The sequence below is a fragment of the Enterobacter sp. BNK-22 genome, assembly GCF_048684805.1.
GTDB lineage: Bacteria > Pseudomonadota > Gammaproteobacteria > Enterobacterales > Enterobacteriaceae > Enterobacter > Enterobacter quasiroggenkampii.
In genome coordinates this window covers 3433948-3491618 of the sequence record NZ_JBLQTT010000001.1, presented here as the reverse complement: position 1 = coordinate 3491618, position 57671 = coordinate 3433948, and the positions used below count along the sequence as shown (strand labels likewise).

48 protein-coding genes and 1 tRNA gene (1 of these 49 running past the window's edge) are annotated in these 57671 nt (G+C 56.9%); 23 read left to right on the top strand and 26 right to left on the bottom strand.

Annotation, left to right across the window (positions count from 1 at the left end; genetic code table 11):
* Positions 1–37 carry the start of a PTS sugar transporter subunit IIB gene (locus tag ACMGGE_RS16455; protein WP_008500132.1) on the bottom strand. Its footprint begins 278 nt before the window's first position, so 37 of the gene's 315 nt are visible here — the first part of the coding sequence; the start codon lies at positions 35–37; the stop codon falls past the left edge of the window.
* A 293-nt stretch (positions 38–330) separates the two neighbouring features.
* Here ACMGGE_RS16455 and ACMGGE_RS16450 point away from each other — a divergent pair, with 293 nt between their 5' ends.
* Positions 331–1281 (top strand): LacI family DNA-binding transcriptional regulator, encoded by a 951-nt coding sequence (locus tag ACMGGE_RS16450; protein ID WP_008500131.1) that lies wholly within the window; start codon positions 331–333, stop codon positions 1279–1281.
* 50 nt (positions 1282–1331) lie between these two features.
* Here ACMGGE_RS16450 and ACMGGE_RS16445 read toward each other — a convergent pair whose 3' ends face one another.
* Entirely contained in the window at positions 1332–1628 is a 297-nt protein-coding gene (locus ACMGGE_RS16445) for a YicS family protein (RefSeq protein WP_032654360.1), read from the bottom strand.
* A gap of 141 nt (positions 1629–1769) precedes the next feature.
* Between ACMGGE_RS16445 and ACMGGE_RS16440 the strand changes: the two genes are divergently transcribed.
* From ACMGGE_RS16440 to cdiA, 8 genes are all read left to right on the top strand, one after another.
* Positions 1770–2189, top strand: a complete 420-nt coding sequence (locus tag ACMGGE_RS16440; protein WP_048030347.1) for a GNAT family N-acetyltransferase — start codon at positions 1770–1772, stop codon at positions 2187–2189.
* A 129-nt stretch (positions 2190–2318) separates the two neighbouring features.
* On the top strand, positions 2319–2585 hold the full coding sequence (locus ACMGGE_RS16435; protein WP_111967631.1) for an antitoxin: 267 nt from the start codon (positions 2319–2321) through the stop codon (positions 2583–2585).
* Positions 2582–2980 (top strand): type II toxin-antitoxin system VapC family toxin, encoded by a 399-nt coding sequence (locus ACMGGE_RS16430; protein ID WP_111967632.1) that lies wholly within the window; start codon positions 2582–2584, stop codon positions 2978–2980. The genes ACMGGE_RS16435 and ACMGGE_RS16430 overlap by 4 nt, the downstream gene beginning before the upstream one ends.
* A 139-nt stretch (positions 2981–3119) precedes the next feature.
* Positions 3120–3920: a lipoprotein NlpA gene (nlpA, locus tag ACMGGE_RS16425; RefSeq protein WP_008500128.1), complete on the top strand. Its 801-nt coding sequence runs from the start codon at positions 3120–3122 to the stop codon at positions 3918–3920.
* 123 nt (positions 3921–4043) lie between these two features.
* Positions 4044–4823, top strand: coding sequence for an MBL fold metallo-hydrolase (locus ACMGGE_RS16420; protein ID WP_045907939.1), 780 nt, complete (start codon positions 4044–4046; stop codon positions 4821–4823).
* Positions 4824–4849: 26 nt separating this feature from the next.
* Positions 4850–5803 (top strand): GlxA family transcriptional regulator, encoded by a 954-nt coding sequence (locus ACMGGE_RS16415; RefSeq protein ID WP_090393085.1) that lies wholly within the window; start codon positions 4850–4852, stop codon positions 5801–5803.
* A gap of 182 nt (positions 5804–5985) precedes the next feature.
* A complete protein-coding gene (locus ACMGGE_RS16410) occupies positions 5986–7683 on the top strand; it encodes a ShlB/FhaC/HecB family hemolysin secretion/activation protein (protein WP_420294191.1) in 1698 nt (565 codons plus the stop codon).
* Positions 7684–7697: 14 nt separating this feature from the next.
* Positions 7698–19907, top strand: coding sequence for a contact-dependent inhibition toxin CdiA (gene cdiA / locus ACMGGE_RS16405; RefSeq protein ID WP_420293964.1), 12210 nt, complete (start codon positions 7698–7700; stop codon positions 19905–19907).
* Between the two features lie 257 nt (positions 19908–20164).
* On the opposite strand, the gene ACMGGE_RS16400 is transcribed toward cdiA, so the two are convergent.
* The 4 genes from ACMGGE_RS16400 to ACMGGE_RS16385 all read right to left on the bottom strand — a co-directional run bounded on the left by ACMGGE_RS16400 (position 20165) and on the right by ACMGGE_RS16385 (position 23699).
* A complete protein-coding gene (locus ACMGGE_RS16400) occupies positions 20165–21253 on the bottom strand; it encodes an AAA family ATPase (RefSeq protein ID WP_420293963.1) in 1089 nt (362 codons plus the stop codon).
* A 145-nt stretch (positions 21254–21398) separates the two neighbouring features.
* Positions 21399–22358 (bottom strand): YbgA family protein, encoded by a 960-nt coding sequence (locus ACMGGE_RS16395; protein ID WP_048030819.1) that lies wholly within the window; start codon positions 22356–22358, stop codon positions 21399–21401.
* A 102-nt stretch (positions 22359–22460) separates the two neighbouring features.
* Positions 22461–22874, bottom strand: coding sequence for a hydroxyisourate hydrolase (gene uraH, locus ACMGGE_RS16390; RefSeq protein WP_048226512.1), 414 nt, complete (start codon positions 22872–22874; stop codon positions 22461–22463).
* Between the two features lie 99 nt (positions 22875–22973).
* Complete coding sequence (locus ACMGGE_RS16385) at positions 22974–23699, bottom strand: MerR family transcriptional regulator (RefSeq protein ID WP_248222742.1); 726 nt, start codon at positions 23697–23699, stop codon at positions 22974–22976.
* Between the two features lie 117 nt (positions 23700–23816).
* On the opposite strand from ACMGGE_RS16385, the gene ACMGGE_RS16380 reads away from it, so the two are divergent.
* The 3 genes from ACMGGE_RS16380 (at position 23817) to ACMGGE_RS16370 (ending at position 25969) form a co-directional block, all read left to right on the top strand.
* Positions 23817–24341, top strand: a complete 525-nt coding sequence (locus ACMGGE_RS16380) for a lipocalin family protein (RefSeq protein ID WP_063622787.1) — start codon at positions 23817–23819, stop codon at positions 24339–24341.
* 78 nt (positions 24342–24419) lie between these two features.
* Positions 24420–25466 (top strand): class I SAM-dependent methyltransferase, encoded by a 1047-nt coding sequence (locus ACMGGE_RS16375; protein ID WP_420293962.1) that lies wholly within the window; start codon positions 24420–24422, stop codon positions 25464–25466.
* A gap of 65 nt (positions 25467–25531) precedes the next feature.
* Positions 25532–25969: an acetyltransferase gene (locus ACMGGE_RS16370; RefSeq protein WP_420293961.1), complete on the top strand. Its 438-nt coding sequence runs from the start codon at positions 25532–25534 to the stop codon at positions 25967–25969.
* Positions 25970–25998: 29 nt separating this feature from the next.
* Here ACMGGE_RS16370 and ACMGGE_RS16365 read toward each other — a convergent pair whose 3' ends face one another.
* From ACMGGE_RS16365 to ACMGGE_RS16355, 3 genes are all read right to left on the bottom strand, one after another.
* Positions 25999–26298 carry a helix-turn-helix domain-containing protein gene (locus ACMGGE_RS16365; protein ID WP_045352829.1) on the bottom strand — a complete coding sequence of 100 codons (300 nt, stop codon included), beginning with the start codon at positions 26296–26298 and terminating at the stop codon, positions 25999–26001.
* Positions 26295–26645 (bottom strand): type II toxin-antitoxin system RelE/ParE family toxin, encoded by a 351-nt coding sequence (locus tag ACMGGE_RS16360; protein ID WP_045907956.1) that lies wholly within the window; start codon positions 26643–26645, stop codon positions 26295–26297. The genes ACMGGE_RS16365 and ACMGGE_RS16360 overlap by 4 nt, the downstream gene beginning before the upstream one ends.
* A gap of 409 nt (positions 26646–27054) precedes the next feature.
* Complete coding sequence (locus tag ACMGGE_RS16355) at positions 27055–27396, bottom strand: SymE family type I addiction module toxin (RefSeq protein ID WP_063622790.1); 342 nt, start codon at positions 27394–27396, stop codon at positions 27055–27057.
* A gap of 305 nt (positions 27397–27701) precedes the next feature.
* On the opposite strand from ACMGGE_RS16355, the gene ACMGGE_RS16350 reads away from it, so the two are divergent.
* Positions 27702–28514: a toll/interleukin-1 receptor domain-containing protein gene (locus tag ACMGGE_RS16350; protein WP_420293960.1), complete on the top strand. Its 813-nt coding sequence runs from the start codon at positions 27702–27704 to the stop codon at positions 28512–28514.
* A 5-nt stretch (positions 28515–28519) separates the two neighbouring features.
* On the opposite strand, the gene ACMGGE_RS16345 is transcribed toward ACMGGE_RS16350, so the two are convergent.
* Positions 28520–28614: transfer RNA gene (locus tag ACMGGE_RS16345), tRNA-Sec, on the bottom strand.
* A gap of 290 nt (positions 28615–28904) precedes the next feature.
* On the opposite strand from ACMGGE_RS16345, the gene ACMGGE_RS16340 reads away from it, so the two are divergent.
* Together ACMGGE_RS16340 and yicI are read left to right on the top strand one after the other, a co-directional pair.
* Positions 28905–30296 (top strand): glycoside-pentoside-hexuronide family transporter, encoded by a 1392-nt coding sequence (locus ACMGGE_RS16340; RefSeq protein ID WP_196365570.1) that lies wholly within the window; start codon positions 28905–28907, stop codon positions 30294–30296.
* A gap of 12 nt (positions 30297–30308) precedes the next feature.
* On the top strand, positions 30309–32627 hold the full coding sequence (yicI, locus tag ACMGGE_RS16335; RefSeq protein WP_420293959.1) for an alpha-xylosidase: 2319 nt from the start codon (positions 30309–30311) through the stop codon (positions 32625–32627).
* A gap of 140 nt (positions 32628–32767) precedes the next feature.
* Here the strand turns inward: yicI and ACMGGE_RS16330 are convergent, their stop codons facing one another.
* Entirely contained in the window at positions 32768–34462 is a 1695-nt protein-coding gene (locus ACMGGE_RS16330; RefSeq protein ID WP_048028153.1) for an AsmA family protein, read from the bottom strand.
* A gap of 119 nt (positions 34463–34581) precedes the next feature.
* A complete protein-coding gene (gene xanP, locus ACMGGE_RS16325) occupies positions 34582–35973 on the bottom strand; it encodes a xanthine/proton symporter XanP (protein ID WP_014881972.1) in 1392 nt (463 codons plus the stop codon).
* Between the two features lie 224 nt (positions 35974–36197).
* On the opposite strand from xanP, the gene gltS reads away from it, so the two are divergent.
* A complete protein-coding gene (gene gltS / locus ACMGGE_RS16320) occupies positions 36198–37400 on the top strand; it encodes a sodium/glutamate symporter (RefSeq protein ID WP_048028149.1) in 1203 nt (400 codons plus the stop codon).
* Position 37401: 1 nt separating this feature from the next.
* Here gltS and recG read toward each other — a convergent pair whose 3' ends face one another.
* Genes recG through gmk form a run of 5 tightly spaced genes read right to left on the bottom strand, consistent with a single transcriptional unit; the run spans position 37402 to position 43268 of the window.
* Positions 37402–39483 carry an ATP-dependent DNA helicase RecG gene (gene recG / locus ACMGGE_RS16315; protein ID WP_420293958.1) on the bottom strand — a complete coding sequence of 694 codons (2082 nt, stop codon included), beginning with the start codon at positions 39481–39483 and terminating at the stop codon, positions 37402–37404.
* Positions 39484–39486: 3 nt separating this feature from the next.
* Entirely contained in the window at positions 39487–40176 is a 690-nt protein-coding gene (gene trmH, locus ACMGGE_RS16310; RefSeq protein ID WP_420293957.1) for a tRNA (guanosine(18)-2'-O)-methyltransferase TrmH, read from the bottom strand.
* Positions 40177–40180: 4 nt separating this feature from the next.
* Entirely contained in the window at positions 40181–42295 is a 2115-nt protein-coding gene (gene spoT, locus ACMGGE_RS16305) for a bifunctional GTP diphosphokinase/guanosine-3',5'-bis pyrophosphate 3'-pyrophosphohydrolase (protein WP_045907920.1), read from the bottom strand.
* A gap of 19 nt (positions 42296–42314) precedes the next feature.
* A complete protein-coding gene (gene rpoZ, locus ACMGGE_RS16300) occupies positions 42315–42590 on the bottom strand; it encodes a DNA-directed RNA polymerase subunit omega (RefSeq protein ID WP_000135058.1) in 276 nt (91 codons plus the stop codon).
* A gap of 54 nt (positions 42591–42644) precedes the next feature.
* A complete protein-coding gene (gene gmk / locus ACMGGE_RS16295; RefSeq protein ID WP_010426438.1) occupies positions 42645–43268 on the bottom strand; it encodes a guanylate kinase in 624 nt (207 codons plus the stop codon).
* 251 nt (positions 43269–43519) lie between these two features.
* Here gmk and ligB point away from each other — a divergent pair, with 251 nt between their 5' ends.
* A complete protein-coding gene (gene ligB / locus ACMGGE_RS16290) occupies positions 43520–45190 on the top strand; it encodes an NAD-dependent DNA ligase LigB (protein WP_420293956.1) in 1671 nt (556 codons plus the stop codon).
* Here ligB and ACMGGE_RS16285 read toward each other — a convergent pair.
* From ACMGGE_RS16285 to ACMGGE_RS16275, 3 genes are all read right to left on the bottom strand, one after another.
* Positions 45187–46839: a phosphoethanolamine transferase gene (locus tag ACMGGE_RS16285; protein ID WP_252074039.1), complete on the bottom strand. Its 1653-nt coding sequence runs from the start codon at positions 46837–46839 to the stop codon at positions 45187–45189. The two genes, ligB and ACMGGE_RS16285, sit on opposite strands and share 4 nt — an antisense overlap.
* A 113-nt stretch (positions 46840–46952) precedes the next feature.
* On the bottom strand, positions 46953–47570 hold the full coding sequence (locus ACMGGE_RS16280; RefSeq protein ID WP_045907917.1) for a trimeric intracellular cation channel family protein: 618 nt from the start codon (positions 47568–47570) through the stop codon (positions 46953–46955).
* Between the two features lie 205 nt (positions 47571–47775).
* Positions 47776–48639: a YicC/YloC family endoribonuclease gene (locus ACMGGE_RS16275; protein WP_008502687.1), complete on the bottom strand. Its 864-nt coding sequence runs from the start codon at positions 48637–48639 to the stop codon at positions 47776–47778.
* 125 nt (positions 48640–48764) lie between these two features.
* Between ACMGGE_RS16275 and rph the strand changes: the two genes are divergently transcribed.
* Both rph and pyrE read left to right on the top strand, forming a co-directional pair.
* Positions 48765–49481, top strand: a complete 717-nt coding sequence (gene rph / locus ACMGGE_RS16270; RefSeq protein ID WP_006812424.1) for a ribonuclease PH — start codon at positions 48765–48767, stop codon at positions 49479–49481.
* A 66-nt stretch (positions 49482–49547) separates the two neighbouring features.
* Positions 49548–50189: an orotate phosphoribosyltransferase gene (gene pyrE / locus ACMGGE_RS16265; protein WP_048028136.1), complete on the top strand. Its 642-nt coding sequence runs from the start codon at positions 49548–49550 to the stop codon at positions 50187–50189.
* Positions 50190–50271: 82 nt separating this feature from the next.
* Here pyrE and slmA read toward each other — a convergent pair whose 3' ends face one another.
* From slmA to coaBC, 3 genes are all read right to left on the bottom strand, one after another.
* Positions 50272–50868, bottom strand: coding sequence for a nucleoid occlusion factor SlmA (gene slmA, locus ACMGGE_RS16260; protein WP_008502690.1), 597 nt, complete (start codon positions 50866–50868; stop codon positions 50272–50274).
* Positions 50869–50988: 120 nt separating this feature from the next.
* On the bottom strand, positions 50989–51447 hold the full coding sequence (gene dut / locus ACMGGE_RS16255) for a dUTP diphosphatase (RefSeq protein WP_008502691.1): 459 nt from the start codon (positions 51445–51447) through the stop codon (positions 50989–50991).
* Positions 51425–52636, bottom strand: a complete 1212-nt coding sequence (coaBC, locus tag ACMGGE_RS16250; RefSeq protein ID WP_086374967.1) for a bifunctional phosphopantothenoylcysteine decarboxylase/phosphopantothenate--cysteine ligase CoaBC — start codon at positions 52634–52636, stop codon at positions 51425–51427. The genes dut and coaBC overlap by 23 nt, the downstream gene beginning before the upstream one ends.
* 171 nt (positions 52637–52807) lie before the next feature.
* Between coaBC and radC the strand changes: the two genes are divergently transcribed.
* The 4 genes from radC (at position 52808) to mutM (ending at position 55003) form a co-directional block, all read left to right on the top strand.
* Positions 52808–53476, top strand: coding sequence for a RadC family protein (radC, locus tag ACMGGE_RS16245; protein WP_032675724.1), 669 nt, complete (start codon positions 52808–52810; stop codon positions 53474–53476).
* 218 nt (positions 53477–53694) lie between these two features.
* A complete protein-coding gene (gene rpmB, locus ACMGGE_RS16240) occupies positions 53695–53931 on the top strand; it encodes a 50S ribosomal protein L28 (protein ID WP_002436699.1) in 237 nt (78 codons plus the stop codon).
* A 22-nt stretch (positions 53932–53953) separates the two neighbouring features.
* Positions 53954–54121, top strand: a complete 168-nt coding sequence (rpmG, locus tag ACMGGE_RS16235; protein WP_003024094.1) for a 50S ribosomal protein L33 — start codon at positions 53954–53956, stop codon at positions 54119–54121.
* A gap of 72 nt (positions 54122–54193) precedes the next feature.
* Complete coding sequence (gene mutM / locus ACMGGE_RS16230) at positions 54194–55003, top strand: bifunctional DNA-formamidopyrimidine glycosylase/DNA-(apurinic or apyrimidinic site) lyase (RefSeq protein ID WP_032675725.1); 810 nt, start codon at positions 54194–54196, stop codon at positions 55001–55003.
* Positions 55004–55005: 2 nt separating this feature from the next.
* Here mutM and coaD read toward each other — a convergent pair whose 3' ends face one another.
* The 3 genes from coaD to waaA are packed head-to-tail and all read right to left on the bottom strand — an operon-like array spanning position 55006 to position 57533.
* Entirely contained in the window at positions 55006–55485 is a 480-nt protein-coding gene (gene coaD, locus ACMGGE_RS16225) for a pantetheine-phosphate adenylyltransferase (protein ID WP_008502695.1), read from the bottom strand.
* Positions 55486–55488: 3 nt separating this feature from the next.
* Entirely contained in the window at positions 55489–56259 is a 771-nt protein-coding gene (locus ACMGGE_RS16220; RefSeq protein WP_420293955.1) for a glycosyltransferase family 2 protein, read from the bottom strand.
* Positions 56259–57533, bottom strand: a complete 1275-nt coding sequence (gene waaA, locus ACMGGE_RS16215) for a lipid IV(A) 3-deoxy-D-manno-octulosonic acid transferase (protein ID WP_024906625.1) — start codon at positions 57531–57533, stop codon at positions 56259–56261. The genes ACMGGE_RS16220 and waaA overlap by 1 nt, the downstream gene beginning before the upstream one ends.
* Positions 57534–57671: the final 138 nt, after the last annotated feature.

Here is a 57671-nt window from a genome sequence, read left to right as displayed (position 1 = left end):
ACATCCCGGCAGAGCAGCACAGCATAATCTTGAACATCGACAACCATCCTCTAAATGTAAAAAGTTATTGCGAGGATGATTGGACATGATACGGAAACCGGTTTCCATTCATAAAAGACAGAACTGTGACAACCATCAAGATCCAATACTTATGAGGCTAATTAACCGGATGTAGGTCACATAATTTGGCTGTTTTGACATCATTTTGAGTGGAAACGGAAAATCGGTTTCCATGGAAAACGGAAACGGATATACTCCGTTCTGGCTATAATGTGAGCCGAAGCGGTCATGGAATTTGCAGGCGCGAGGTAAGCCTGCCAGGGGAAAGAGATGTCGACAATCAATGATGTATCACGTCTTGCCGGGGTGTCTAAAGCCACGGTATCGCGAGTGTTGAGTGGGTCGCGTGGCGTAAAGGAAGCCAGCCGTCAGGCCGTACTGAAAGCGGTGGATGAGCTGAACTACCGGCCTAACGTGATTGCCCAGTCGCTGCTGAGCCAGTCGACGGGCTGTATCGGGGTCATTTGCGCGCAGGAAAATATTAACCAGACCACCGGTTATCTCTACGCGCTGGAAAAACAGCTCAGCCAGCATCAAAAACACCTGCTGCTGCGCTTCGCGCACAGTAAAGCGGAAGTGATGCACGCCCTTGAAGAACTCTCTCGCGGGCTTTGCGATGACATCCTGGTGATTGGCGCGCGTTTCCCGCTGGACGTCGATATGGACAACGTCATCCTGGTCGACTGCATGGAGTCTGATAATTCCAACAGCATTCAGTTCGATCACGCCTTTGCCGCCGAAACCGCCTGTAACTACCTGACCAGCCAGGGTCGACGGCAGATTGCCCTGATCCACCCGCACGGCAGCGGGTTTGCCGACCAGGTTCTGCTCGGCTACAAGCACGCGCTGGAGAAAAATTTCCTGCCCTTTAATCGCAACCTTGTGTTCATGGACGCGACTTCCTCGTCCGTTGCGCTACAGGAGCTACTGAATAACGCCAGCACGCTGAACTTCAACGCACTGCTGGTGGCGGACGAGCAGGAAGCCCAGCGGGTGATCCCGCAGCTGCAGGCGTTTAATAAATCCGTGCCGGACGACATTATGGTCTTTAGCCTGGCCGGATCGCTGCACCTGCCGGGTATTCCGGTGATCCCGGCGATTGAATATTCAATGGATGCCATGGCGGCGCGTATCGTGAGCTGGCTGACGGAGAAAACGCAGATGCTGGGCTCGTATGTGCTGCGCGGGGATTTAATTATTCCGGATGTGCGTAAGCGTTAAAAATATTTTGTAGGCCGGGTAAGGCGCAGCCGCCACCCGGCAAGCAGCATTCAATAATCTTCCATACAATCCACCTGACCAACCGCCGCCCAGTAGGCGTCCAGGTTGTCGCGCTTCACGGCGGTAACGGCATTTTTGATCAGCAGCTGATTGGCCTCTGACGACAAAATCATCGCCTGCCAGGCCTTATCGCTCTGCTTTTTCTGTGGCGTACAGGTTTTCTTTATATCTTTCATGACCTGCTGCTTAATCTGCGCCTCTTTCGCCGGATCCTCCTTTTCCTGAGCATGGACAAACGCGGCGAAGAGCAGACAAACCAGCAGGCAGACCAGATGCGCAGCTTTCATCAACAACCCCCATTAGAAGTCACAGGCTTCCCATGAAATATATCGTTACATTCAGTGTAGCGACGCCAGCCGAAAGTATGAATTTTCTCCACGATGCGTGTGTGAGATAGTGAAACGGCACAGATAACAAGGAGAAAAAATATGCACCTGAGCATTACTGATAATGTTACGACGCAGGAGAAAGAGGAGTTACTGACGGGGCTGAGGGCTTTTAACGGAAAGTTTCTCGATCTAACAAATTTTAGCGGCGACGTTGGCGTTTACGTGCGGGACGAAAACGGCACCATGCTCGGCGGGCTCATTGGGGTGCGCAAAGGCGACTGGCTGAATATTGATTACCTCTGGGTGAGCGATACCGTGCGCGGAACCGGCGTGGGCAGCCAGCTCATCAGAACAGCCGAAGAAGAAGCCAGGCGCAAAGGCTGCAAGCACGCGCTGGTCGATACCGCCAGCTTCCAGGCGCGTCCGTTCTATGAAAAGCAGGGGTACCAGCTGCAGATGTCTTTGCAGGATTATCCGTACCCGGGCATGCAGCGACATTACCTGGCGAAAGCCCTTTAAGCCCGTTTCTGTCATTATGCATTCTGCTATTTATTGCGAGCCGCTTTCCTAATTTAAAACGTGTTGCTTGTCTTCTTTTCGGGCCCTGGCGCATGCTTTGGCCTGGTCAAGTCATCCATGGAGATAGCAATGGAACGCACAGCAAAACTATTCAGAAAGGGTCAGAATCAGGCCGTTATGCTGCCTGCTGAATTCGCGTTTGATGCGGAGAGCGTCTACATCCGACGGGATGAGGAGGGGAATGTCGTTTTGGCGGCAAAACCTGTTCTAATAAAGAGCTGGGATAATTTTCTCCGCATGCTGGCAGAAACGGACGTACCAGATACGTTTTTGAGCAAGGAGGAACGCAATCAGAGTGTTACGACAAGAGACCCTCTGGATGGAGCATGCTCATGAGACATATGCTGGATACGAATATTGTGAGTCACTTGTTTAAACGACACCCGGAGGTTGTAAGCAGAATGACATGTCTGGCGCCGGGTGACGTTTGTATCCCAAGCATTACCGAAGCGGAATTGCTGTATGGTGCTGACAAGAAGAAAAGCAGTAGATTGAAAGAAACAATCCGGGAGTTTCTCAATACCATCACGATTTGCGACTGGGACAGCGACGCCGCAGCAACGTACGGTGAACTCCGTGCAACCCTGGAAAAGAAAGGGAAAGTGATGGGGGATCTCGATCAACTGATCGCTGCACATGCTATCAGTCGGGGAACAACGATTGTTACTAACGATCGTGCATTCAGAATGGTGCAGGAGCTTGCCGTCGAGGACTGGACGACAACGTTGTGATCCCTGATGCCCGGTGGTGCAACGTCACCCGGCCATACCCGCATATAACCGATCCTTCTTATTGATTCTTTTTCGGTTTTTATTTCCCCGCCTCGTTGTCGATATAGTCACTACAACATTCAGCAAAAGGAACTGTCTTGTGAAACGTCGATTGGGTGCTCTGGTACTGGCTGGCCTGCTGCTGGCAGGGTGCGATCAAAGTGGCAGCGATGCCAAACACATTAAAGTCGGCGTCATCAACGGCGCCGAACAGGACGTGGCGGAAGTCGCCAAAAAGGTGGCGAAAGAGAAATATGGCCTGGACGTGGAGCTGGTGGGCTTCAGCGGCTCGCTGTTGCCTAACGATGCCACCAACCAGGGGGAGCTGGATGCCAACGTCTTCCAGCATCGCCCGTTCCTTGCAGAGGATAACAAGGCGCATGGCTACAAGCTGGTGGCCGTGGCGAACACCTTTGTTTTCCCGATGGCTGGCTATTCCCGCAAAATCAAATCCGTGTCTGACCTGAAGGACGGCGCAACCATTGCCATTCCAAACGACCCGACCAACCTGGGACGCGCGCTGTTGCTGCTGCAAAAAGAGAAGCTCATCACCCTGAAGCCAGATACCGGGTTGCTGCCGACGGCGCTGGATATTACCGCCAACCCTAAGCAGCTGAAAATCATGGAGCTGGAAGGGGCGCAGCTGCCGCGCGTGCTGGACGACCCGAAAGTGGATGTCGCTATCATCAGCACCACCTATATTCAGCAAACCGGGCTGTCGCCGGTGCATGACAGCGTCTTTATCGAAGACAAAAATTCGCCGTACGTGAACATCGTGGTGACGCGCGAAGACAACAAAGACGCGGAGAACGTGAAGGAATTTATCCAGTCGTATCAGTCCCCTGAAGTAGCGAAAGCAGCGGAGACGATCTTTAACGGCGGGGCGGTGCCGGGCTGGTAAAAACACCCGCATAAAGCACGGTGACGTAAATTGGCCCGATTTCATCGGTAATCGCTCTTTAACCCACAGCGTGCCGCGCGACGGCTGGCTATCCTCCTTATCACACCAACCGGAGGATAGCCCATGAACATCACCCACATTCGCAACGCCACCCAGCTGATTACCTATGCCGGAAAACGTCTTTTAGTCGACCCGATGCTGGCCCCACAGGGCGCTTATCCGGGCTTCCCTGGCACAGCCCATGCCGAACGCCGCAACCCGACGGTCGAACTCCCCGTTGACGTCAACGCGCTGCTGGACGCCGACGCGGTGATCGTCACCCATACCCATGACGATCACTGGGATCGCGCCGCAGCGGAACTGATCGCCAAAGACAAACCGATCTACGTACAAAATGACCGCGACGCCGCGCTGCTGCGCAGCCAGGGGTTTAGCAACCTGACGGTCATGACCGACGAGACCACCTTTGGCGAGATTCGAATTGCGAAGACCCACGGCGGCCAGCACGGTACCGATCGCGCATACGCCGTGCCCGAACTGGCGGAGCGGCTGGGCGAGGCCTGTGGCGTGGTGCTGCGTCATCCTGATGAGAAGACGCTCTATATTGCCGGGGATACCGTCTGGCGTGACGAGGTGGCGGCCGATCTGCAAAAGCACCAGCCGGACGTGGTGGTGCTGAACGCCGGCTATGCCCACGTCATTGGTTTTGGGCCCATTATTATGGGGCAGGAGGATGTGCTCAACGTCCATTTCCTGCTGCCGCAGGCTAAAATTGTGGCGATCCATATGGAAGCCATTAACCACTGTCTGTTAACCCGCAGCGCGCTGCGGGAGTACGTTGAAGCCAACCAGGTGAGTGACGCAGTGAGCATTCCCCAGGATGGCGAAACCGTTATATTCTAAGTGTCTGAAAGGGAAAGGAGAGACAGATGTCGCTAATCAACGTCGCGATTGTCGCGGTAGACGGGTTCAGCCCGTTCCACTACTCCGTTCCCTGCATTCTGTTTGGCGACTCGGTCTCCGGAGAAAAGCGCTTTAACGTGACGATCTGCGCCGAAACGCCAGGATTTCTCACCTCAAAAGACGGATTTGCTCTCAACGCCACGCAGGATTTTACCGCCATTGGGCAGGCCGATATTGTTGTCGTTCCTTACTGGCAGCACGTTCTTGAACGCCCGCCGCAGTCGCTGCTCGACAGCCTGGTGCAGGCGAGAGACTACGGTGCGGAAATCGTCGGACTGTGTCTGGGGTCGTTTGTGCTGGCCTGGGCGGGGATCCTCGACGGCAAACGCGCGGCCACCCACTGGGAGTTCGAACGTCAGTTTCAGTCGCTCTTTCCGAACGTTCAGCTGGATATTAATGCCCTTTACGTGGATGACGGCAATATCATCACCTCCGCCGGTACTGCCGCAGCCCTCGACTGCTGCCTGTATATCATTCGCCAGCGCTTTGGCAGCGTGGTCGCTAACCAGATTGCCCGTCGAATGATTGTTCCGCCCCACCGCGAGGGCGGGCAGGCGCAGTTCATCGCCCAGCCGGTACCTAAAGATACCCGCGACGGACGCATTAACTGTCTGATCGACTACCTGCAGCAGCACATCACCGAACCGCATAGTCTGGACTCGCTGGCGGAGGTGGTCTCGATGAGCCGCCGCACCCTGACCCGTCATTTTATTAACGCGACGGGGATGAGCGTCACCGACTGGCTGACCGCCGAACGCCTGCGGCGCAGCCAGATCCTGTTGGAAGCCGGAAATATGCCCGTTGAGCGCGTGGCTGAGCTGGTGGGATTTAATTCCGCCGTCACCTGGCGACAGCAGTTTAAGGCGCGTTTTGGGGTTAGTCCGGCGGAGTGGCGAAAGACGTTTCGGCTTCATGCCTAGTGTATTACGGCTAACTCAAGATTTAAGGGTGAGTTAAATCCCTTCTTATTTTCTCTTAATACCCTTCTCACTCTTCTGAAATAACTATTAATTTTAGGAGCCCTAATTCAAATTTGATATACTCTCTTTAAGAAAACTCTTATATTACAAAAATAATCATTGCGGACATTTTTGTGGCATGGATGAATAGCGCCGAAATAAAAATTAGAATAATTTCATTAGTAAATTATGCTGTTGCTATCTTATTGTTTTCGCTTTTTTCAGCGAGGGTGAGTGCTGCACCTTTATCGCCGGCCGATCGCGATTCCATTCAACAGCAACAGCAGCAGCTTTTATTACAGAACCAGCAACAGCGTGAGGAACTGGAGCGCAGTATTCCTCGCCCTGCGCCCGCCAGACCGCTGCCTGTTACCGGCTCCGGGCCCTGTTTTACTATTCATACCATTACCCTTTCCGGTGCGACCTTAATCTCCCCGAAAAACCGGCAGGCCCTTGTCGCGCCGTGGCAGGGCCGCTGTCTGGATATGGCGAAAATAACAGAACTTCTCGCCCATATTTCTGACTGGTATATCAGCCGGGGATATATCACCAGCCGCGCTTTTCTTACCGAGCAGGATCTCTCCGGCGGTCAGCTGAATATTGTTGTGCTGGAAGGCAGACTGGAAGCGATCCGTCTGGAAGGCGAAACGCCGCGTATGCTGAAAATGGCGTTTCCGGGACGGGTGGGCGGCATCCTTAATTTACGCGATATTGAACAGGGCATGGAGCAAATTAACCGTTTGCGTACCGACCCGGTTCAGATTGAAATTCTTCCGGGAACGCAGGCCGGATATTCCATCGTTAATCTCACGGCAAAACCGGAATTTCCCTTAAGTGTATCCGTAAGCCTGGATAATAGCGGGCAGAAGAGTACCGGCGAAGATCAGCTGAGTGGCGTGCTCACCGCCAATAATATGCTGGGGCTGGCGGATAAATGGTTTGTCAGCGGCGGGCGCAGCAGCGATTTTGCCAGCGCGTACGATGCGCAGAATTTCCAGGCGGGCGTCAGCGTGCCGTTTGGCTACGGATTACTGGACTACAGCTACGCCTGGAGTAACTACCGGACCACCATCAGTAACCAGGGATTCAACTGGCTCTCCACGGGCGATACCAAAACCCACCGCGTTAACGCGTCCTGGGTGGTCTTCCGCAACGGGGAGGTGAAAACCGGCATTGCGGCTGGCGTGGTTCAGCGCTCCAGCCGCAACTGGCTCAACGACGCGCCGCTTCAGAGCAGCACGCGCAACCTCTCCAGCCTGATTCTGGGCATTACGCACACGCAAAAAATGCTGGGCGGCGTGGCGACCTTCAACCCGACCTGGAGCCACGGCATGCCGTGGTTCAATGCCGAAACCGACGAAGATAAGTCCGGGGATATGCCGCGCGCGGAATTCCGCAAATGGAGTCTGAACGCCAGCTTCCAGCGGCCGATTACCCGTAATGCCTGGTGGCTGACCAGCGCCTATGGTCAGTGGTCGCCCGATCGGCTGTACGGTTCCGAGCGCCTGACGCTCGGCGGCGAAAGCTCCGTGCGCGGTTTTAAAGAGCAGTACTTGTCCGGGGATAACGGCGGCTACTGGCGTAACGAGCTGGGGTATTCCCTCTTCACCCTTCCGGTGATTGGCGCGGTGAGCGCAACGGTCGCCGTTGACGGCGGCTGGCTGGAAAAAGACCGTCAGGACCGCTTTGCCTCCGGCACGTTATGGGGAGGCTCGGTGGGGCTGAGCAGCGCAGGGCGCTGGTACAGCAGCCAGATTTCGGTCGGCACGCCCCTGCACTACCCCGACTGGCTCGGCCCGGATCATGTGAGCGTTAACTGGCGCATTGCCTTCATGCTTTAAGAGACTCTACGACTATGGATACCCGTCACCCACCCGTTCGTTTCTCGCAGCGTCTGATCAGCTGGATTGTCTGCGGCTTAATGGTCTGGCAGCCGATGGCACCTGCCGTCGCGGCGGCGCTGACGCCGACCGGGCAGACCACGGTCGATCGGGCGGGGAACGGGGTGCCGGTCGTCAACATTGCCACGCCCAACGGGGCGGGTATCTCGCATAACCAGTTCGGTGAGTATAACGTCGGCAAAGAGGGGCTTATCCTCAATAACGGCACGGACCGTTTAACCCAGACCCAGCTGGGCGGGCTTATCCAGAACAACCCCAACCTGCAGGCCGGGCGGGAAGCGAAAGGCATTATCAACGAAGTCACGGGTGCCAGCCGCTCGCAGTTACAGGGCTACACGGAAGTCGCCGGTAAAGCAGCAAACGTCATGGTGGCCAACCCGTACGGCATTACCTGTAACGGGTGCGGATTTATCAACACCCCGAACGTCACCCTGACCACGGGGAAACCGCAGTTCGACGCCAGCGGTAACCTGCAGGCGCTGGAGGTGACGAAAGGCGCCATCACGGTTGAAGGCCAGGGGCTGGATGCCAGCAAGAGCGACGCGCTGTCGATCATTGCGCGCGCGACGGAAGTGAACGCCGCGATACATGCGAACGACCTGACGGTAACGGCAGGGGCGAACCGCGTGGGCGCAGACGGCAGCGTCAAGCCGATTGCCGGTGAGGGTGCCGCGCCCGTGGTGGCCGTGGATACCGGCGCGCTCGGCGGGATGTATGCCAACCGTATCCGCCTGGTCTCCAGCGAGACGGGCGTGGGGGTGAACCTCGGCAACCTCACCGCGCGCCAGGGCGATATTCAGCTGGACGCGGGCGGGAAACTGACGGTCACGAACAGCCTGGCCAGCGGCTCGATTACCGCGAATGGCGCGGGAGTGGTCCTCAACGGCAGCCATCAGGCCGGTGGCGCGGTGAATGTAACCAGCTCGCAGGATGTGAAACTCAATAACAGCACGCTCGCCAGCCAGGGCGATATGCGCCTTTCCGCTGCGGGGAAAGTGCAGACGACGGGTGGCGGGACAAACAGCGCAGGCGCGCTGTCGGTGAGCAGCGGGCAGGGGATGACGCTCAGCAATACCTCCCTGGTCTCCCGCGGCGCGGCGACACTGGACAGTAAAGATACCCTGACCGTAAACGGCGGCGGCGTGTCGGCACAGGGCGGGGCGCTAACCGTCACGAGTAAAAAGGGAATGGCGCTTGCGGATGCGACGCTGACGGGTCAGGCCGACACCACGCTGTCCACCGACGGCAGCCTGACGCAGCGCGGCGGCAGCGTCACCAGCAAAGGTGCGCTCAGCGTGACGGTCGGGAAAGATATCACGTTGACGAATACCCGCAGCGGTAGCGATACCCGCGCGACCCTCAGCAGCGGCGGCACGCTGTCATCCACGGCCAGTGCGGTCTCGGCAGGGGAGCGTCTGGCCCTGAGCGGTGGACAGCTGATGATGGACGGCCAGAGCCGGGCCGATGCCACGGGCGATGTCCGCCTGACGGGCAGCGCCGTCAGTAATCAGGGGCAGGTGAATGCGGGGCGCGACATTGCCCTCTCCGGCAACAGGGTGTCCAACAGCGGCCAGCTGGCGGCGAAAGGCCACCTTGACGTGAACGCAGGAGAGCTGACAAACGGCGGCATGGTGCAGGGTAACGACGTCACCCTGAAGGGGCAGACGGTCACTAACAGCGGTACCCTGCAGAGCGCCGGCAACCTGGCGCTAAGCGCCGGTACCCTGGAGCAGATGGGCACGCTGAGCGCGAAAGGCAATGCAAACGTCGCGGCGCAGCAGACCCTGCGTAACAGCGGCAGCCTGCTGGCTGACGGGGCGATGAGCGTGACGGCAGACACGCTTGAACAGAATGGCACCCTGTCCGGCGCGACGGCGCTGACGGCGCAGACCGGCACCCTGACCAGCGGTCAGGCGTCCCGTACCACCAGTCAGGGCAATGTTCAGATTACCGCGACCCGCAGCGCCAGCCTGAACGGGCAGACGGACGCGGCGGGGGCATTAACCGTCAGTACCGGCGACCTGACCACCGGCCAGGATGCGCATCTGCAGAGCGGGCAGGGGCTTACCCTGCAGGCGCAGAATGCCGCGCTGAATGGCACGCAGGCGGCGAAGGGGGCGCTGTCGGTGACGGCGGGCACGATTGCGCACGCCGGGAAATCCACCGGTAACGTGCTGAGTTTTAACGCGACCGGCGACCTGACCAGCGGCGGAGAGCTTACCGCCAGCGCCATCGCGCTCAGCGGACAGAACATCCTCCAGTCCGGCGTCGCAAAAGCGGAACGCATGACCCTGACGGCTCCTGAACGCATCACCAGCAGTGGTACGCTGGTTGCCGGTACGCTGGCGCTGGACGCTGCCTCGGTGGAGAACAGCGGACTGCTGCAGGGGACCACCCTGCTCGGCCTGAAGACCGGGTCACTCACAAACCTCGCGGGCGGATCGGTCTACAGCACGCAGGATTTAACGCTGAACGTTCCGGTGCTGTCTAACCGCGGGCTTATCACTACCGACGGCACGCTGCGCCTCCGGGGCGACACGCTGACAAACCAGGGTGAAATCAACGGCGTCAGCCTGAGCAGCGACTACCTCAGCCTGACCAACACCGATACCGGACGCCTGCTGGCGGACGACCGGCTCACCCTGAACGGCACTGCGTTTGCGAACGCGGGCAATATTGCAGCCAGCGACCTGCACATCACGGCGAACAGCCTGCAAAACCAGGGCACCGTCGAGGGGGACTCGGCGCTGACGCTCGGTGTGGCAGACCTTACTAACCGTGGCGCGCTGCGCAGCAGCGGAACGCTGACGCTCGGCGGTGAAACGCTGGTCAACAGCGGCGAGCTCAGCGCCACCGCGCTGCTGCTGAACCTGACCCGACAGGCCAGCAACGATGCCGACGGGCGGGTAATTGCCCGGGACGGCCTGACGCTGACTACCGCCAGCCTGACGAACAGCGGGCTGATGGCCGGTACCGACGCGCAGTTTAACAGCGCGTCGGTGACCAACGGCGGCACGCTGCAGGGGACACACTCCCTGACGGCTACGGGGGCACAGCTCACTAACCAGCAGGCGGGTATGCTGCTCTCCGGCGGCGCGCTCGCCCTGCACCACACCACCCTGAACAACGCCGGGCTGCTGCAGGGCAACACCCTGAACCTGGCCACCGGTGAGTGGATGAACACCGGTAACGCGCTGGGGGAAACGGGCGTGACGGCGGCGGTGACCGGCACGCTGACCAACAGCGGTAAGGTGCTCAGCCAGCAGGCGCTGGACGTCCAGGCCGACAGGACCGATAACCGTGGCCAGCTGCTGGCGAAAGTGCTGACCCTGCGGGGCGACCTGCAGAACAGCGGCCTGCTTCAGGGCAGCAGCACGCTGGCCTGGTCCGGGAACACCTTCACGAACCAGCCTCAGGGCCAGGTGACGGGCGGCGAGAGCCTGACGCTGAGCGGACAAACCCTCAGCAACGCGGGCAGCCTTCAGGGGCGCAGCGCGACGTTTGACGCCGGGAGCCTGAATAACCAGGGCAGCGTTCAGACGCTGGACGCCCTGACGCTTTCCGCGACCGGCAGGCTGGATAACACGGGTGCCCTGCTCAGCCAGAATCTGTTCACGCTGACGGCGGCGCAGCTGTTCAACGACGGCCAGCTGGCCGGGAAAGCCCTCACTGTGAAGGCTGCGCAGCTGAACAACACCGGGATTCTTCAGGGCAACGACACGCTGGTGCTGACCACCCGCGCGCTGAGCAACGGCGCCACCGGGCAGCTGGTGAGCGGCAGTCCTCTGAACTTATCCCTCGACACGCTCGATAACGCTGGCCTGTTGCTGGTGAAGGGCGGGTTCACCCTGCGGGGCAGCGACCTGACGAACCGGGGCGATATTCAGGCGCAGAGCCTGGATTTGGGCCTGAGCAATGCCCTGACCAACACGGGGAACATCGTTGCCACCGACGATGCCGTGCTTAACGCGACGACGCTGACCAGCAGCGGCACGGTGGCGGGCAAAACGCTGACAGCAGGCGGTACTGAGCTGCGCAACAGCGGCCTGATGCAGGGCAGCAACGCGGTTAACGCCACCGCCGACCGCTTTATCAACGAGCTGAACGGTAAATGGCTCTCCGGCGGCGGCTTCACGCTGACGGGCGGACAGCTGACCAACGCCGGTACGCTGCAGGGCGCCACACTGGGCATGACCGGCACCACCCTCACCAACAGCGGCACGGTGAACGGGCAGACGGGACTCAGCGGCACGCTCAGCGGGGCGTTAACGAATACCGGGCTGCTGCAGAGCGGCGGCACGACCGCCTTCACCGCGGACACCCTGGCGAACCCGGGGCGCATCACGGGCGGTACGCTGTCCCTCACTGCCCGCGATATGAACAACGGCGGGCTGATGCAGGGAACGAACGGCCTGGCGCTCACCGGCACCACGCTGACCACGGGCGCGGCCTCGCGCACCCTCTCCGGCGGCATGCTGACGCTGGATGCAGGCCAGCTGACCACGCAGGGCACGCTGCAGGGGAACGGCGCGGACATCCGCGCCAGCGACTGGACGCACGGCGGGTCTCTGCTCAGCCAGGGACCGCTGACGGCCACGACCGGCGGCACACTGACCTCAACCGGCTCGCTGATGAGCCAGGGCCGGGCGGATATCACCGCACAGACGCTGGATAACCGCGGGCAGCTCCTCAGCGAGGGCGATGTGACGCTCGGCGGCAGCACGCTTAAAAACAGCGGCACCGTGCAGGGGAACACCCTCGCGCTGCATCAGAACAGCATTAACAACCAGGGCACCTTAACCGGTCTGCAGAGCCTGACCGTTCAGGGGCAGCAGCGGCTGATGGCGCGCATGGCGATGGCCGCGCCTCAGCAGGAGCTGATCAACGGCGCAGGCGGTAAGCTTCTCACCCAGGGTACTCTGACGATTGCGTCCGGCGCGGTGACCAACGCCGGCAGCTGGCAGGCACAGAATATTCTGCTTAACGCCCGGTCGCTCAATAACAGCGGCGCGGTGCAGAGCGCCGACGCGCTGCAGATGACGCTGGCCGATACGCTCACCGGAACCACAGGCAGCAGGATCACCGCGCTGGGTGCGGCGACGCTGCAGGCCGCGACGCTGGCGAACCAGGGGCAGTGGGCGGCGAAAAACCTGACGCTGACAGGCGGTACGCTCAGCAACAGCGGCGCCATCAGCGGCGTGAATGGCGTGACCCTCAGCCAGACCGGCGCGGTCAGCCAGCAGTCTGGCGGCACCCTGCTGTCCGGCGGGGCGCTGAACATCACGGCGGCCTCCGTTACCAGCGACGGCAAAATGCAGGGGGGCACGCTCGGCATTACCACCGGGGCGCTCACCAACAACGGACGTCTGCAGGGCGATAACGGCGCGACGCTGGCCCTCAGCGGGACACTGACCAACAACAGCGGAGGCGAAATCGTCAGCCGCGATGCGCTGACGCTGACCACGCCCGCGCTGTTTAACTACGGCCTGATCCAGGGCGGCGGCGAGACGCGCGTGACCGCCTCCTCGCAGGCGCGTAATGACGGCAGGCTGCTTTCCGGCGCGCGCCTGACGCTCGGCACGCCGCAGTTCACCGGCACCGGCTGGCTGCAGGCCACCGACCTGATCCTGAATGCGGCAAACGCCACCAACGGCGGCACGTGGGTGGCCGATCGCGCCACCCTGACCGGCACCAATTTCGCCAGCCAGGGCACCACCCAGGCGGGACAGTTGACGGTTAACTACAGCCAGCTGAACAACAGCGGCACGCTGCTCGGCAACACGCAGCTGAATATTGGCGCGGACCAGGTAACCCAGAGCGCGGGCGGCAAGCTGCTGAGCGGCGGCAACCTGTGGCTGCAAAGCCGTGGGCTGGACCTTACCGGCCAGCTGGTGTCCCTGGGGGACTTAACGCTGCAGCTGACGAACGCGTTTACCAGCAGAACCGCTGTGGCGGCAGGCAGAACCCTCACCATCAACAGCGGCGGCGACATCGATAACCGCAGCGTGCTGCAGGGGCAGGCGGTCAACCTGAACGCGGGCGGACAGCTCAGCAACAACGGACAAATCACCACTGGCGGCGGCGCGAGTACGCTTTCCGGCAGCAGCGTGGCGCTGAACGCCGCGGGCTCGGTGCAGGGCGGAGGTGACATCACCGTGGCCAGCCGGAGCAATATTACTGTGGACGGCTTCACCGGCACGCGCGGCTCGCTGACCCTGAGCGCGCCGGGCGCCATCGTCAACACCGCGCTGCTGTACGCGGCGAATAACCTGGCGCTGTTTGCCGACAGCATCACCAACCAGCGCGGCGACATCATGGCGGGGAACAACCTGTGGATGCAGCGAGATGCGGCAGGGAATGCGAACAGCCAGGTGGTGAACACGTCGGGGAATATTGAGACGCAGGGTGGAAGTCTTAATATTAAAACCATCAACTTACGAAATGAGCGGGAAGGGCTTAAAGCTTCAACTCAGAGTCAGGTACAACCAGTTGATGACTGGATGACAGGTGAGTCAACAATAGATGTGCCTGTTACGGCTCTGCCAGATGGAAGTTATGGTTTTTATTCGCGAGAAGTCATTACTGGTCCGGGTGCTGGTAACTGTGGAGCTAATAGTGCATGTAATATCCATCGCTCCACATACTATTATCTGGCTCCTTTTAAAAATACAGTCAGGCAGCGTTTTTCCGGAAGATACAGCACAACTGTTATCACAGGGGGCGATTCTCCATCAGGGCGTATTTCTTCAGGTAGTGACCTGACTATTCAGGCTTCCAGACTTGATAATAATGCCAGCAATATATTGGCAAACGGTGATATTCACCTGTCTGGAAATCAATTAAATAACCAGAGCTGGCAGGCAGGTAGTGAGGTTGATTACCTGATTTATGAATATAAACCGTTATCTGCGTCTGTTGGTTACGCAACAAGTAAGTTAGGCGTGGCTGGTAGTAAGAATATCAAATTCCAGAATGATACTATTGAGTACAATCTGGTTGGGCATGAAACAGAATTCCAACCGGGTGAACTCTACCGCGCCGTCATCCAGGCAAGCGGTAACGTCACCGCAAACTTCACCAGTAACATCAGCAACACCAATACCACCGCCAATGCTGGTGGCGTCAGCAACGTCATCTCCACGCCGTCGCTGAACACCCTCAGCAACCAGAGCGTCGGCAGCGGCGTACAAAAACAGGGGCTGAACACGACCGGCACCGTGGCGGTGAACTCGCCGCAGTGGAACGATCAGCTCCAGGGTGCGCTGCAGCAGCTTAACGGCGGCGGCGCGCTGGAAAACGGCGGCGCGTCCGGCACGCCTCTCAGCGACATTGGCACCAGGCAGAAAGGCAACGCGAACCTCGGCCAGTTGGGCGCACTGGCGAACGCCGGGGTCACCACCGCCGATCTCAGAACCGCTCAGGGCGGAGCCGTCGGGCATTATCAGGGCCAGCGCGTCGATACCAGCGCTTACCCGCTGCCGTCGGGCAACAACGGCTATTTCGTCTTCTCCGATAACCCGAAAAGCCCGTACCTGATCAGCATCAACCCGAAACTGAACGGTCTCGGACAGCTTGATCCCGCCCTGTTTGCCGATCTGAACGCGATGCTCGGGGTCAAACCATCGTCCACGGCGCCGCAGGAGACGCGGCTGGCGTTTACCGACGAGAAGCAGTTCCTCGGCTCGTCTTACATGCTCGGCCGACTCAACCTGAACCCGGATTACGATTACCGCTTCCTCGGTGATGCGGCGTTCGATACCCGTTATGTCTCCAACGTGGTGCTCAACCAGACCGGTAACCGCTACCTGAACGGCATCGGTTCCGATCTGGATCAGATGCGCTATCTGATGGATAACGCGGCGGCGGCGCAGCAGTCGCTGGGCCTGCAGTTTGGCGTCTCGCTGACCGCCGATCAGATTGCCGCGCTCGACCACAGCCTGCTGTGGTGGGAGAAAGCCACCGTCAACGGCGAAACCGTGATGGTGCCGAAACTCTACCTGTCACCGAAGGACGTCACCGTCAATAACGGCAGCGTAATCGCGGGTAACAACGTTACCCTGAAGGGCGGCGACATCACCAACAGCGGCAGTTCGCTGCTGGCGAAAAACAGCCTGATGCTCGACAGCCAGAACAGCATCAGCAACCTCAACAACGGCCTGATGAAAGCGGGCGGCGACCTGAACCTGAGTGCCATCGGCGATATCAATAACATCAGCTCCACCATCAGCGGCAAAACGGTCGCGCTGGAGAGCCTGGACGGCAGCATCAACAACCTGACCCAGGTTGAGCAGATTGATATCAACGCCGGAGGGAAGTACGGCAAGATCGGCCTGAAAGACACCCTGCTGGGCAACACGGCGTCTATTACCGCGCAGGATGGCCTGTCGCTTGAGGCGGGGAAAAACATCACCGTTACCGGGGCGAACCTGGCCTCCGGCGGCGATATGCTGCTGAACGCGTGGGGCGATATTGCCGTCAACGCGAATCAGATCAACGACGCATTCAGCTCCAGCCGGGCGAAAACCAGCCGTTCGTCCGTCACGTATCAGGGCAGTAACGTCACCGCGGGCGGCAACCTGCTGGTGAACGCCGGGCACAACCTTGACGTGACCGCCAGCGACCTGAAGGCGGGCGGCAGCGCGGGGCTGAGTGCGGGCAACGATCTCAATCTGAACGCGGCACAGACCAGCGAAAGCAGCCGTAAAGGGAAAAGCGAGTCCCACAGCACCGGGCTCGACCGCACCACGATTTCCGCAGGCGATAACCTGGTGCTGAAGGCCGGGCAGGATATCAACGCTCAGGCCGCCGCGCTGGCAGCGGAGAAAAGCGTCGGGCTGCAGGCGGGTCGCGACGTGAATCTGGCGGCGGAAGAGACCACACAGGGCGATAGCTATAAGTCAGGCAAGAAAACCGTCATCAACGAATCGGTACGCCAGCAGGGAACCGAGATCGCCAGCGGGGCGAATACCCAGATCCTCGCCGGGCGCGATGTCACTACCGAAGCCGCGCAGGTGACGGCGAAGGGCGATATCGGCGTGGCGGCAGGCCGCGACGTCAATCTTAATACCGCTACCGAAAGCGATTATCACTACAAAGAGCAGACCAAAACCAAAAAAGGGTTCCTGAGCAAGAAAACCACCCACACCATCGAGGAGGACAGCGCGACGCGTGAATCCGGCTCATTGCTGAGCGGCGATAACGTGCAGGTCGTTGCGGGCAATAACCTGCTGGTGAACGGCTCCGCCGTGGCGGGCGATGGCGACGTGCAGCTTAAGGCGGGCAACAACGTCGATATTGTGGCAGCGACGAACAGCGATACCTCCTGGCGCTTTAAGGAAGAGAAAAAATCCGGCCTGATGGGCTCGGGCGGGATTGGTTTCACCATCGGCAGCAGCAAAAGTACCCAGGATCTCCGTGAGAAGGGTACCACCCAGAGCCAGAGCTTCAGTACGGTGGGCTCGACGGGGGGGAGCGTTGATATTGCCGCCGGTAATCAGCTGCATGTCGGCGGTGCTGACCTGGTGGCTGGCAAAAATATGGCGCTCGCCGGCGACAGCGTGGTAATCGAGCCGGGTCATGACAAACGCGCCCGCGATGAGAAGTTTGAACAAAAATCCAGTGGCATTACGGTGGCTCTGTCTGGCGTAGTGGGTAGCGCAATCAACAGCGCTGTAACCACTGCACAGGAGGCGTCTAAAGAAAGTGATGGACGTCTGGCTGCCCTGCAGGCAACGAAAGCGACACTCTCGGGCGTACAGGCGGCGCAGGGAGCGGTTGTTGCTCAGCAGACTGGCGATCCAGCGAACGGATTTGGTGTCAGCCTCTCTCTGACTAGCCAGAAATCGAAATCTCAGCAGCATGCCGATAGCGACACGGTAGCGGGCAGCACGATCAATGCCGGAAACGATCTTTCCATTACCGCCACGGGCAAAGGTAAGAGTGCGAATAGCGGCGATATCCTGATCGGCGGTAGTCAGCTGAAAGCGGGCGGTGACGCCACGCTGAATGCTGAAAACGACATCCTGCTGACGGGAGCGGCCAACACGCAGAAAACCACCGGCAAAAACAGCAGCAGCGGTGGTGGTGTGGGCGTAAGTATTGGGGGCGGCAGCGGCGGGATGGGGATCAGTGTTTTCGCCAATGTGAATGCGTCTAAAGGTAATGAAAAAGGTAACGGCACCGCCTGGACCGAAACCACGCTGGACAGCGGCGGTACGGTCTCCATGACCAGCGGTAGAGATGGCATTCTGAACGGGGCGCAGGTCAACGGTGAGAAGATTGTCGCTGATATTGGCCGCGATCTTTTGATGAGTAGTCAGCAGGACAATAATGATTACAAATCTAAGCAGACCAGCGTAGCGGCGGGCGGCAGCTTCACGTTCGGAAGTATGACTGGCTCCGGCTACATCAGTGCCAGTCAGGATAAGATGAAGAGCACGTACGACTCCGTTCAAGAGCAGACGGGGTTGTTTGCCGGTAATGGTGGATTTGACGTCACGGTTGGCCGTCACACACAGCTGGATGGCGCGGTTATTGCCTCCACGGCGACGGCTGACAAAAATTCGTTAGACACGGGAACGCTGGGCTTTAGCGACCTTCACAACGAGGCGGATTATAAGGTCAGCCATACGGGTGTGAGCCTGAGTGGGAGCGGTAGTTTTGGCGATACCTTTAAAGGCAAAATGCCGGGCGGCATGATTTCAGGCGCAAGCCACAGCGGCCATGCGGAAGGCACCAGCCAGGCGGCGGTGGCAGACGGCACCATTATCGTTCGCGATCGGGATAATCAGAAGCAGGATGTGGCAAACCTGAGCCGGGATACCGAACATGCCAACGACAGCATCAGCCCAATCTTCGACAAGGAGAAAGAGCAAAATCGCCTGAAAGCGGTCGGGCTTATCAGTGATATCGGCAGCCAGGCGGCGGATATCGCGCGGACGCAGGGTGAGATAGCGGCACGGAACGCCATGACCGATCCGGAGGCGCTGAAGGCGGCCAAAGAGAAGCTGAAATCGGAAGGTAATGCTAACCCAAGTGATAAGCAAATCGTGAATCAGGCTGGCCAGACGGCAATGGCGAAGTACGGTACAGGCAGCGATATTCAGCGCGGTATTCAGGCGGCAACGGCGGCACTTCAGGGACTGGCGGGAGGTAATATTGCGGGTGCGTTGGCAGGCGCGTCGGCGCCTGAGCTGGCGCATCTGCTTAAATCAACCGAAGGCGATCCTACCGTTAATACCGTTGCGCACGCTATTCTGGGCGGCGCGGTGGCGGCTCTTCAGGGCAACAGCGCCGCTGCGGGAGCTGCAGGGGCGGCAACGGGCGAGCTAGCTGCGCATGCTATAGCCAGCCTGCTCTATCCGGATGTTAAAGACTTGTCGAAACTGAGCGAAGATCAAAAGCAGACGGTCATTACTTTGGCATCAATATCGGCGGGGATGGCTGGAGGAATTGCGGGGAATAAGACGGTCTCGGCAGCAACGGGTGCGCAAAGCGGGAAGAATGCGGCTGAGAATAATGCCAATTCTTTCCCTCTACCTGATGGTCTGGCCAAATATATGACTTCTGCAGGCTCATTGAACAATTATGCGGAAGACAAAGGTGCATCTGCGGATGAAAAGCAGGCCATGTTGAATAAGCTGGCAAAAGGAGACTTGCCTGAAAATCAGCAACCCGCTACAGGGCTAGTTAAAGCATGGGGTGCGGGAATGTCAAGTGTAGTTGCTCCCGCACTATTACCTGGAGCGGCAACGGCAGGATCCGTCGTGGCTTCTGGAATGATTGGTGGCACAGCAAATGTGTGGTCTCAATTAAACAGTAATGATCCCTTCAGCGTAACCGACGCACTTGTAGCAACAGGGGTTAGTGGATTAACGCAAGGGCGTGGATTCTGGTTTACCGAAGGCGCAAGCATGGCTGGTGCTTATGCGGGGGCTGTGTTGCAAGGGAAAGATCCACTTGCTCCCACCATTGGTGCAGGAATAGGAACAGCGGGAGGGGTATTAACAGGCAAGGGTTATGAGAAAGTACAAGAAATGCTCCCGCAATATGTGATTCCGAAATTTACAGGAACGGTTCTGGAGTCATTGAGTTCTGAATATTTCGGAAGCAAAGGACAGGCTGCCACTGAGGCTATACAAAACAAATTAAGCGAGAAAAAATAATGTTTACTACGAGGATAAAATTATTCCTATTGCTGGTAGCTGTTTGGATCGCTGGCATTTTTGCCACGCTTTTGTGCGGCCGTTTGCTGATAGCCTTTGTTACCTATTTTTTCATCGGGCAATTTGATTTTCCAATGAGTGATCTTGTTGAAGCCGTTAACCTTTCCATTAGTGGTGGGGTAATCATTGGAGGAATACAATGCTTTATGTCGAAAGAAAAGAATCCACCCCGGTGAGTAAGAGATGAGGATATAGAGCTACCCCAGCCTCTCCACCCGTGTCTCTCCCTCCACCATCGACAGCTGATACAGCGAAAACGATCGCTGCTTCTCAATCAACTGTGCCAGCTCCGGCGAGTGGCTGGTGAGCCAGATCTGCGAGTAGCGGCTGGCCTCGGCGATTAAGCTCGCCAGGGCAGGCAGCATCTGCGGGTGCAGGCTGTTTTCCGGTTCGTTCAACGCGATAAACGCCGGTGGGCGCGGGCTTAACAGCGCTACCGCCAGGCACAGAAAGCGCAGGGTACCGTCGGAAAACTCCGCTGGTTCCAGCGGTCTGCTCAGCCCCTCGCGCTGCATCATCATGCGAAAACGTCCGCCGGTGTTGTCGCTGTAAAACATGCAGCCGGGGAAGGCCTGGTCAAGGATGCGCATCAGCAACAGCTCGTCGCCAATCTCGACGATGGTCTGAAACGCGGCCGCCAGGTTAGCGCCGTCGCTGGCCAGCACCGGGGAGCGGAAACCGACCTGCGGGGCCCGCATCGCCGAGCCGATTGATACAGAAAACTCATGATAAAATCGCCAGTTACGCAGGGACTCGCGCATCTGCGACACTTCCGGGTAAAGATGCGGTTCGCCGAGCTGTCCGAATACCGATTCGTTCTCGTACAGCGTGCCGCTGTGGGTCACCTTCTCGTGATGCACGTTGTTCAGAAACACCGCCTGGTTCTTACGCTTCATCAGCTGTGACGAAGGTCGACGGTGCTGGCCGCTCAGCCAGATGGACTCCTCTTTGATCACCGGGTCGAGCTGAAACTGCGAGGGATAGGGCAGCTTCTCCACAAACCCGACCTGCAGCTCGTATTCGTAGCTCTCTGTTTCCACCGCGAGGTTCATCCGCCGTAGCTGGTCGCTACGGGTTTTGCCTGCCCAGAACACCTTTAGAATGCCGCCCTCGTTTGCCAGCGCCTGGGAAAACTGCCCCTGCGCGGCGCTGTGCATCAGGTGTATCGCCTTGTAGATATTTGATTTTCCAGTGCCGTTCGGCCCGAAGACGATATTGAGCTGCTCCAGCTCCAGCGACATCTCGCGGATGGAGCGGTAGTTTTGAATGTGCAGGGTGTGGATCACAGGCAGGCCCCTTTCGCAGAATAAGCCTGTATATAATCACAGTCTTTGAGATGAAATGCAAAAAAGAGACGACAGTGAGGATGTCGTCTAAACGGGGTACTGCTTTGGGCCTCTACGGGTCAATGGGGCCTTCGCATTTTTTTCATCACTTGACTGCCAGACGCAGACCCAAATCATCAGGATAGGGATCAAAGTAGTTTTGCGTCATCAGATACCGGTCGGGGTATTCGGCCAGGTAGTGCTTCAGCAGCGTGATCGGGGCGAGGATAGGCAACTGTCCGTTGCGATAATGCAGGATCACGTCGCGCAGCTCGCCGCGCTGGCGGGTGTTCAACTGGTTACGAAAATAGCCCTGAATATGCATCAGCACGTTGGTGTGATTCTTACGCGAAGCGGGTTTTTTCAGGATGGTCATCAGCTTTTCCCGGTACGCCACGAAGAAAGCGTCCAGATCTTCCCACTCGTGCAGCGAGGCAACGAACGGGCCGATTTCACGGTAACCCGCCTGATGGTGCGCCAGCAGCTGGAGTTTGTAACGGCTGTGGAAGTCCAGCAGCGCGCGGCGCGTGAGGCCATTTTTACGCAGCGTGTTCAGTTCGTGCAGGGCAAAAACACGTTCGACAAAGTTTTCCCGCAGCACCGGATCGTGCAAGCGTCCATCCTCTTCCACGGGCAGCCACGGCCAGGTTTCAAGGAGGGCGGCGGTGAACAGCCCGACCCCCTCCTTGCGGCCCCGGTTGCCGTTTTCATCATACAGACGCACGCGTTCCATGCCGCAGCTTGGGGATTTAGCGCAGACGATAAAACCAGCGAGATCGCCGATTTTCGGCAAAAAATCTGCCGTAAAGTCCGCCATTTTCTGCGTAACGTCTTCGTGAGGCGCATGGCTAAAACGCATCTGCGTTTCACCGTGTTCCGTCACGATCAGACGCAGCGCCGGGCGAGGGGTCGGCAGGCCGATGGCCATTTCCGGACAGACGGGCCTGAAATTCACCCACTGGGCCAGTTCATCCATGACGAAGCCCATACGCTTGTGTCCGCCGTCAAAGCGAACGGCGGATCCGGTCAAACATCCGCTAATACCCAGCACTGGTTTCGTCGTCATGGTGTCGTCCTCCCGTTCATATAATTAAAACTTACACAACATGACTAATTTGTCCAAGTATTCGCGGAACTATTTTTTTTATTCCTTTAGAATCAATGCATCTTAGCTGCCCTTATAGGTCGAGTAACCGTACTGACTCAGCAGAAGCGGGATGTGCAGTTTCTCGTTGGTGCGTGTCACGGTAAACAGCACCGGGATCTCCGGGAAGAAGGAGTCGAGCTTTTTGCCGTGGAAGTACTCTGCGGTTTTGAAGGTCACTTTATACACGCCAGGCTGCATGTCCTGGTCCTGCGGATAGAGCGATTTGATGCGTCCATCCTGGTCAGTTTTACCGCTGGCGATCGGGGTCCATTTGTCCTGCTGCTGCTTTTCCAGCGTGACGGTGACGCCCGGTGGAGGCGTGCCGGTTTGCTGGTCGAGGATGTGTACGCTCAGGGTGCCAGCAGGAGCGGCGCTAAAGGCGGCAGGGGTAAAGGCCATCGCGGCCAGCATCAGCAGAGGGGTAGTTTTTTTCATGGTGTTTTCCTGTGGAGTTATTCGTGACAGGAAAACGTTAGCATCTGCGGCGCGGGAAAATATTCAACTTTTCGTGAAGATTCCCGCAGGAGAAAATGATCAGAGGATAATCACTTCAAGCGATACCTGCTGCTGCCACTGCTCCACCTGCTTTTTCCGCGCCGCGGTGAGCTTGCCGCTGGTGACCAGAAGCCATTTGCGCTCCGGGAAAATTTCCGGGGCCAGCGCGGCCGGAGGCGAGGGCAGAATGTCGATTCGGTGTCCCTGTCCTGTGCGCGTTAAGGCTTCGAGCCAGATCTCGCAGGCGTCGTTCAGGTGCCAGCCGCTGAGCAGAATATTATCGCCCGGCGCTTTTTTATCACCCTCGAGACAAAACGAGGTGTAGGCGATGATGATGCCGTCGAGGATTGCGCGCAGGGTCATGGCGGCGGCCACGTTGGCCGAAACCTGACTGCGCAGCGGGCGCAGCACGTTCGCGACCAGCTCGGGTCTTGGGTACTCGCGTCCTGCGTCGTAAATCATCTGGCGCAGGGACTCGACTTTGCCGTCCTGCAGGCGTTGCAGCATGTTCTGCTGCAGGGTTTGCCAGTTGTTGGTCCGGCCCGGCATCGGGCGTTCCAGCAGCGGTTTGACCTGGCCGATCGGGACGCCTTTTTTTACCCAGTCGAGGATTTTGAGCGCCTGCTGGACGTCCTCATCGCTGTACTGGCGATGGCCGCCTTCCGTGCGCTGTGGCTTGAGTAAACCATAGCGACGCTGCCACGCCCGCAGGGTGGTGGCGGTGATGCCGCTGAGTCTGGCGAATTCGCCGATGGAGTAAGCCATGTCCGTGTCCAGAGTGGAGGAATACTCTCAATATACTACGAATTTTCCCGAACGGGATGAAGCGCCGAAACGGTGCACTACACTTAACATCCAACCGTGCAAATGAAAGGAATTCTCATGAAGCTATGGCCTGTTGTGACCGGTGTTGCGATTGCTTTGACGCTGGTCGCCTGTAAATCCCCCACGCCGCCGAAAGGCGTGCAGCCTATTACCCACTTTGACGCCAGCCGCTATCTCGGCAAATGGTACGAAGTCGCCCGTCTGGAAAACCGCTTCGAACGCGGGCTGGAGCAGGTGACGGCGACCTACGGCAAGCGCAGCGACGGCGGTATCAGCGTGCTTAACCGGGGCTACGATCCGGTGAAGAATAAGTGGAACGAGAGCGAGGGGAAAGCGTACTTTACCGGCGAACCGACCACGGCCGCGCTGAAGGTCTCCTTCTTCGGCCCGTTCTACGGCGGCTATAACGTGATCAGACTGGACGATAAGTACCAGTATGCGCTGGTCAGCGGCCCGAACCGCGATTACCTGTGGATCCTGTCGCGCACGCCGACCATCCCGGATGCGGTGAAGCAGGACTACCTGAATACTGCGCGCAGCCTGGGCTTCCGGGTTGATCAGCTGGTGTGGGTGAAGCAATAAAAATCGTGCTTTCTTCCTGGGGCATTACTGGCTCGCCTGGATAGACTTCCGTTAAAAGCCTAACGGGGAGAAGACGACATGAACTGGCAGCCTTTTCGCGGCGATGCGCCGGAAAATATGACGATTTTCAGCGCGTCATTTCCCGACGTCAGCGACCAGTGGCCGATGAAAGACGATGCTGCCCGGGAGATCGCCTCCCTTGACCGCGCCCTGAAAGCCGAGCCAGCGCTCCGTCCGCCGCGGGTGGAATACGACGAGGGCGGGCAGGCCGTGCTTGTCCCCCAGAACCGCTATTCCGAACAGGCCTTCCGTAACCGCCCGGCCCTCACCGCGTGGCGCACCCGGCTGGTCCCCTCCGCGCTGGCGCTGTTTGTGGTGCAAAACCCGCTGGAAGACCGCCTGCCCGATGGAACAAAAATGGACAGCGACAGCCGCCAGTGGTTTATCCACGCAAATGATGCCATCGGCGTGCGTTCCCGCGCCCGGGTGCTGGCCGCGCTGGTGGATAAGTACATTCACAATGAGAGCGAGAACAACTGGGTCAGCCTCGCGAGCGGCGCCGCCATTCCGGTGCTGGAGGCGCTACGTGAAGCAAAGCTTGATGGCCAGCAGGTCTATCTCACGCTGGTGGACAAAGACCCCGTAGCGCTGAGCTGGGCGGAAACCATGGCGGCGCAGGAAGGTATTGTGGTGGGCGAACAGCTGACGCTGCTCAGGCGCAACCTGCTCCATACGCTGGTGCGTAACGAGGACCTGCTGCTGGAGCTGGGCGAGCATCAGGCCGAACTGGTCGACGCGCTGGGGATTTTCGAATACTTCAACGATACCGATGCGGTGATTTTCCTCCAGCGCGCGCTGCGGCTGGTCAAACCCGGCGGGGCGGTGATTGTGTCGAACATGCTGACCAGCAGCCCACACATTGACTTTGTGCTGCGCGGTATCGGCTGGGAGGATATTCACCCGAGGACGCTGCAGCAGCTGCAGGACATCCACCTCGCGGCGGGCGTGGCGGTGGAAAACGTCACCGTGATCGTGCCGAAGGACGGGGTGTATGCGGTGATGGAGATCAGGGTAGGGGATGAAAAACCGCACGGTCAGTTCCCTCTCTCTGAGGGAGAGGGCTAGGGTGAGGGGGAACAGAGCGCAAGGAGTGACTTGAATTAACGTCCTAAACCGCACATGATCCCCCCATGAAAATAGAAACCGCACTCCCCACACACTTCGAACGTCTGGTTGCGATCTGGGAATCCTCCGTCCGCGCTACCCATCACTTTTTACAGGAAAGCGATATCGCGGCGCTGCGCCCGTTATTGCTTAACGCGTATTTGCCTAACCTCACCGTCGTGATGGCCCAGGATGACGCAGGCGTTATTCACGGCTTTTTAGGCGTGGATGAAAACCGCATTGAAATGCTGTTTGTTGACGATGCGAGCCGGGGGAAAGGCGTTGGGAAATTGCTGCTGCAACACGCCATCGCAGCGTTCGGCGCGAACGAAGTGGATGTGAATGAGCAGAACCCGCAGGGCGTCGCGTTTTATCGCCATATGGGGTTTGAGCAGGTCGGACGCTCGGAACTGGACGGGCAGGGGAATCCGTTTCCGTTGCTGCATATGCGGTTGGCTAAGTGAATATTCACTTAACGCAGGAATCACACTTGTTAGATATGAAATGCAACGCGTTTTCCTGTGGGAAGTTCAACGTCGATACAGAGTTTCCCACCCATTGCCTCGATGTAACGCTTAAGCGTGGCAATTTTTAGTTCATTTCCACGTTGCTCAATCTGAGTTACTGCGGGCTGGCTCACCCCCATCAGGTCGGCAACTTTTTTTTGCGAAAGCCTGAGCTCTTCACGTAAAAGTTGCAGACCCGTTTCGAGGATCATTTCCTCTGCCATCTCTTTAATACGTTGTTGGCTTTCCGGTGAACGTGACGCAATCACTTCATTTAAGGTTTTCACTTGGCTGCCTCTTGGCTTGTCAGATGAAGGGAAAATTCGGCATCTGCGATGCGAATCATTTTTTCATAAAAGGTTTTGTCGTTACTCTTATCGCCCGCGCAAAGCACAATGGCCTGACGTACAGGATCAAATGCGAAGAAAGCACGAACAGGACGACCAGCATATTGAATACGTAATTCTTTCATATGCTTATACCGTGAGCCTTTAACCGTATCTGCATAGGGACGAGGAAGACGTGGCCCATAGTGTTGCAGATTTAGCAGGTCTGCCAGTACCTTATCCTGTAATCCTTCTTCTTGTTCAAACAACCACTGCTCGAATACCTTTCCGAACCGAACCGTCCACATGCTTTCGTCCATGATAAGCTGTAGCTTATAAAAAGAATATAAGCTGTAGTTAATAAATACAATGGCAGTCATCGACAGCCAGGCTGTTAGTGGCAGGAGTATGACAAAGAGGGGATTTCAAACGGATCGTGCAATTAAGAAATTGCGAGGCGCTTTCCAGCGTTTTTTCATTCATGCTGGAGAGTGAGGCTGGCGTTCGTTCTGGTATTACTGGGGCGTTTGAGGGTTCCTGGTGGAACTGGGCGCCTCGGGAGAGCGGTACCCGTTATGGTTAACTATCTTTCTGAAAACCTGATGTTTCCCTTCAGGCGAACTATCCGGGATTTCCGGATAGTGAATGTTAATCATTTTCTCCTGCCGGATAATGGATGACATCATTATCAGTAATGCCGCCTCCAAATTCTCAACGTTAAGCTCGGTGGTTAGTACTCACGTTTGCGAGCCGCTTTCCAGGACGTGGAGTTTGAATCGCCGCAAGCGCGTCCTCTATCTCAATGAGCTTTGCCTTCGTCCGTTTATAATCGTCCTGCAACCGCTGCTCTTGCTCGTTATACGCCACCAGAACGATGCACCCTTTGATGACCTTTACCGTGACCTGCTGTCCGGTATCAAAACCCACTGCGCGCAGCCACTTGCCGGAAAGGATGATTTTCGGCGTGGATTTGTCGAAAACGTTCGGGCGGTATCCCAGAATTAACGAACGCTCGGTTCCGGATTGGTCGGGGTCTGGGGTAGAATGTGAATCAGCCATAATCAACTTCTTGATAGTTGGTGAGGTTTGACGCTCCGGTTGTGTTCCCGCACATCGAGGCGTTGCTAATACAGGAGGTTTAGGTGACCTTATGTCAATTATATCGCGCGAAAAAAAACAAAAGGCGACGGGCAGTCTCCGCAGTTTAAGATGCGCATTGATCCGGCATTGAAGGAGCAGTTGGATGCTGTGGCGGCTGAGGAAGAGATGAGTCTCGCCAATTGATTGAAGGAAATGGCGAGGGAGGCTTTGCGATTAAGGAAAATTGAACCTAAGGGTTCATATTGAGAGTATGGGATTCAGCTATGCCTAAAGAAATGGATCGATATGGTGCCGTTAAAGTAGTCTCTGGGAAATTTAAAGGGCGTATTGGTTATTACGATGATGATGATTTGATTTTTCCAGATGATTTTGAATGGGATGAAAATGATAGTCTGGAAAACAACGAGAATATTACTCCAGTTGCTATTGTCTGTTTTGGTAATTTTTTGTTAGCTACAGAGCACTACGCTATCCCTTATGATGATTTAGACTACCCTTCAATGCATGATCTAATGAAAAGGAAAAATGAACTTACAGAGTTATGCTCACCTTTTAATGTTAAAAACAGAATTCCATATAAAAAATTAAGCAGTTATTTTTCAGAGTTACATTACGTTGAAACTACTTTTCTAGAAAAAATTGTGGAGCAGCGCTACATGAGTAAACCAAGTGGAGCTAAAGTCTTTATCTCTCATTCGTCATTGGATAAACCATTTGCAAAAATGTTATGTATGGATCTTGAAGCAAATGGATATATCCCATGGTTGGATGAATGGGATATTAAAGTTGGTGAAAGTATACCTGAACGAGTTTCTAACGGATTAGAGGAAGCTGATTTTGTAATTGTTATCCTTTCTGAAAATGCTATTTCTTCAAAATGGGTTGAGAGAGAATGGCAAAGTAAGTATTGGAGTGAGATTGAGCATGATCGTATTCATGTACTTCCCTTACTTTTGAAAGATTGCAAAATACCTGAGTTATTAAAAACAAAAAAATATGCGGATTTTAGAAAAGATTTCAATACTGGATTAAGAGACTTATTAGCAGCACTCGAAGCTTTGTATAAAAAGAAATGAATTTTTGGCGGAAGATCACAGGAGTCGAACCTGCCCAGGAACGCTGGCGTCCCCAACTGGATTTGAAGTCCAGCCACCTCACCGGAGATGACGATCTTCCGCGCCTGCATTGCTACATGGAGGCGGGGCGCATTATAGCTACTTTCAGGCATTTACCACATACCCAACACCACTTTTTTCACCTCTCTTTTGACCTGTACCCCCCTGTTTCAGTTAATTCCTAAGAAAATCCTCATGTTAGCCCTTTGTGCTCCCCAATATTTACCGCGATCACAAAAAACAAGAAACGTAATCTGCTAACCAGAAAACGCAATACCCGCTCAAGAAACAATGGTTTAAAAACACTGTAACCGGTCTCAGCGCCCCCAATAGCGTGAAGGATAAAAAAAGATGAGCGAAGTATTGTCAGTAAAAGAGAAGATTGGCTACGGCATGGGAGACGCCGCCAGCCACATCATTTTTGATAACGTCATGTTGTACATGATGTTTTTCTATACCGATATTTTCGGCATTCCCGCCGGATTTGTCGGCACCATGTTCCTGCTGGCGCGCGCGCTGGATGCGATCTCCGACCCGTGCATGGGGCTGATTGCCGACCGCACCCGCAGCCGCTGGGGCAAGTTCCGACCGTGGATTTTGTTCGGCGCGATCCCGTTCGGCATCATCTGCGTGCTGGCCTACACCACGCCGGACCTCAGCCTCAACGGTAAAATGGTTTATGCCGCCGTGACCTACACGCTGCTGACCCTGCTCTATACCGTGGTCAATATTCCTTACTGCGCGCTGGGCGGCGTGATCACCAGTGACCCGACGCAGCGTATCTCCCTTCAGTCCTGGCGCTTTGTGCTGGCGACCGCGGGCGGCATGCTTTCCACGGTGCTGATGATGCCGCTGGTGAAGCTGATTGGCGGCGACGATAAGGCGTTCGGCTTCCAGGGCGGCATCGCCGTGCTGTCGGTGGTCGCGTTCCTGATGCTGGCGTTCTGCTTCTTCACCACCAAAGAGCGCATCCAGGTGCCGCCGAGCACCACCTCCATGCGGGAAGACCTGCGCGATATCTGGCAAAACGACCAGTGGCGCATCGTGGGCGTGCTGACCATCCTCAACATCCTTGCCGTCTGCGTGCGCGGCGGCGCGATGATGTACTACTGCACCTGGATCATGGGCTCGCCGGAAGTGTTCGTCGCGTTCCTCACCACCTACTGCGTCGGCAACCTGATTGGCTCCGCGCTGGCGAAACCGCTCACCGACTGGAAGTGCAAGGTCAGCATCTTCTGGTGGACCAACGCCGCGCTGGCGGTGGTCAGCGTGGCGATGTTCTTCGTCCCGATGCATGCCACCGTGGTGATGTTCGCCTTTATCTTCGTCATTGGCGTGCTGCACCAGCTGGTGACGCCGATCCAGTGGGTCATGATGTCCGATACCGTCGACTACGGTGAATGGACCAACGGCAAGCGCCTGACCGGCATCAGCTTTGCAGGCACGCTGTTCGTGCTGAAGCTGGGGCTGGCGCTGGGCGGGGCGATGATCGGCTGGATGCTGGCAGGCGGCGGCTACGACGCGGCGGCCAAAACCCAGAACAGCGCGACCATCAGCATCATTATCGGCCTGTTTACCCTGGCCCCGGCGGTCTGCTATGTGCTGAGCGCCATCATCGCCAAACGCTACTACACGCTGAAAACCCCCTTCCTGACCAAAATCCTGGGCGAGCTGGCACAGGGCGCGCGCCGTAATCAGCAGGAATTTGAAACCCTGCCGGTCAGCAAAGAATTGCAGAACTAAGAGGACGAGAGTATGAAAATCAGTGATGGAAACTGGCTTATTCAACCGGGCCTGAATGTGACCTATCCGGTTCAGGTGTTCGACGTGGAGCAGCAGGGGAATGACCTGGTGGTGTATGTGGCGCCGCGTGACGTGCGCGAACGCACCTGGCAGCTCGACACGTTGATGTTCACGGTGCGCCTGTTTGCTCCACAGGAAGGGATTGTCGGGGTGCGCATCGAGCACTTCCAGGGCGCGCTGAACAATGGTCCACATTATCCGCTGAACGTCCTGAAAGACGTGAAGGTTGAGATCGAAAACAACGCCGAATTTGCTGAGCTGAAAAGCGGCAGCGTCAGCGTGCGCGTCACCAAAGGCGAGTTCTGGGCGCTGGACTTCCTGCGCAACGGCCAGCGTATTACCGGCAGCCAGCTGAAAAATAACGGCTACGTGCAGGACAGCAATACCCACCGCAATTACGTTTTTGAGCGTCTGGATCTGGGCGTGGGGGAAACGGTCTATGGTCTGGGCGAGCGCTTCACCGCGCTGGTGCGCAACGGCCAGACGGTCGAAACCTGGAACCGCGACGGCGGCACCAGCACCGAGCAGTCCTATAAAAATATCCCGTTCTACCTGACCAACCGCGGCTACGGCGTGCTGGTGAATCATCCTGAAAACGTCTCGTTTGAAGTGGGATCTGAGAAAGTCTCTAAGGTGCAGTTCAGCGTTGAAGGCGAATATCTCGAGTACTTCGTGATCGACGGCCCGTCGCCAAAAGAGGTGCTGAACCGCTATACCCGCTTCACCGGGCGTCCGGCGCTGCCGCCTGCCTGGTCGTTCGGCCTGTGGCTCACCACCTCGTTCACCACCAATTACGACGAAGCGACGGTGAACAGCTTTATCGACGGTATGGCCGAACGCGACCTGCCGCTGCACGTCTTCCACTTCGACTGCTTCTGGATGAAGGCCTTCCAGTGGTGTGACTTCGAGTGGGATCCGGTGACATTCCCGGACCCTGAAGGAATGATCCGCCGCCTGAAGGAGAAAGGGCTGAAGGTCTGCGTGTGGATTAACCCGTACATTGGCCAGAAGTCGCCGATCTTCCAGGAGCTGAAAGCGAAGGGCTACCTGCTCAAGCGCCCTGACGGCTCCCTGTGGCAGTGGGACAAATGGCAGCCGGGGCTGGCGATTTACGACTTCACCAACCCGGACGCGTGCCGGTGGTATGCCGACAAGCTGAAAGGCCTGGTGGATATCGGCGTCGACTGCTTCAAGACCGACTTCGGCGAGCGTATTCCGACGGACGTGCAGTGGTTCGACGGGTCCGATCCGCAGAAAATGCACAACCATTACGCCTACATCTATAACGAGCTGGTGTGGAACGTGCTGAAAGAGACGGTGGGGGAAGAAGAGGCGGTGCTGTTTGCTCGCTCGGCGTCAGTGGGTGCGCAGCAGTTCCCGGTGCACTGGGGCGGCGACTGCTACGCCAACTACGAATCAATGGCGGAAAGCCTGCGCGGCGGGCTGTCGATTGGCCTGTCCGGCTTCGGTTTCTGGAGCCACGATATCGGCGGGTTCGAAAACACCGCTCCGTCGCACGTCTATAAACGCTGGTGTGCGTTCGGGCTGTTCTCCAGCCACAGCCGCCTGCACGGCAGCAAATCCTACCGCGTGCCGTGGGCGTACGATGACGAGTCCTGCGACGTGGTGCGCCACTTCACGCAACTCAAGTGCCAGTTGATGCCGTATCTGTACCGTCAGGCGACGCTGGCGCGCGAGTTCGGCACGCCGATGCTGCGGGCGATGATGCTGGAGTTCCCGGACGATCCGGCGTGCGATTACCTCGACCGTCAGTACATGCTGGGGGATGCCCTGATGGTCGCTCCGGTGTTCTCCGAGGCGGGGGACGTGCAGTTCTACCTGCCGGAAGGCCGCTGGACGCACCTGTGGCACAACGACGAAATCCAGGGCAGCCGCTGGCATAAGCAGCAGCACGATTTCATGAGCCTGCCGGTCTACGTGCGCGACAACACGCTGCTGGCGCTGGGCAATAATAACCAGAAGCCCGACTACGCATGGCACGAGGGGACGGCCTTCCAGCTGTTTAACCTGGATGATGGCGCAACGGCAGTGAGCGAAGTGCCTTCTGCGAACGGCGCGGTGGCGTTTACGCTGAAGGCATCGCGTCAGGGCGACATCGTGACCTTTACCGGCACGGGAGACGCGCAAAACTGGTCGGTGTGTTTGCGCAACGTGCAGACGGTGAGCGGCGTGAAGGGCGGTTCGCAGGCGGGCAGCGAATGGGGCGTGGTGGTGAAAGCCGAAGGGAATGAGGTGGTGGTTCAGCTCTGAGGTGGAAAATGCCCGGTGGCGCTTCGCTTACCGGGCCTACGGTAATTATGCGCTCTGATGCCCTCACCCTGACCCTCTCCCACAGGGAGAGGGAACCAAAACCTCGTAGGCCGGGTAAGGCGAAACCGCCACCCGGCTTTTTACTGTGCCGGCGCCACCGCCGACACCACGCCGCCCGTCATCGTCTGCTCTACCTGCTGCTTATCCATATTCACCGCGCTCAGCTTCCCATTCACCGTTGGCTTCAGCGGCGCACTGGCCTGCACGCTGCCGCTGGCGGTGAGCTGAATATTGCCGTCGCCTGCAATCGGCAGCGCAGGCCAGCCCCACTGTTGCAGCACATTGAGCGGTACGCCGCGCCCGTTCAGGCTCACTGCGGTCTGCCGCTGCGGGAGTTGTGAAACGGTCGCCGTCGCTTCCAGAATGCCTTTTTCGGTAAACGCGCTGAGGTCGGTAATATTCACCGTGGCGGCATTGGCATTCAGCGCCAGCGACGGACGACGTACGTCGACGCGGTTAAAGGTCGCCGCCGCGCCGTTCAGGGTCGCGCTGCCGCCCCAGACGCCCCACTGACGATCTTTCACAAGCTGCAGGTTTGCGCCATAGCCATCCAGAGAAGTGATCTGCCACGGGAAGGCAGGATCGATGTCGATCACCAGGTTGCGGCTCAGGCCGAATTTTTGCAGCGTGACGCTGTTCAGCCATTCCGGTAGAGGCGCCATCCACAGCGTTTTCCAGTTCTGCGGCAGGGTGTACTCCAGCCCGGCGATGGCGACATCGTCCAGCACCAGCGCTTTGCCGTCGCGTAGCCAGTTACCGGACGTGCGCACCATGCCGCCTTCCCAGCGGGAGGTGAACTGACGCAGCGCCATACCCTGCGGGGAAAACTCCGCATTCAGGATCGGGTCAAACAGATGCAGCGAGCCGTAGATAAACTCGCTGGCGTTCATCGACAGACGGCCCTCCTGGCTCTGCCAGTCGCCTTTGCTTAGCGTCAGGTTGCGCAGGCTTAAATCGAGATCGGTCACCGCCCAGTCCGGGCCCTGAAGCCGGGCGTCGGTCACGTCCAGACGACCAATCTGCAGAGAGGGGATAGTGGCCAGCGGCGCGAAGAACGCGGTCAGCGTTTTATCGCTCTGCAGGCGGATTTCGTTCAGGCGCATGGTGTCGATAATCCAGCTCCCGTCGGCGTTGCGCAGGGCGGAGCCGGTGAGTGAGCCGCGGGCCATATCGGCACCAATCGTGTTCAGCACCACCTCCTTGCCGTTAAGCTGGCCCTCGATCAGCACGTTGGTGGCCGGTACGCCGTTCAGAGTCAGCGAGCCTGCGCTCATCTGGATCTGCGCGTGATTACCCAGCACGTTGCCCGCTTCCGGCTGCCATGGGCTGACGCCGCCCGTCACCTTCTGCGCGCTCAGATCCCATTCGGTATTCGGGCTGTTGAACGCCATGTTGTTCAACTGCAGACGATCGGCCTGGAAAGGCAGCGGCGCGGTCTGCGGGGAGAGATTAAGCGTGCCGTCGAACAGGGTGATGGTGTCCACGTGCAGCGGATCGGTTATCTGGCGGCTACTCAGGCCGATATCCACTTTTTTGGCTACCAGGGTGGCGGGTTTTCCGTCCCGACCGAAGGTAACGTTTTCCAGAATGAGGTGGGAAGGCGACGAAAAGCGGTGATTCATCTTGTCGAAACTGAGTTCGTAGTCGGTATTCACCGTTACCCAGCTGCTGACCTGAGCCGCACCCCAGCGGGTCTGGAGCAGAATATAGAGCGCCAGCATCACAATGAGCAGGGCTACCAGAAGATAGACGAGTAGCTTTCCAATAAATTTCATGGTCTTCCATCCCGCAAAACGCACATAAGGGAGTTATGCACGATTTATGCGCAATCCTCAAGGCGGGAATGGTGTAATTAGATGTCACGGCAGGCATTGACTGCCTGCCGTGAGAGAAATCAGTTTTTCTCAGGCGGGAAAACGAGGTTCAGCACGATAGCGGTGATACCGCCTGCGGCAATGCCGGAAGAGAGCAGGTTTTTCACCCAGTCCGGGGCAAACTGCAGGATCAGCGGCTGCTGAGAAACGCCCAGACCGACGGCCAGCGACAGCGCGATAATCATGATCGCGCGGCGGTTCAGCGGCTCGCGGGAGACGATACGCACGCCGGAGGCTGCGATCGTCCCGAACATCACCAGCGTTGCGCCGCCCAGCACCGGCTCCGGAATGTGCTGTACAAAGCCGCTCACCGCCGGGAACAGGCCGAGGACGATCAGCATCAGCGCCACCACGAAGCCAACGTAGCGGCTGGCCACGCCGGTCAGCTGGATCACGCCATTGTTCTGACCGAAGCAGGAGTTCGGGAAGGTGTTGAAGACCGCAGAGACAAACGAGTTGAGGCCGTTCGCCAGCACGCCGCCTTTCAGGCGCTTCATGTACAGCGGGCCGGAAACGGGCTGCTCGGAGACGTCGGAGGTGGCGGTGATGTCGCCGATGGTCTCCAGAGAGGTGATCATAAAGACCAGCATCAGCGGCAGGAGCAGGCCCCAGTCAATGCCCAGACCGTAGTACAGCGGCGTGGGGACGGTGATCAGCGCGCTGTTGGTCGGCGCGGTGTTCTCCGGCAGCATGCCCAGCGCCCAGGCCAGCAGGTAACCCGCCGCCATGGCGATCACCAGCGAGGCGACGCGCAGGTAAGGGTTACGCTGACGGTTAAGCAGAATAATGATGGCCAGCACGACGCCTGCCAGCAGCAGGTTTTTCGGCGCGCCGAAGGTGTGGTCGCTCATCGCGGCATAGCCGCCACCGATGGAGGTAAGGCCCACCTGAATCAGCGACAGGCCGATAATCATCACGACGACGCCGGAAACCAGCGGGGTGATAACGCGACGAGCCAGATGCAGAACGCGGGAGATCACCATCTCTGTACAGCTGGCCAGCATCAGGGTGCCGAACAGCGCCGCCATCATGGTCGGGACATCCGCGCCGCCGGTTTTCAGGGCCGTACCGCCCATGATCAGGGGCGCCACGAAGTTAAAGCTGGTGCCCTGAATCGACAATAATCCCGACCCCACCGGACCCCACGCTTTAATTTGAATAATCGAGGCCACGCCGGAGGCGAAAAGAGACATGCTGATAATGTGCTGCGTGTCCTGCGCCGGTAAGCCGAGCGCCTGGCAAATCAGCAGCGCCGGGGTGATCACCGCAACAAACATCGCCAGAAGATGCTGGCAGGCGGCGAAAAGCGTCTGCGGCAGCGGCGGGCGATCTTCAAGGCGGTAAATCAGTTCGCTATTTTGCTTCTGCGCAATCGGTTGCGCATCAGGCGACTCTATGGTGTTAACGGACATCGGCGGCAATCCCACGGTGGAAAAGCGGGCATTTTATCTGACCACCTGGTAAAAGCAAACGATTGCCAGCAAAAAAAGGCAAGAAAATCTGCCGCTGTGAGCAGGTTTTCTACAACGCATCGGGAAAAAAAATTACACTTTTTGCGCCGGGGCTCATGAAGAGCGCAAACCGGCCCAGGATAACGCCGCGTGTGTAGGGAACACGCGCAAAAAAGGAGCCTTCTATGATTCATCTCGATACGTTGTCGACCCTTGTTGCCGCAACGCTGGTCTTACTGCTTGGTCGTAAGCTGGTACATAGCGTTTCCCTTCTGAAGAAATACACCATTCCTGAACCTGTCGCCGGTGGTCTGCTGGTGGCGCTGGCCCTGCTGGTGCTGAAAAAAAGCATGGGCTGGGAAATCGATTTTGATATGTCCCTGAAAGACCCGCTGATGCTGGCCTTCTTTGCCACCATCGGCCTGAACGCCAACCTGGCGAGCCTGCGGGCGGGCGGTAAGGTGCTCGGTGTATTTTTGATTGTGGTGGTGGGGCTGCTGCTGATGCAAAACGCCATTGGTATCGGGATGGCGTCGCTGCTGGGACTGGATCCGCTGATGGGGCTGCTGGCAGGGTCGATCACTCTGTCAGGCGGTCACGGTACCGGGGCCGCGTGGAGCAAGTTATTTATTGAGCGCTACGGGTTTGAAAACGCGACGGAAGTGGCGATGGCCTGCGCGACCTTTGGTCTGGTGCTGGGTGGCCTGATTGGCGGCCCGGTGGCTCGCTATCTGGTGAAGCACTCCACCACGCCGGACGGCAGGCCGGACGATGAGCTGGTGCCGACAGCATTCGAAAAGCCGGACGTCGGGCGCAGTATTACCTCGCTGGTGCTGATTGAAACCATCGCGATGATCGCCATCTGCCTGACCGTGGGCAAAGTGGTTGCGCAATGGCTGGCGGGCTCAGCGTTTGAGCTGCCGACCTTTGTCTGCGTGCTGTTTATCGGGGTGATCCTGAGCAACGGTCTGGCGCTAATGGGCTTCTACCGCGTGTTTGAACGGGCGGTGTCAGTGCTCGGCAACGTCTGCCTGTCGCTGTTCCTGGCGATGGCGCTAATGAGCCTCAAGCTGTGGGAGCTGGCCTCGCTGGCGCTGCCAATGGTGGCGATTCTGGCGGTGCAGACCCTGTTTATGGCGCTGTACGCCATGTTTGTCACCTGGCGGATGATGGGCAAAAACTATGATGCGGCGGTGCTGGCGGCGGGTCACTGCGGGTTTGGTCTGGGGGCCACCCCAACGGCTATCGCCAACATGCAGGCGATCACCGAACGCTTCGGGCCTTCGCACATGGCGTTTCTGGTGGTCCCGATGGTCGGAGCGTTCTTTATTGATATCGTCAACGCGCTGGTGATTAAGCTGTACCTGATGCTGCCGATGTTTGCCTGAATCAGGCGTTGGAATAGCGTTCGGTTTCCGGCATCCAGCGCTCAATTAACGCTGCCGCCTGTTCGGGGTAGCGTTCATGAATGTGGCGGGCGAGGCGCTGAACCTCGGGGATCATGGCCTGATCGCGCAGCAAATCCGCGACTTTGAATTCCGCGTTCCCCGTCTGACGCGTGCCCAGCAGTTCACCGGGGCCGCGGATCTCAAGGTCTTTTTGCGCAATCACAAAACCGTCGTTACTGTCGCGCAGTACCTGCAAACGCATCTGAGCGGTTTTCGAGAGCGGGGCTTTGTAGAGCAGGACGCAGTGGGACGCTACCGCGCCACGGCCAACGCGTCCGCGCAGCTGGTGGAGCTGGGCCAGGCCCAGGCGTTCCGGGTTTTCGATAATCATCAGGCTAGAATTCGGGACGTCCACGCCCACTTCAATGACCGTCGTGGCGACCAGCAAATGCAGCTCGCCCTGCTTAAACGACTGCATCACCGCCTGCTTTTCGGCAGGCTTCATGCGTCCGTGAACCAGGCCCACGTTCAGCTCCGGCAGCGCCAGCTTAAGCTCTTCCCACGTGGCTTCGGCAGCCTGCGCTTCCAGCAGTTCCGACTCTTCAATCAGCGTACAAACCCAGTAGGCCTGACGCCCTTCGTGGGTGCAGGCGTTGCGCACGCGATCGATGATATCACTGCGACGCGTGTCAGGAATGGCAACCGTTGTGACTGGCGTACGACCCGGGGGAAGTTCGTCGATGGTGGAGGTATCCAGATCGGCGTAAGCCGTCATCGCCAGGGTGCGCGGGATCGGCGTGGCGGTCATGATCAGCTGATGCGGGTGGAAGCCCTGCTGCAGTCCCTTTTCCCACAGCGCCAGACGTTGATGCACGCCGAAGCGGTGCTGTTCATCGATAATCACCAGCGCAAGGCCGTTGAACTGCACCTGCTCCTGGAAGATAGCGTGCGTGCCGACAATCATCTGGACCTGCCCGCTGGCGATGGCCTCCTGTTGCGCAAGGCGCGCTTTGCCTTTTTGCTTTCCGGCAAGCCAGCCGACTTCAATCCCGAGCGGCGCAAACCAGGCGCGGAAATTGTTGGCGTGCTGTTCCGCCAGCAGTTCGGTCGGTGCCATCAGCGCGACCTGTTTGCCGTGGGCAATCGCACGCAGGGCGGCCAGCGCGGCAACCAGCGTTTTACCGGACCCCACGTCGCCTTGCACCAGGCGCATCATCGGCACGTCGAGCGCCATATCGCGTTCAATCTCGGCGGTGACGCGCGCCTGTGCGCCGGTGGGTTTAAACGGCAGGGAGGCCAGCAGCTTATCTTTGAGCTCATCACGCGGGCTTAATGGCTGGGCATGGAAACGCTGCGCGCCGGCGCGCAGCGCCAGCATGCTCAGGTTATGGGCCAGTAATTCCTCAAGGATAAGACGCTGTTGAGCGGGGTGTTTGCCGCTTTCTAAGTCGCTAAGCTGCAGCGTTGGCGGCGGGCGGTGCAGGGTACGCAGCGCCTCGGGCAGGCTCATCATGCCCTGTGCCAGCTCGGGCGGCAGCAGCTCGGTAATGGCGCAGGTATCCAGCAGCTCCAGCGCCTGATCGGTGAGCTTACGCAGCGTCGCCTGCTTGATGCCTTCGGTCGTCGGGTAAACCGGGGTAAGTGTCTCCTGCAGTTCCGGCGTGCTGAGATCGCCCTGCACGCGGTACTCGGGGTGGATCATCTCTGCGCCGTACTTCCCGCGTTTGGTTTCGCCATAGGCCAGCACCCTGCGGCCCGTTGCCAGGCTGTTTTTCATCGCCGCGCTGAAGTTGAAAAAACGCATGGTGAGAATGCCGGTGCCGTCGCTGATCTGACAGGTCATCATCCGGCGTCCGCCGAAGGTGATGTTGCAGTTCAGAACTTCGCCTTCAACGGTGGCGTAAATGGCGGGAAGGAGATCGCCAATCTTGTAAAGCTGGGTGCGGTCTTCGTAACGCAGGGGGAGGTGAAGCAGGAGATCCTGCACCGTGTGCAGGCCAATTTTAGCCAGCTTATTGCTTTGCGCCGCGCCCACGCCCGTCAGGCTGTTGAGCGGGATGGCATCCAGCAGGCGGCCTTTCATCGCTTACCCGGCGTACTGCATGGTGGCCCACCACTCGGCATCGGCTTCAATTTCGCCCTGCGCGTTGACGTGGGGGTAAGGCAATTTTTTCTGCTTCGCAACGCGAGCCAGTACCGGATAGCCACCTTCAAACAGCAGGCGCTGCTGTTCCTCTTCCGGCAGCATGCTGTTGCTGCGCTCGTACATGCCGGCGTTCTGACGCTGGCGCTGCGCTTCATACAGAATGAGCGCGGAGGCCACGGAGACGTTGAGTGACTGGACCATGCCAATCATCGGAATGATGATGTCCCGATCCGCCAGATCCAGCGCTTCCTGGGTGATCCCGGTTTTCTCCTGACCCATCAAAATGCAGGTCGGGCGGGTGTAGTCGATCTCGCGGAAATCCACGGCCTTAGCGGACAGGTTAGTGGCAAGGATCTGCATCCCGCGCCCTTTCAGGTGCGATACGGCGTCGCCAATTGTCTGGTGAGATTTGACGGAAACCCAGCTGTTACTGCCTGCCGCGGCAGAGACCATGGTTCGCATCCGGTGACCCGGCCAGACGGCGTGCACTTCATGCACACCGACGGCATCGGCGGTACGAACGATAGCAGAGACGTTATGCGGTTTATGGACCTGCTCCATGCAGACCGTCAGGTCAGGCTGACGCCTGGCGAGCATTTCGCATATCCGCGCGTAACGTTGTGAATTCATGCCGCTAGTTTCGGTTACGGGTGACTTTAATCACGTCCGGCATGACGCGGATCTTGCGCATAATATTTGCCAGATGCACGCGGTCGCGGGCGGTCAGACGAATAAAGGCGCTGTACACGCGGCCATCTTTTTCTTCCGTATTCAGGCTTTGAATATTGGAAGACGCCGTGTTGATCGCTGCCGTCAGGTTCGCCAGGGCACCCTGATGGTTGAACATATCCACCTTAATTTCGGTGATAAATTCCTGCGCGGTCTCTTTATCCCATTCGACCGCCATAAACTTCTCGGCCTCTTTCTGGTAGCCGCGGATGTTACGACAGGATTCATGGTGGATAACCAGCCCTTTACCCGGGCTGACGTGCGCAATAATCGGGTCGCCAGGAATTGGACGGCAACATTTTGCGAAGGTGATCAGCACCCCGTCCGCGCCTTTAATCGGCAGATGTCCGTGGCCTGGCGTAGCTGCAGGCACGGCTGTCGTGTCGCCTTGCTGCAGGTTCTTCGCCACCACCACGCTCATGGCGTTGCCGAGGCCAATCTCTGCCAGCAGGTCATCAAGCGACGCGAGCTTCATGCGCTCCAGTTCACGCTGGACGTTCTCCTGCGGGATTTCAGCCAGCTTGCGACTGCCGCCCAACGCGTGGTTGAGAAGACGACGCCCAAGGCTGACGGAATCATCACGCTTGAGGTTTTTCAGCAGCTGGCGAATTTTGGCGCGTGCTTTAGAACTCACGACAAAGTTCAGCCAGGCCGCGTTCGGACGTGCGCCCGGCGCGGTAATAATTTCCACCGTCTGGCCGCTGGAGAGCGGCTGAGACAGCGGGTAAGGCTGTCTGTCGACGCGCGCGCCCACGCAGGCATGGCCGATATCGGTATGCACGGCGTAAGCGAAGTCGACCGGTGTTGCGCCTGCAGGCAGTTCGACAATGCGGCCTTCTGGGGTGAAAACGTAAATCTCATCCGGGAAGAGATCGGATTTCACGCTCTCGATAAATTCAAACGAGCTACCCGCACTCTGCTGAAGTTCCAGCAGGCTCTGCATCCAGCGCTGGGCGCGGATTTGTGCGGTCGTGCTGCTTTCGCCACCGTGCTCTTTATAGGCCCAGTGCGCGGCCACACCCATCTCTGCCATCTGGTCCATGTCTTCGGTACGAATTTGCACCTCAACAGGCACGCCGTGCGGCCCGATCATCGAGGTGTGCAAAGATTGATAGCCGTTCGCTTTTGGAATGGCGATGTAATCTTTCATCCGCCCTGGACGCGGTTTATAGAGGCTGTGCATCTGCCCCAGCACGCGATAACAGGTATCTGAATCGTGGACAATCACGCGGAAGGCGTAGATATCCATGATCGAGTGAAAACGTTGCTCTTTGAGCACCATTTTGCAGTAGATGGAGTACAGGTGTTTTTCGCGACCGCTGACGCGGCACGGGATCCCCGCTTCCTGCAAACGCCCTTCGATTTCAGAGAGGATCTTTTGAATCATCTCTTTACGGTTGCCGCGTGCGGCTTTCACCACCTCTTTAATCACGCGATAGCGGTTCGGGTACAACGCTTCAAAACCCAGCTCTTCCAGCTCGGTTTTAATGTGGTGAATACCTAAACGGTGCGCCAGCGGACTGTAGATTTCGAGAGTTTCACGGGCAATGCGGCGACGTTTATCCGGGCGAAGTGAGCCCAGCGTGCGCATGTTGTGGGTGCGGTCAGCGAGTTTGATGAGAATGACGCGGATATCCTGCACCATCGCCATAATCATCTTGCGGAAGTTTTCGGCTTGCGCCTCTTTCTTGTCGCGGAAATTCAGCTTATCAAGCTTAGAGACCCCTTCCACCAGTTCGGCAACGCTTTTGCCAAACAGCTGTTCCATGTCCTGGTAAGTGGCAGGGGTATCTTCAATCACGTCGTGCAGCAGCGCGGCCATCAGCGTTTCGTAGTCGAGTTTCATCTCGGCCAGAATACAGGCCACCGCTACCGGGTGCGTGATGTAGGGTTCACCGCTTGAACGTGTCTGGCCCTCGTGAGCGTCACGTGCAACGAGATACGCCTGCTGAAGACGCTTAATCTGGTCTTCAGGCAGGTAGGTTTGAATCAGTTGATTCAGGCTTTCAAACAGATACAAGGGCGACCCGCAGGTTTAATTAACGACGACCTTCAGCAATAGCGGTTACGGCCTGCAGTTCTGCGGCTTCCTGCTCTTGCTGCTCCTGGCGCTCACGCACGTCGAGGATCTGGTTGTTGATCAGACCTTCTTCGATTTCGCGAAGTGCAATAACGGTGGTTTTATCGTTTTCTTCCGGTACCAGCGGATCTTTACCGCCTACCTGCATCTGACGAGCGCGACGCGCGGCGACCAGCACCAGGTCAAAACGGTTACCAATTTTCTCTACAGCGTCCTGAACAGTTACGCGTGCCATACTTAAAATGCTCCACAGGTGAAGAAATGACTGGGCATGATACTGAAAGTGGGTTCAGTCTGCCAACAGTTTGGTGATTAATGCGTCATGTCGCTGCTTCTGGCGGCTCATACGCAGACGTTCTGCACGAAGAATGGTTTTGAGATCGCTCAGCGCGGCATCAAAATCATCATTCACAATAAGGTAATCATATTCCGCGTAATGGCTCATTTCTGCAACAGCCTGTTCCATACGCTTTGCGATGACTTCTTCGCTGTCCTGACCGCGGCCACGCAGGCGGCGATCCAGCTCATCTTTCGATGGCGGTAAAATAAAGATACTGCGCGAGTCAGGCATTTTCTTGCGAATTTGCTGTGCACCCTGCCAGTCGATATCCAGGAACACATTCACGCCCGTGGCCAGAACCTGCTCAATGGTTTCACGCGAGGTACCGTAGTAATTACCGAATACTTCAGCGTGTTCAAGAAACGCATCTCTGCCGATCATCGCTCTGAACTCGTCGTGATCCACAAAGAAATAGTGTTCACCGTGCACTTCACCCGGACGCGGCGCTCGCGTGGTGTGAGAAACAGAAACCTGTGTGTCGTACAGCGGTTGGGTTTTTAACAGTGCCTGAATAAGGCTGGATTTACCCGCGCCACTAGGGGCAGAAACAATATAAAGCGTGCCTTGAGCCATGAGAGTCTTTTGTATGTGTTAACGAAGAAGTCCTACATACGGGCTTATTATACACGTCACTGCCGTGTGACGTAGCCTTTGTCACACTTTTTCCCCTGGATTATTGAATTTTGCGTGCCGTTTTCAGGTTTTATCCGTGGTTTTCAGCAACCCCAGGAAATACCGGATAGCGTCTCGCAGTGTGAACCGTTGCCGTTAGCGTTGTTTCAGACATCGGGGTATACCTTCTGCAACGCAAAGGAGGGGTAGCGATGTGGCGATGGATAAGCGGGTTAATGCTGTTGTGGTGTGGCTATGGCGCGGCGGTATGTCCGGTCTGGTCGCAGGCAAAAGCAGAGAAAGAGATGGCGTCATTAAGCGCGCAAATCAAACGCTGGGATGACGCTTACTGGAAGCAGGGCGTGAGCGAAGTTAACGACGAGGTTTACGATCAGCTTAACGGGCGGTTAACGCAGTGGCAGCGCTGTTTTGGCACTGAATTCTCAGGAGAGAAACTTCCTCCGCTGACCGGGAGCGTCAAACATCCTGTTGCCCATACGGGCGTACACAAGGTGGCCAGCAAAGAGGAGCTGAAACAATGGATGCGTGCGCGGCAACATCTGTGGATGCAGCCCAAAGTTGACGGTGTGGCGGTAACGCTGGTCTACCGTGACGGAAAGTTAATCCAGGCCATCAGTCGCGGTGATGGCCTGAAAGGGGAGGACTGGACCGGGAAGCTACGTTTAATCCCGTCTGTTTCGCAAAAGCTCACCGGCAAGCTGGCGAACAGCGTCTTACAGGGCGAGCTTTTTTGGCTAAGCGACAGTCACATTCAGCGGCAGATGGGTGGGATGAACGCTCGCGCAAAGGTGGCAGGTGCGATGATGCGCCAAAAGGATAACGCGCTATTGAATAAGCTTGGCGTATTCATCTGGGCCTGGCCGGATGGGCCGAAAAATATGCAGACATCTTTAGCTGAACTGTCTCAGGCCGGTTTTACGCTGTCGGCACGGTATACGCTACCCGCCGAATCTGTTGACGCCGTCGAGAAACAACGCGCGGCCTGGCACGTAGCTGCATTACCCTTTGCCACGGATGGCATTGTGGTGCGGTCGGAGGATGCGCCTGCGGGGGAAGGCTGGTTGCCGGGCGAAGGCAACTGGGTGGTTGCGTGGAAATATATGCCAGCAGCCCAGGTGGCCGAGGTGAGTGATATTCATTTTTCCGTGGGGCGAACGGGCAAAATGTCCGTTGTAGCCGCGCTGGAACCCGTGCAACTGGATGATAAACAGGTGCAGCGGGTGAGTCTGGGCTCAGTTGAGCGCTGGCAGCGGCTGGATATTGCCCCGGGGGATCAGATCCAGGTCAGCCTGGCCGGGCAGGGTATTCCCCGGTTTGATAAGGTGGTCTGGCGCGGGACGGACAGACATAAACCTGAGCCTCCCGCCTCACGGTATCATGCGCTTAGCTGTTTCTATGCTTCGCCGGAATGTATGGAGCAGTTCTTTGCCCGACTGGCATGGCTCAGCTCAAAGCAGGTATTTGATATTGAAGGATTAGGTGAGTCAGGCTGGCGGACCCTCTGGCAGGCGCATCATTTTGAACATCTCTTTTCGTGGCTGTTATTAACGCAGGCGCAAATGCAGGCTACGCCTGGATTTTCCTCCGCGCGCGGGCTGGCGCTCTGGCATCGATTTAATCTGGTACGCGAGAAGCCTTTTATTCGCTGGCTCATGGCACTGGGTGTTCCGCTGACGCAGGCTTCGCTGAAGGCGATGGGGGACGTAACGTGGCAAACATTGAGCGGACGTAACGCAAAGGACTGGCAGAGCCTGCCGGGAACGGGAGAGAAGAAGGCGCGACAAATTGTTGCATTCATCCATGACCCTGGCGTTGCCGGCCTGGCTTCCTGGCTAGGCAAGCAGGGTCTACCCGGATTTTAGAGCGAGCTTGCTTTAGCTTTGCGCCAGGGGGTATGTCTGTCTGGTGAACTGAAGGTTTCGCGAAGCTGATCGTAGTCATAGATGTGGCGGCCGCCATCAATTACCGGGATAAGTGTAGGAGCCTGATAGCACGGTGCAAGCACCGAGCCGCATTGATCAACACCCGTTGTGATTCCAAGCCACGTTAACATCAACTCATAATTGCTTGCTGTGGGCCACGCTTCATGTACCCACCCCACCGCTCTTTTTTGGGCATTCAGGGCTTGCTGGCTATACCAGATAAACTGGGGGACCTGGTAAGCCTCTTTGCTTGGGTTGCGTGAGCCATGCATATAGATGGAATTCAGTTGTGGGTTTTTTTCCAGCCCATGGTCTGAAAAATAGAGCATAGAGGATGCGCTGCCCTGCAGACGTTTAGCTACTTCGCCAATGAAGTAGTCGGTAAACAGAATCGCGTTATTGTAGCAATCTTCATATTTGTTGCCGGTATGCAGAATATTCGCTGATGCCGGATACCGATCGCAGGCCATCTCATGGCTGCCGTTGATATGCAGGAAAATTAACTTCTTGCCGGGGGCTTTAAGCGCCTCATCCAGGGCCGGTAAAAGCTCGGTGTCATAACGGGTATCAATCCACTGGGCTTTATGGCTGATAGAGGCAATGGCCACAATGTAGTTATTGCTCTTGCCTGTGTTACCCTGGGCGCTAATCCACTCGGTGTGATAGCCCGTTTTTTTAGCGACGCTAACGATATTGTCAGCAAGCTTATCGGTGGTGAAGTGGTCTGGATCAGCTTTGCTTAAAATCATCGGCACGGAAAGCACGGTGGCTGACGCTGGGGCAATAGCATTGCTAAAGATGAGGGCGTCCTTCGCCAGCCTGGATTCTACAGGCGTGGTATCCTGGTGAAAACCGTAGAGCTTCATATTGCTGCGACGTGCGGATTCACCCACGATAACAACATAGTTTTCGATGCCCGTATCATGATATTGCAATGCAGGATAATTGACGCTGTGCTGGCTAATTTTCTCCGCCAGCGCGTTATCGCGATGGGCAATAATGAACTCTGCACCGGTGTAAAACGGCGTATTGGTTAAAATCCGCGAGCTTAGCGGATAATAAACTTCAAGGTCGTGGCGTTTTTTCAGCCAGTTCGCCGTTGAATACCAGCCCAAATAAACGGCAAGCAGAACGAAGCCGACAGTTCTCACACGGGAAGAAACATGCTCGCTCGTCGATTTGATTGCGTACCAGGTGACAACAAAGTAAGCAACCGCGGCTGGTAAACAGTGCAGGTATAAACCTGACATGCTTTTCGCTTCGGCTACGTGAGTGCCGAGAATACTCATCGCAAATACGGTGTTAAATTCGCTCTGGTAGACACTCCATGTGCTGTAAGCAACCGCAAAATTTAACGTAAGCAGGGCGGTTAAAACAAATGCGACGATCTTACCGGGAAGCGTGCGATAGATCGCTGCGGCGCATACCAGTAAGAGCGCATTACAAATCGCAATGCGGACTGCGAATCGCGCAGGTTGTGTTAAAAATACTGGCCATAACTGAATCAGCACGGAAACGAGCAGCAAAATTAAAAAATGGCTGCTGAGTTTTTTATTAATAATCAGTGCTGACGTTTTGGCAAAGGACATTGTTTTAACGCAAGTTTATGGGGACAAAGTTGCGACATTTTATCGCGTTTGGCCCGGTTATATGGGATAACAAAAGGTGCTTTTTACTACTTTGTTGTGGTTTTGTTGAGAATTCAATGGGTGTCCTGCGTGTAATGAAAAACGGGCAATCCCAGTTTTAAGCGCAGCGCCAGCAAGCGAGCCGTAAAACCAAATAATAACGTGGCAATGACCACAACATCATGGCTCGAAACGTAATGTTGTAAAGCAATATACAGAACGGCAGAGGCAAAGGATATTCCAGCGTAAAGCTCTTTCTGGAAAACCAATGGAATGCGCTTACAGAACATATCGCGCAGTACGCCGCCAAATACACCTGTTACGACCGCGGCGATAGTGGCTATGACCGGGCTTTCGCCCATATCCAGCGCAATTTGCGCCCCGATAATGGAGAAAACCACCAGGCCCAAAGCGTCAAGGACTAAAAAAAGACGGCGAAGATGGGGCATAACGGGCGCCACGATGGTGGTCAACACGGCGGCAATCGCGACAATAACAATGTATTCAGGGTTTTTTACCCAGCCGAGCGGATAATGTCCCAGCAGGATATCTCGTACTGAACCGCCGCCCAGCGCGGTCGCTGTAGCAATAATGATCACGCCGAAGGTGTCCATACGGCGACGTCCGGCGGCAAGTGCGCCGGTCATGGCTTCTGCGGTGATGCCAATGAGATAAAGAATGTGAAGCAGCATATACCCTCCGGTGTGAATGCGGGGAGGTTAGCGATTTGTGCGCAAGATCACGATTGAGTTTTTCTAAGGCGACAGGGTTTGCCCTATATATTTTTATCAAGTTAAGTTGAATGAGCTTGATGAGCGGCGGTGAAACGCAAAATCAGGTGTTGGGATGGATTAGAAATAATAATGGGTGGCACCGTCGACACCACCCGGAAAGACATTACTCAATATTCTGGATCTGCTCGCGCATTTGCTCAATCAGCACTTTCAACTCAATCGCGGAGTTGGTGACTTCTGCATTGATAGACTTAGACGCCAGGGTGTTCGACTCACGGTTGAACTCCTGCATCATAAAGTCCAGACGGCGGCCCACCGCTTCCTTCTTCTTCAGAATGTTGTAGGTCTCTTTAACGTGCGCTTCCAGACGGTCCAGCTCTTCAGCGACATCGATACGTTGCGCCATCAGCACCAGCTCTTGTTCCAGACGGGTGTTTTCCAGCTGAACTTCTGCTTCTTCCAGTTTGGCGACAAGGCGCTCGCGCTGCCACTGCAGCACTTCCGGCATATGGGTGCGAACCTTAGCCACTTCAGCGCTGACGCCTTCAAGGCGCTGCTCAATCATCGCTTTCAGCGCCTGACCTTCGGTTTCGCGGGCAACGATAAAGTCATCCAGCGTGCCGTCGAGGGCGGCCAGGATTTCAGCGGCAATGGCGTCCAGATCCTGCTCACCGGCGGCCATGACGCCAGGCCAGCGCAGAATATCAACCGGGTTGATTTCGCCTTCATCGCTCTGCATTTTGACCCAGTTCGCCGCATTGACGAGCTGTTTCGCCAGTTTTTCGTTGAGGATCAGCTCGCCCTGTGCGCTGGCATCGGGCTCAAAGCGCAGGTTACATTCCACTTTACCGCGCGTCAGGCGCGTACGGATACGCTCGCGTACAACAGGCTCAAGGCTGCGGAACTGCTCCGGCATACGGAAATACGTTTCCAGGTAACGCTGGTTTACCGAGCGCATTTCCCATGTGGCGCTACCCCAGCTACCCTTGATTTCACGCCGGGCGTAGGCGGTCATACTGCGGATCATAGACATTCCCGTTTTTAAAGGAGAGATGGGGGGATTATAGCTTTCGGGGGCTTCTCAGGATAGGAATAAGCGTCCTTTATCCGTATAATGCGCAGCCACATTCGTTTCAAGCCGGAGAATCCATCATGCGTCCATCAGGTCGTAGCGCCAATCAGGTGCGTCCCGTCACCCTGACCCGTAACTATACAAAACACGCTGAAGGCTCCGTGCTGGTTGAGTTTGGTGACACCAAAGTGCTGTGCACCGCCTCCATCGAAGAAGGCGTTCCGCGCTTCCTGAAAGGTCAGGGTCAGGGCTGGATCACCGCAGAATACGGCATGCTGCCGCGCGCGACCCATACCCGTAATGCCCGTGAAGCGGCAAAGGGTAAGCAGGGCGGTCGTACCATGGAAATTCAACGTCTGATCGCGCGTGCGCTGCGCGCCGCCGTTGACCTGAAAACCCTCGGCGAATTCACGATTACTCTGGACTGCGACGTGATTCAGGCCGATGGCGGCACGCGTACGGCATCGATTACCGGCGCCTGTGTAGCGCTGGCCGATGCCCTGAACAAGCTGGTTGCAGCCGGTAAGCTGAAAACCAACCCAATGAAAGGCATGGTTGCGGCGGTCTCCGTCGGTATCGTTAACGGTGAAGCGCTTTGCGATCTGGAATACGTTGAAGATTCCGCGGCAGAGACAGACATGAACGTGGTGATGACCGAAGATGGTCGCATCATTGAGGTGCAGGGCACGGCAGAAGGCGAGCCGTTCACTCACGAAGAACTTCTCTCCCTGCTGGCGTTGGCCCGAGGGGGAATCGAATCCATTGTCACGACGCAGAAAGCGGCGTTAGAAAATTGATTTTAAAGGCGACCAATGAGTCGCCTTTTTTTTGCCTGTAAGACAGAAAACCAAAGGAGCAAATCCATGAAATCGTATCAGCGCCAGTTTATTGAGTTTGCGCTTAACAAGCAGGTACTTAAGTTTGGCGAATTTACGCTGAAATCCGGGCGTAAAAGTCCCTATTTCTTCAACGCCGGGCTGTTTAATACCGGGCGCGATCTGGCATTGTTAGGCCGTTTCTATGCCGAAGCGCTGGTAGATTCCGGGATTGATTTTGACCTGCTGTTTGGCCCGGCCTATAAAGGCATTCCGATTGCGACCACCACCGCGGTGGCGCTGGCGGAACACCATGACCGCGACGTGCCGTACTGCTTTAACCGCAAAGAGGCTAAAACCCACGGTGAAGGCGGGAATCTGGTCGGCAGCGCGCTGCAGGGCCGCGTCATGCTGGTCGACGACGTGATCACCGCAGGCACGGCGATCCGCGAATCAATGGAGATTATCCAGGCCAACGGTGCAACGCTGGCTGGCGTATTGATTTCGCTGGATCGTCAGGAGCGTGGTCGTGGAGAGATCTCCGCCATTCAGGAAGTGGAGCGCGACTACAACTGCAAAGTGACGTCGATTATCACCCTGAAAGAGCTGATTGCGTATCTGGAAGAGAAGCCTGAGATGGCGGACCATCTGGCAGCGGTAAAAGCGTATCGCGAAGCGTTCGGGGTTTAATTGTATTGCCCGGTGGCGCTACGCTTACCGGGCCTACCCGTTCGCAGGCCGGATAAGGCGAAGCCGCCATCCGGCGATGGCGTTACTGTAATTGTGCTGCGACTAAAGGCCAGCGGGCGTCAAAATCGTCCGTTGGGCGGTATTTGAACTCGCTACGCACAAAGCGGGAGAGCATCCCTTCACAAAACGCCAGAATCTGGCTTGCCAGCAGCGTTTCATCAATGCTGTATCCTTCACCTTCACGCATTTTCTTCTCGCGCAGCACCTGGCGCAGCTGCGCTTCAATGCGTTCGAAAAGTTGGTTAATGCGGCCCTGCAGTCTGTCTTGTTCAAACATCAGCGCGTGGCCGGTCAGGATACGGGTTAAGCCCGGATTGCGTTCACCAAAGCCCAGGATTAACAGCACAATCAGACGCAGACGCGCGGTGGTGTCTTTTTCGTCTTTCAGAATCAGGTTGATGCGTGTGATCAGGCTGTCTTCAATAAACTCGATCAGGCTGTCGAACATCCGGGTCTTGCTCGGAAAGTGACGGTACAGCGCCGCCTCAGACACGCCTACGGAGGCGGCCAGTTTAGCGGTGGTGATGCGTTGACTGCCATCGCTGGATTCAAGCATCAGAGCCAGAGATTGAAGTATTTCTTCGCGACGATTCCTTTTCGCGGTTTGTTTTTCTGCCATGTTACAAAATACCCCTGAAAATAAGCACTTGCCAGGCTGGCATCCACACAGCGACCGCAAACGAACGTTTGCGGTTTGTTATTGCATTATGACGCTGTGGGATACGTGTCTGTCGGGCAGTTATTTGCGCCCGGAATGGCCGAAGCCGCCTTCGCCACGGTCGGTGGCATCAAAGTCTGCCACCAGGTTAAATTCTGCTTGTACCACCGGTACAAAGACCATCTGTGCGATACGCTCGCCCGGTTCAATGGTGAAGCTGTCCTGACCACGGTTCCAGACGGAGACCATCAGCTGGCCCTGGTAGTCGGAGTCGATCAGTCCCACCAGGTTACCCAGCACAACGCCGTGCTTATGGCCCAGGCCAGAACGCGGCAGGATCACCGCCGCCAGCGACGGGTCAGCGATATGAATCGCCAGGCCAGTCGGAACCAGGGTCGTGGCACCCGGAGCCAGTTCTACGGCGTCATCGAGACAGGCGCGCAGGTCAAGACCGGCAGAGCCGGAGGTGGCATAGGTTGGCAGCGGAAATTGCTCGCCAACACGCGGGTCCAGAATCTTAACGTCGATTTTTTTCATCATAACGGGTAACGATCTCGTCGAGTAAATGTTGGCCCAGGAGTTCCTTGCGCTCAAGCGGTAAGACTTTATCTCCATCCTGCCAGAAAAGGTGCAGTGCGTTGCTGTCGCTGTTAAATCCTTGTGTGGCCAGCGATACGTCGTTCGCGCAAATCAAATCGAGGTTTTTGCGGGTACGTTTTTGCCGGGCATATTCTTCCACATTATTCGTTTCTGCGGCAAACCCAACAACGTATGGACGGTGGCTTTTTAGTGCGGCGACACCGGCAACAATGTCCGGGTTTTTCACCATTTTTAGTGTTAATTCATCGCCTTGCTTTTTAATTTTAGCCTCGGCGATCGTCTCGGCACGATAGTCTGCAACGGCCGCACAGCCGATAAAAATCTGCTGGTTTTGCGCATGTGCCTGCACGGCGGCTTCCATCTCCAGCGCGGTGGTAACGTCAATTCGCTTCACAAACGCAGGGGTAGGCAGAGAGACCGGGCCGCTCACCAGCGTGACGTTCGCGCCACGCTTTGCGGCGGCGGCGGCAATCGCAAAGCCCATTTTGCCGGAGCTATGGTTGGTGATGTAGCGCACCGGATCCAGCGGCTCGCGCGTGGGGCCCGCGGTAATCATGATGTTGAGATGTTGCAGATCGTTGACAGGCGAAAAATGGGCTGCGGCCATATCTACAATCGTTAGCGGATCGAGCATGCGGCCCGGACCAACATCGCCGCAGGCCTGGCTGCCGCTGTCCGGACCCCAGATAAGCAGGCCGCGTGAGGCCAGCGTCTCAAGATTGTGCTGAGTGGCAGCATTACGGTACATCTGCTGGTTCATGGCCGGAACGACGGCAACAGGGGCAGGCGTAGCCAGACAAATGGTGGAAACCAGATCGTTTGCCATACCGGCCGCCACCCGAGCGATTAAATCCGCGGTGGCGGGGGCGAGGATAACCAGGTCTGCCCATTTCCCAAGCTCAATATGGCCCATCGCGGCTTCGGCAGCCGGATCGAGCAGGCTGTCAGATACCGGGTATCCTGAAACGGCCTGCAGGCTCAGAGGAGTGATAAAGGCTTTACCGCCTTCGGTTATCGCGACCCGCACATCTGCCCCGCGCTCGCGCAGACGACGCACCAGCTCCGGCGCTTTGTAGGCAGCAATACCGCCGCTCACGCCAAGAACGATTTTTTTACCGGCCAGGCTCATCATGATTCTTTCCTGTTGGGTTTCACCAGAGAGCGGGCATTTTATCACAATCCCCAAAACGGGGTGATTTTGTCCTTCGACCACTTTGCGAGACGCTACGCAAGAACGCAACGTGGCCGTCGAGCGCCGGATGGGCCTGTGGCAGCATGCGGTTAAAAAGGGAGAAAGAGCATGGAAGAAGAGGATGAGCAGCTGCTGCCGCGTGAAAAACTGCTGCGCTACGACGTCACCCTGTTAAAAGATGATGAACTGCTGGCGCTCTTTTTACGTACCGGAACGCCCGGCAAAACGGTATTTACGTTGGCAAAAGAGCTGATAGCACGTTTCGGTTCGCTGTACGGTTTACTGACCGCCGAGCTGGCGCAGTTTAAGCATGTTGAGGGGATCGGCGTGGCGAAATATGCCCAGTTGAGGGCCATTGCCGAACTTGCCCGCCGTTTTTACAATGTCCGCATGGAGAAGGACGATCCGATCCTGACGCCAGCGATGACGCGTGAATACCTGCAAAGCCAGTTAACCGATATCGAGCGCGAGATCTTTATGGTGATCTTTGTCGATAACCGAAACCGGGTACTGAAACATAGCTGCCTCTTTGCCGGTACGTTAAGCCACGTTGAGGTACATCCGCGTGAAATTGTGCGGGAAGCGATAAAAGTGAATGCAGCGGGCGTGATCCTCGCGCATAATCACCCCTCTGGCTGTGCAGAACCGAGCAGAGCGGACAAAGAAATCACCGAGCGCATTATCAAATGCTGTCAATTCATGGACATTCGTGTGCTGGACCATCTGATAATTGGCCGCGGAGAGTACATTTCTTTTGCAGAACATGGCTGGATTTAGGCTATTTCTCGCGATCCATCGGGATCTTTGTCTGTTCGGGACTTGAGCACACCGCCGAGTCAGCGTATACTACGCCACCTTTGAGAATCTCGGGTTTGGCATTTGGGCCTGGCAATCGAGAGTTCACTTAGAACTATGCGATGACCGGGCTGTAAAGCCTGACGAGGCGCCGATACCCCATACGAAGCTCGAGCTAATTTGATTTTTGGAGAATAGACATGTCCCGAGTCTGCCAAGTTACTGGCAAGCGTCCGGTGACCGGTAACAACCGTTCCCACGCACTGAACGCGACTAAACGCCGTTTCCTGCCGAACCTGCACTCTCACCGTTTCTGGGTTGAGAGCGAGAAGCGTTTTGTCACCCTGCGCGTATCTGCTAAAGGTATGCGTGTAATCGATAAGAAAGGCATCGATACAGTTCTGTCCGAACTGCGTGCCCGTGGCGAAAAGTACTAAGTACTTAAAGAGGAAATAAATCATGGCTAAAGGTATTCGCGAGAAAATCAAGCTGGTTTCTTCTGCTGGTACAGGTCACTTCTACACCACCACGAAGAACAAACGTACTAAGCCGGAAAAACTGGAACTGAAAAAATTCGATCCAGTTGTACGCCAGCACGTACTGTACAAAGAAGCTAAAATCAAATAATTTTAGTCTCCTTGTATCGAAAAACCCCGCAACTGCGGGGTTTTTTGCATTCTGCATCTCAACGGAGGAACCATGCCTGAATTACCTGAGGTAGAAACCAGCCGTCGCGGCATTGAGCCCCATCTGGTCGGCGCGACGATTCTTCACGCGGTTGTCCGTAACGGGCGTCTGCGCTGGCCGGTGTCCGATGAGATCCACGCCCTGAGCGATCAACCCGTCCTTAGCGTGCAGCGTCGCGCGAAATACCTGCTGCTGGAACTGCCCGACGGCTGGATCATTATCCATCTGGGGATGTCCGGGAGCCTGCGCGTTCTTACCGAAGAACTGCCGGCGGAAAAGCACGACCACGTCGATCTGGTGATGAGTAACGGCAAAGTGCTTCGTTATACCGACCCACGGCGCTTTGGCGCGTGGCTGTGGACGAAAGAGCTGGAAGGGCATAACGTGCTCGCGCATCTGGGCCCGGAGCCGCTCTCAGACGCGTTTAACGCGGAATACCTGAAAGCGAAGTGCGCGAAAAAGAAAAGCCCGATTAAGCCGTGGCTGATGGATAACAAGCTGGTGGTCGGCGTGGGGAATATCTATGCCAGCGAATCGCTGTTTGCCGCCGGGATCCATCCCGATCGGCTGGCCTCTTCGCTGTCGGCGCAGGAGTGTGAGCTGCTGGTCCGCGTGATTAAAGCCGTATTGCTGCGCTCGATTGAACAGGGGGGAACAACGCTGAAGGACTTCCTGCAAAGTGACGGCAAGCCGGGCTATTTTGCCCAGGAGCTGCAGGTGTATGGCCGTAAAGGCGAACCGTGCAGAGTCTGCGGTACGCCCATTATTGCCACGAAGCACGCCCAGCGCGCCACGTTCTACTGCCGTCAGTGCCAGAAATAGGGCTACTTTAGCTTTTCCATCAACGCCTGGTGGACGTTAACCGGCAGGAAATGGGTAACGTCCCCGTGATGACGCGCCACCTCTTTTACCAGCGTGGACGAGATAAACGACCACTCTTTGGAGGGCATCAGGAACACGCTCTCCAGCTCCGGCATCAGGTGGCGGTTCATGTGCGCCAGCTGCATCTCATACTCGAAGTCTGCCACCGCGCGTAAGCCGCGGATCAGAATGTTCGCCTGCTGGGCGCGGGCGAAGTTAGCCATCAGGTCGCTAAACCCGACCACCTCAACATTCGGCAGGTGCGAAATGGCATCGGTGGCAAGCTGCACGCGCTCGTGGAGGTCAAACATTGGCTTTTTGCTGGGGCTCGCGGCAATGGCCAGGATCACCTTGTCAAACATGCACGCCGCACGGGTGATGATATCAAGATGACCGTTGGTGATCGGATCGAAGGTACCCGGATAAATCGCTTTTGTGCTCATGGCTCACGTTTTCTCTGAGTAGCCGCGGCAGAGCGCCCACAGCTCGGTGTATTTGTTGAAAGTATACTGGGCATTCACTACCGCGAGTAACCAGCCCTGCTTACCGTCCAGCACTCCACCACGCAGCAGCAGCGTTTTCAGGAACGCGCCCAGCGTGTGGGTGAAGATACCGGTCAGTGAGGCCTTCTTGCCGCGCTGGTGACGCTCCTGCGCCCAAGCCGTGGCATAGTTGAGCTGTTTACGCTGGAAGCTCGCGAAATCCCGGCAGGTCAGGTGTAGCAAATCGCCCGTCAGGGGGATGATCCGGGCGTTGTCGCAGGCCAGAGATTCATGAACCAGGCTGTCGTTGTACTGATAGCGCTCGCGCTCGTAAAGGCGCGTCACGCGGTCTGGATACCAGCCGCTGTGGCGCATAAATCGGCCAAGGAAATAGTTACGACGGGCAATGCTGTATACGGCACCAGGCTGAGGCGAGGAAAGCACCGCCTGAATGGCCTGCTGAAGTTCTGGCGTAATACGTTCGTCAGTATCGAGCATCAGGACATAATCACCAGTGGCAAACCCCTGCGCGCGCTGGCGCTGGATGCCATAGCCTTGCCAGTCAGCGTCGGTAAACACCTTTGCACCCGCTGCCCGGGCAACGTCCACCGTGCTGTCCGTACTTCCGGAGTCAAGAATGACTATCTCGTCAGCCCAGGCAACTGATGCCAGGCAGTCCGGAAGCAGGTCGGCGGCGTTTTTGGCGATCATCACGACCGACAGACGCGTTGACATCAGTGGCTCCGCTGGGGCAGGTAAGGTTGCAGAAGTTGCAGCAGACGGGTCAGGGCGCCCTGGTTCTGATGCAGCACTTCAACGGCATGACGCCCGTACCACAGGCGATAATCTTCATCAGTCAGAAGGGTCGATACCTCTTTGACTACCGAATCCGCATCGGTCACGGTAATTAAACCATCGGCCTGCTGTAATTTCGCGCAGATATCTTTGAAGTTAAACGTATGTGGCCCCATCAGCACCGGAATGGCGTGGGCTGCCGGCTCGAGCGGGTTATGACCGCCGCGCTCCACCAGGCTGCCGCCGACAAACGCGAGGTCAGCAATGCCGTACAGCAGCATCAGCTCGCCCATCGTATCGCCAATCACCACCTGGGTGCTGCCAGACGGGATCTCCCCGCTGCTGCGCAGCGTGAAGCTGAAACCGCCTTTCTGCACCATTTCACGGGCATCTTTGAAACGCTCCGGATGGCGGGGCACGAGGATCAGCAGTAAATCAGGGAAGCTTTCCAGCAGCTTGCGGTGCGCCTGCAGGATAATCTCTTCTTCACCGTCATGGGTACTGGTCGCAATCCAGACCTGACGACGCGGGGCCCACTGGCGACGCAGCGTGATCGCGCGGGCGGCCAGTTCCGGGGTAACCGAAATATCAAATTTCAGGCTGCCCGTCACTGCAAGCTGGTTGCGTTTGAGGCCCAGAGAGACAAAGCGTGCCGCATCTTCTTCATTCTGCGCGGCGATCAGCGTGATCTTGCTGAGCAAGCGGCGCATAAATTTACCCAGCTTGCCGTAACCTTTCGCCGAGCGCTCTGACAGGCGCGCGTTGGCAATCACCAGCGGAATTTTACGGGCATGCAGGGCGGAAATCATGTTCGGCCACAGTTCGGTTTCCATCACAATCACCAGCTTCGGGCGAACGGTATTCAGGAAACGATTCATGGCGCAGGGCAGGTCGTAAGGGAGATAGACGTGATGAACGTCTTTGCCAAAAGCGGATAACGCGCGCTCCGAGCCGGTTGGCGTCATCGTCGTGACGGTAATCGGCAGCGACGGGTAGCGGTGACGCAGGGCGCGAACCAGCGGGATTGCCGCCAGCGTTTCACCGACAGAAACGGAATGCAGCAAAATACCGTCCGGCGCGACTTTATTGCGGCAGAAGCCATAGCGTTCAGCCCAGCGTTTACGATACGCAGGCGCTTTACGGCTACGAAGCAACAGTCTCAGCCACACCAGTGGCTGAATGATGTAGAGCAGAGCGGTATACAACAATTCCAAGCGATTATCCGTTTTTTTAGTTTCGGCGGGCAAATTCTAAGCATTTGAGCCGTCTAAAGCTATCTCTTTGGTGTTTTAAGACACCCATTTGCCTGCGTTACGCTCATTCGCCTGAAAAAAACGGGCAATTTCTTGCCC

Excerpts from the sequence above, each read along its gene's own strand:
- ACMGGE_RS16435 (WP_111967631.1), top strand. The coding sequence starts at position 2,319 with ATGGAACGCACAGCAAAACTATTCAGAAAGGGTCAGAATCAGGCCGTT.
- yicI (WP_420293959.1), top strand. The coding sequence starts at position 30,309 with ATGAAAATCAGTGATGGAAACTGGCTTATTCAACCGGGCCTGAATGTG.
- ACMGGE_RS16445 (WP_032654360.1), bottom strand. The coding sequence starts at position 1,628 with ATGAAAGCTGCGCATCTGGTCTGCCTGCTGGTTTGTCTGCTCTTCGCC.
- ACMGGE_RS16280 (WP_045907917.1), bottom strand. The coding sequence starts at position 47,570 with ATGCTGCTTCACATTCTTTATCTCATTGGCATCACCGCAGAAGCCATG.
- ACMGGE_RS16420 (WP_045907939.1), top strand. The coding sequence starts at position 4,044 with ATGAACATCACCCACATTCGCAACGCCACCCAGCTGATTACCTATGCC.
- xanP (WP_014881972.1), bottom strand. The coding sequence starts at position 35,973 with ATGTCCGTTAACACCATAGAGTCGCCTGATGCGCAACCGATTGCGCAG.
- gltS (WP_048028149.1), top strand. The coding sequence starts at position 36,198 with ATGATTCATCTCGATACGTTGTCGACCCTTGTTGCCGCAACGCTGGTC.
- ACMGGE_RS16220 (WP_420293955.1), bottom strand. The coding sequence starts at position 56,259 with ATGTCAACGCGTCTGTCGGTCGTGATGATCGCCAAAAACGCCGCCGAC.
- ACMGGE_RS16395 (WP_048030819.1), bottom strand. The coding sequence starts at position 22,358 with ATGACGACGAAACCAGTGCTGGGTATTAGCGGATGTTTGACCGGATCC.
- ACMGGE_RS16430 (WP_111967632.1), top strand. The coding sequence starts at position 2,582 with ATGAGACATATGCTGGATACGAATATTGTGAGTCACTTGTTTAAACGA.
- ACMGGE_RS16350 (WP_420293960.1), top strand. The coding sequence starts at position 27,702 with ATGCCTAAAGAAATGGATCGATATGGTGCCGTTAAAGTAGTCTCTGGG.
- rpmB (WP_002436699.1), top strand. The coding sequence starts at position 53,695 with ATGTCCCGAGTCTGCCAAGTTACTGGCAAGCGTCCGGTGACCGGTAAC.
- ACMGGE_RS16330 (WP_048028153.1), bottom strand. The coding sequence starts at position 34,462 with ATGAAATTTATTGGAAAGCTACTCGTCTATCTTCTGGTAGCCCTGCTC.
- rpmG (WP_003024094.1), top strand. The coding sequence starts at position 53,954 with ATGGCTAAAGGTATTCGCGAGAAAATCAAGCTGGTTTCTTCTGCTGGT.
- rph (WP_006812424.1), top strand. The coding sequence starts at position 48,765 with ATGCGTCCATCAGGTCGTAGCGCCAATCAGGTGCGTCCCGTCACCCTG.
- recG (WP_420293958.1), bottom strand. The coding sequence starts at position 39,483 with ATGAAAGGCCGCCTGCTGGATGCCATCCCGCTCAACAGCCTGACGGGC.
- ACMGGE_RS16450 (WP_008500131.1), top strand. The coding sequence starts at position 331 with ATGTCGACAATCAATGATGTATCACGTCTTGCCGGGGTGTCTAAAGCC.
- gmk (WP_010426438.1), bottom strand. The coding sequence starts at position 43,268 with ATGGCTCAAGGCACGCTTTATATTGTTTCTGCCCCTAGTGGCGCGGGT.
- ACMGGE_RS16380 (WP_063622787.1), top strand. The coding sequence starts at position 23,817 with ATGAAGCTATGGCCTGTTGTGACCGGTGTTGCGATTGCTTTGACGCTG.
- ACMGGE_RS16410 (WP_420294191.1), top strand. The coding sequence starts at position 5,986 with ATGAATAGCGCCGAAATAAAAATTAGAATAATTTCATTAGTAAATTAT.
- ACMGGE_RS16355 (WP_063622790.1), bottom strand. The coding sequence starts at position 27,396 with ATGGCTGATTCACATTCTACCCCAGACCCCGACCAATCCGGAACCGAG.
- ACMGGE_RS16285 (WP_252074039.1), bottom strand. The coding sequence starts at position 46,839 with ATGTCCTTTGCCAAAACGTCAGCACTGATTATTAATAAAAAACTCAGC.
- coaD (WP_008502695.1), bottom strand. The coding sequence starts at position 55,485 with ATGAGCACAAAAGCGATTTATCCGGGTACCTTCGATCCGATCACCAAC.
- trmH (WP_420293957.1), bottom strand. The coding sequence starts at position 40,176 with ATGAATTCACAACGTTACGCGCGGATATGCGAAATGCTCGCCAGGCGT.
- pyrE (WP_048028136.1), top strand. The coding sequence starts at position 49,548 with ATGAAATCGTATCAGCGCCAGTTTATTGAGTTTGCGCTTAACAAGCAG.
- ACMGGE_RS16275 (WP_008502687.1), bottom strand. The coding sequence starts at position 48,639 with ATGATCCGCAGTATGACCGCCTACGCCCGGCGTGAAATCAAGGGTAGC.
- coaBC (WP_086374967.1), bottom strand. The coding sequence starts at position 52,636 with ATGAGCCTGGCCGGTAAAAAAATCGTTCTTGGCGTGAGCGGCGGTATT.
- mutM (WP_032675725.1), top strand. The coding sequence starts at position 54,194 with ATGCCTGAATTACCTGAGGTAGAAACCAGCCGTCGCGGCATTGAGCCC.
- cdiA (WP_420293964.1), top strand. The coding sequence starts at position 7,698 with ATGGATACCCGTCACCCACCCGTTCGTTTCTCGCAGCGTCTGATCAGC.
- radC (WP_032675724.1), top strand. The coding sequence starts at position 52,808 with ATGGAAGAAGAGGATGAGCAGCTGCTGCCGCGTGAAAAACTGCTGCGC.
- ACMGGE_RS16385 (WP_248222742.1), bottom strand. The coding sequence starts at position 23,699 with ATGGCTTACTCCATCGGCGAATTCGCCAGACTCAGCGGCATCACCGCC.
- ACMGGE_RS16340 (WP_196365570.1), top strand. The coding sequence starts at position 28,905 with ATGAGCGAAGTATTGTCAGTAAAAGAGAAGATTGGCTACGGCATGGGA.
- uraH (WP_048226512.1), bottom strand. The coding sequence starts at position 22,874 with ATGAAAAAAACTACCCCTCTGCTGATGCTGGCCGCGATGGCCTTTACC.
- ACMGGE_RS16360 (WP_045907956.1), bottom strand. The coding sequence starts at position 26,645 with ATGTGGACGGTTCGGTTCGGAAAGGTATTCGAGCAGTGGTTGTTTGAA.
- slmA (WP_008502690.1), bottom strand. The coding sequence starts at position 50,868 with ATGGCAGAAAAACAAACCGCGAAAAGGAATCGTCGCGAAGAAATACTT.
- ACMGGE_RS16370 (WP_420293961.1), top strand. The coding sequence starts at position 25,532 with ATGAAAATAGAAACCGCACTCCCCACACACTTCGAACGTCTGGTTGCG.
- ligB (WP_420293956.1), top strand. The coding sequence starts at position 43,520 with ATGTGGCGATGGATAAGCGGGTTAATGCTGTTGTGGTGTGGCTATGGC.
- dut (WP_008502691.1), bottom strand. The coding sequence starts at position 51,447 with ATGATGAAAAAAATCGACGTTAAGATTCTGGACCCGCGTGTTGGCGAG.
- ACMGGE_RS16415 (WP_090393085.1), top strand. The coding sequence starts at position 4,850 with ATGTCGCTAATCAACGTCGCGATTGTCGCGGTAGACGGGTTCAGCCCG.
- rpoZ (WP_000135058.1), bottom strand. The coding sequence starts at position 42,590 with ATGGCACGCGTAACTGTTCAGGACGCTGTAGAGAAAATTGGTAACCGT.
- ACMGGE_RS16375 (WP_420293962.1), top strand. The coding sequence starts at position 24,420 with ATGAACTGGCAGCCTTTTCGCGGCGATGCGCCGGAAAATATGACGATT.
- ACMGGE_RS16440 (WP_048030347.1), top strand. The coding sequence starts at position 1,770 with ATGCACCTGAGCATTACTGATAATGTTACGACGCAGGAGAAAGAGGAG.